The organism is Prevotella vespertina, assembly GCF_009728485.1.
Taxonomy (GTDB): Bacteria; Bacteroidota; Bacteroidia; order Bacteroidales; family Bacteroidaceae; genus Prevotella; species Prevotella vespertina.
The window spans coordinates 57672-115342 of the sequence record NZ_VVIQ01000002.1; the positions used below are offsets into that span (position 1 = coordinate 57672).

Annotated in this window: 45 protein-coding genes (2 of these 45 cut by a window edge); 30 read left to right on the plus strand and 15 right to left on the minus strand. The window is 42.8% G+C overall.

Annotation, left to right across the window (positions count from 1 at the left end; all coding sequences use genetic code 11):
- The 5 genes in view from purT to F0475_RS01715 are tightly spaced (at most 46 nt apart) and all read left to right on the plus strand, a layout consistent with a single transcriptional unit that may run on beyond the window.
- Positions 1-634, plus strand: the 3' portion of a protein-coding gene (purT, locus tag F0475_RS01695; RefSeq protein ID WP_155715113.1) for a formate-dependent phosphoribosylglycinamide formyltransferase. 551 nt of this gene lie to the left of the window's left edge; 634 of the gene's 1185 nt are visible here — the last part of the coding sequence; its start codon lies beyond the left edge, outside the window; the stop codon is at positions 632-634.
- Between the two features lie 25 nt (positions 635-659).
- On the plus strand, positions 660-1079 hold the full coding sequence (locus F0475_RS01700) for a sugar 3,4-ketoisomerase (RefSeq protein WP_155715114.1): 420 nt from the start codon (positions 660-662) through the stop codon (positions 1077-1079).
- A gap of 46 nt (positions 1080-1125) precedes the next feature.
- Entirely contained in the window at positions 1126-2112 is a 987-nt protein-coding gene (locus tag F0475_RS01705; protein ID WP_155715115.1) for a GNAT family protein, read from the plus strand.
- Between the two features lie 24 nt (positions 2113-2136).
- Positions 2137-3234: a DegT/DnrJ/EryC1/StrS family aminotransferase gene (locus F0475_RS01710; protein ID WP_155715116.1), complete on the plus strand. Its 1098-nt coding sequence runs from the start codon at positions 2137-2139 to the stop codon at positions 3232-3234.
- Between the two features lie 19 nt (positions 3235-3253).
- Complete coding sequence (locus F0475_RS01715) at positions 3254-4729, plus strand: glycoside hydrolase family 125 protein (RefSeq protein WP_155715117.1); 1476 nt, start codon at positions 3254-3256, stop codon at positions 4727-4729.
- Between the two features lie 632 nt (positions 4730-5361).
- On the opposite strand, the gene cls is transcribed toward F0475_RS01715, so the two are convergent.
- From cls to dnaG, 3 genes are read right to left on the minus strand one after another with little or no spacing between them, the layout of a single operon-like run.
- Entirely contained in the window at positions 5362-6783 is a 1422-nt protein-coding gene (gene cls / locus F0475_RS01720; RefSeq protein WP_155715118.1) for a cardiolipin synthase, read from the minus strand.
- 60 nt (positions 6784-6843) lie between these two features.
- Positions 6844-8541 (minus strand): hypothetical protein, encoded by a 1698-nt coding sequence (locus F0475_RS01725; protein ID WP_155715119.1) that lies wholly within the window; start codon positions 8539-8541, stop codon positions 6844-6846.
- A complete protein-coding gene (gene dnaG, locus F0475_RS01730; protein WP_199879767.1) occupies positions 8538-10475 on the minus strand; it encodes a DNA primase in 1938 nt (645 codons plus the stop codon). The genes F0475_RS01725 and dnaG overlap by 4 nt, the downstream gene beginning before the upstream one ends.
- Positions 10476-10842: 367 nt before the next feature.
- Here dnaG and F0475_RS01735 point away from each other — a divergent pair, with 367 nt between their 5' ends.
- Positions 10843-11754: a DMT family transporter gene (locus F0475_RS01735; protein ID WP_155715121.1), complete on the plus strand. Its 912-nt coding sequence runs from the start codon at positions 10843-10845 to the stop codon at positions 11752-11754.
- A 6-nt stretch (positions 11755-11760) separates the two neighbouring features.
- Here the strand turns inward: F0475_RS01735 and F0475_RS01740 are convergent, their stop codons facing one another.
- Positions 11761-12414: a helix-turn-helix transcriptional regulator gene (locus F0475_RS01740; protein WP_155715122.1), complete on the minus strand. Its 654-nt coding sequence runs from the start codon at positions 12412-12414 to the stop codon at positions 11761-11763.
- A 102-nt stretch (positions 12415-12516) separates the two neighbouring features.
- On the opposite strand from F0475_RS01740, the gene F0475_RS01745 reads away from it, so the two are divergent.
- The 5 genes from F0475_RS01745 to F0475_RS01765 all read left to right on the plus strand — a co-directional run bounded on the left by F0475_RS01745 (position 12517) and on the right by F0475_RS01765 (position 17769).
- A complete protein-coding gene (locus tag F0475_RS01745; RefSeq protein ID WP_155715123.1) occupies positions 12517-13980 on the plus strand; it encodes an alkaline phosphatase family protein in 1464 nt (487 codons plus the stop codon).
- A 114-nt stretch (positions 13981-14094) separates the two neighbouring features.
- Entirely contained in the window at positions 14095-14709 is a 615-nt protein-coding gene (locus F0475_RS01750; RefSeq protein WP_155715124.1) for a deoxynucleoside kinase, read from the plus strand.
- A 176-nt stretch (positions 14710-14885) separates the two neighbouring features.
- On the plus strand, positions 14886-15506 hold the full coding sequence (locus F0475_RS01755) for a deoxynucleoside kinase (RefSeq protein WP_155715338.1): 621 nt from the start codon (positions 14886-14888) through the stop codon (positions 15504-15506).
- A 115-nt stretch (positions 15507-15621) separates the two neighbouring features.
- Positions 15622-16554, plus strand: a complete 933-nt coding sequence (trxB, locus tag F0475_RS01760; protein ID WP_036895307.1) for a thioredoxin-disulfide reductase — start codon at positions 15622-15624, stop codon at positions 16552-16554.
- Between the two features lie 228 nt (positions 16555-16782).
- Positions 16783-17769, plus strand: a complete 987-nt coding sequence (locus F0475_RS01765; RefSeq protein ID WP_234422930.1) for a bifunctional methionine sulfoxide reductase B/A protein — start codon at positions 16783-16785, stop codon at positions 17767-17769.
- A 183-nt stretch (positions 17770-17952) separates the two neighbouring features.
- Here F0475_RS01765 and trmB read toward each other — a convergent pair whose 3' ends face one another.
- Positions 17953-18753, minus strand: coding sequence for a tRNA (guanosine(46)-N7)-methyltransferase TrmB (gene trmB / locus F0475_RS01770; protein ID WP_155715126.1), 801 nt, complete (start codon positions 18751-18753; stop codon positions 17953-17955).
- A gap of 366 nt (positions 18754-19119) precedes the next feature.
- Between trmB and F0475_RS01775 the strand changes: the two genes are divergently transcribed.
- Together F0475_RS01775 and F0475_RS01780 are read left to right on the plus strand one after the other, a co-directional pair.
- Complete coding sequence (locus F0475_RS01775) at positions 19120-19911, plus strand: Cof-type HAD-IIB family hydrolase (protein ID WP_155715127.1); 792 nt, start codon at positions 19120-19122, stop codon at positions 19909-19911.
- Positions 19911-20543 carry a cation diffusion facilitator family transporter gene (locus tag F0475_RS01780; RefSeq protein WP_155715128.1) on the plus strand — a complete coding sequence of 211 codons (633 nt, stop codon included), beginning with the start codon at positions 19911-19913 and terminating at the stop codon, positions 20541-20543. Before F0475_RS01775 ends, F0475_RS01780 begins: the two co-directional genes overlap by 1 nt.
- A 42-nt stretch (positions 20544-20585) precedes the next feature.
- Here F0475_RS01780 and F0475_RS01785 read toward each other — a convergent pair whose 3' ends face one another.
- Positions 20586-22601: a TonB-dependent receptor plug domain-containing protein gene (locus F0475_RS01785; RefSeq protein ID WP_155715129.1), complete on the minus strand. Its 2016-nt coding sequence runs from the start codon at positions 22599-22601 to the stop codon at positions 20586-20588.
- A 175-nt stretch (positions 22602-22776) separates the two neighbouring features.
- Here F0475_RS01785 and F0475_RS01790 point away from each other — a divergent pair, with 175 nt between their 5' ends.
- The 5 genes from F0475_RS01790 to F0475_RS01810 all read left to right on the plus strand — a co-directional run bounded on the left by F0475_RS01790 (position 22777) and on the right by F0475_RS01810 (position 30407).
- Positions 22777-25485 carry an endonuclease MutS2 gene (locus F0475_RS01790; RefSeq protein ID WP_155715130.1) on the plus strand — a complete coding sequence of 903 codons (2709 nt, stop codon included), beginning with the start codon at positions 22777-22779 and terminating at the stop codon, positions 25483-25485.
- Between the two features lie 101 nt (positions 25486-25586).
- Positions 25587-27674: a PorE family type IX secretion system protein gene (gene porE, locus F0475_RS01795; protein ID WP_155715131.1), complete on the plus strand. Its 2088-nt coding sequence runs from the start codon at positions 25587-25589 to the stop codon at positions 27672-27674.
- A 36-nt stretch (positions 27675-27710) separates the two neighbouring features.
- Positions 27711-29108, plus strand: coding sequence for a methyltransferase RsmF C-terminal domain-like protein (locus F0475_RS01800; RefSeq protein WP_199879768.1), 1398 nt, complete (start codon positions 27711-27713; stop codon positions 29106-29108).
- A 13-nt stretch (positions 29109-29121) separates the two neighbouring features.
- Entirely contained in the window at positions 29122-29916 is a 795-nt protein-coding gene (locus tag F0475_RS01805) for a thymidylate synthase (protein ID WP_155715132.1), read from the plus strand.
- Between the two features lie 5 nt (positions 29917-29921).
- Positions 29922-30407 (plus strand): dihydrofolate reductase, encoded by a 486-nt coding sequence (locus F0475_RS01810; protein WP_155715133.1) that lies wholly within the window; start codon positions 29922-29924, stop codon positions 30405-30407.
- 104 nt (positions 30408-30511) lie between these two features.
- Here F0475_RS01810 and F0475_RS01815 read toward each other — a convergent pair whose 3' ends face one another.
- Positions 30512-31114: a hypothetical protein gene (locus F0475_RS01815; protein WP_234422931.1), complete on the minus strand. Its 603-nt coding sequence runs from the start codon at positions 31112-31114 to the stop codon at positions 30512-30514.
- 264 nt (positions 31115-31378) lie between these two features.
- Here F0475_RS01815 and F0475_RS01820 point away from each other — a divergent pair, with 264 nt between their 5' ends.
- Positions 31379-31870, plus strand: coding sequence for a DUF4112 domain-containing protein (locus F0475_RS01820; protein WP_155715134.1), 492 nt, complete (start codon positions 31379-31381; stop codon positions 31868-31870).
- Between the two features lie 27 nt (positions 31871-31897).
- Here F0475_RS01820 and F0475_RS01825 read toward each other — a convergent pair whose 3' ends face one another.
- From F0475_RS01825 to F0475_RS01835, 3 genes are read right to left on the minus strand one after another with little or no spacing between them, the layout of a single operon-like run.
- Positions 31898-32653, minus strand: coding sequence for an SDR family oxidoreductase (locus F0475_RS01825; RefSeq protein WP_155715135.1), 756 nt, complete (start codon positions 32651-32653; stop codon positions 31898-31900).
- A gap of 30 nt (positions 32654-32683) precedes the next feature.
- Complete coding sequence (locus F0475_RS01830; protein WP_155715136.1) at positions 32684-33553, minus strand: DMT family transporter; 870 nt, start codon at positions 33551-33553, stop codon at positions 32684-32686.
- A 13-nt stretch (positions 33554-33566) separates the two neighbouring features.
- Positions 33567-34484, minus strand: a complete 918-nt coding sequence (locus tag F0475_RS01835; RefSeq protein ID WP_317163167.1) for a DMT family transporter — start codon at positions 34482-34484, stop codon at positions 33567-33569.
- A gap of 625 nt (positions 34485-35109) precedes the next feature.
- Here F0475_RS01835 and F0475_RS01840 point away from each other — a divergent pair.
- The 5 genes from F0475_RS01840 (at position 35110) to F0475_RS01860 (ending at position 46580) form a co-directional block, all read left to right on the plus strand.
- Positions 35110-35586, plus strand: a complete 477-nt coding sequence (locus tag F0475_RS01840) for a low molecular weight protein-tyrosine-phosphatase (protein ID WP_155715137.1) — start codon at positions 35110-35112, stop codon at positions 35584-35586.
- Between the two features lie 182 nt (positions 35587-35768).
- Positions 35769-40895: a translocation/assembly module TamB domain-containing protein gene (locus F0475_RS01845; protein WP_155715138.1), complete on the plus strand. Its 5127-nt coding sequence runs from the start codon at positions 35769-35771 to the stop codon at positions 40893-40895.
- Complete coding sequence (tamL, locus tag F0475_RS01850; RefSeq protein ID WP_155715139.1) at positions 40882-43296, plus strand: translocation and assembly module lipoprotein TamL; 2415 nt, start codon at positions 40882-40884, stop codon at positions 43294-43296. Before F0475_RS01845 ends, tamL begins: the two co-directional genes overlap by 14 nt.
- 17 nt (positions 43297-43313) lie before the next feature.
- Positions 43314-44003, plus strand: coding sequence for a peptidylprolyl isomerase (locus F0475_RS01855; protein WP_155715140.1), 690 nt, complete (start codon positions 43314-43316; stop codon positions 44001-44003).
- A gap of 75 nt (positions 44004-44078) precedes the next feature.
- On the plus strand, positions 44079-46580 hold the full coding sequence (locus F0475_RS01860; protein ID WP_317163171.1) for a zinc-dependent metalloprotease: 2502 nt from the start codon (positions 44079-44081) through the stop codon (positions 46578-46580).
- A 409-nt stretch (positions 46581-46989) separates the two neighbouring features.
- Here the strand turns inward: F0475_RS01860 and F0475_RS01865 are convergent, their stop codons facing one another.
- Positions 46990-47421: a hypothetical protein gene (locus F0475_RS01865; RefSeq protein WP_155715142.1), complete on the minus strand. Its 432-nt coding sequence runs from the start codon at positions 47419-47421 to the stop codon at positions 46990-46992.
- 159 nt (positions 47422-47580) lie between these two features.
- Here F0475_RS01865 and F0475_RS01870 point away from each other — a divergent pair, with 159 nt between their 5' ends.
- Entirely contained in the window at positions 47581-49002 is a 1422-nt protein-coding gene (locus F0475_RS01870; RefSeq protein WP_155715143.1) for a PepSY-associated TM helix domain-containing protein, read from the plus strand.
- A 33-nt stretch (positions 49003-49035) separates the two neighbouring features.
- Here the strand turns inward: F0475_RS01870 and F0475_RS01875 are convergent, their stop codons facing one another.
- The 4 genes from F0475_RS01875 to F0475_RS01890 form a co-directional block, all read right to left on the minus strand.
- Entirely contained in the window at positions 49036-49710 is a 675-nt protein-coding gene (locus F0475_RS01875; protein WP_155715144.1) for a phosphatase PAP2 family protein, read from the minus strand.
- Positions 49711-49871: 161 nt separating this feature from the next.
- Positions 49872-50417 (minus strand): beta-class carbonic anhydrase, encoded by a 546-nt coding sequence (locus F0475_RS01880; protein WP_155715145.1) that lies wholly within the window; start codon positions 50415-50417, stop codon positions 49872-49874.
- Positions 50418-50440: 23 nt separating this feature from the next.
- The gene (locus tag F0475_RS01885) at positions 50441-51181 is read right to left on the minus strand and encodes an HAD family hydrolase (protein ID WP_155715146.1); all 741 of its coding nucleotides are present in this window, start codon (positions 51179-51181) and stop codon (positions 50441-50443) included.
- A 3-nt stretch (positions 51182-51184) separates the two neighbouring features.
- Positions 51185-52222, minus strand: a complete 1038-nt coding sequence (locus F0475_RS01890; protein WP_155715147.1) for a hypothetical protein — start codon at positions 52220-52222, stop codon at positions 51185-51187.
- A 426-nt stretch (positions 52223-52648) separates the two neighbouring features.
- On the opposite strand from F0475_RS01890, the gene F0475_RS01895 reads away from it, so the two are divergent.
- The 5 genes from F0475_RS01895 to F0475_RS01915 form a co-directional block, all read left to right on the plus strand.
- Positions 52649-53395, plus strand: coding sequence for a cell division ATP-binding protein FtsE (locus F0475_RS01895; RefSeq protein WP_155715148.1), 747 nt, complete (start codon positions 52649-52651; stop codon positions 53393-53395).
- Positions 53396-53440: 45 nt separating this feature from the next.
- Positions 53441-54757, plus strand: coding sequence for an aspartate kinase (locus F0475_RS01900; RefSeq protein WP_155715149.1), 1317 nt, complete (start codon positions 53441-53443; stop codon positions 54755-54757).
- Positions 54758-54885: 128 nt separating this feature from the next.
- The gene (gene lysA / locus F0475_RS01905) at positions 54886-56043 is read left to right on the plus strand and encodes a diaminopimelate decarboxylase (protein WP_155715150.1); all 1158 of its coding nucleotides are present in this window, start codon (positions 54886-54888) and stop codon (positions 56041-56043) included.
- A gap of 20 nt (positions 56044-56063) precedes the next feature.
- Positions 56064-57269, plus strand: a complete 1206-nt coding sequence (locus F0475_RS01910; protein WP_155715151.1) for a glycosyltransferase — start codon at positions 56064-56066, stop codon at positions 57267-57269.
- On the plus strand, positions 57270-57671 hold the 5' end (the start) of the coding sequence (locus F0475_RS01915) for a glycosyltransferase (RefSeq protein WP_155715152.1). 756 nt of this gene lie beyond the right edge of the window; only the first 402 of its 1158 coding nucleotides appear in the window; the start codon lies at positions 57270-57272; the stop codon falls past the right edge of the window.

Genomic DNA, 57671 nt, shown 5'->3' on the forward strand with positions numbered 1-57671 from the left:
AGAATTTATAGACTTTGATAGCGAGTTTACACTGCTCACTGTAACTCAAAAAGATGGTCCTACTCTCTTCTGTCCGCCCATTGGTCATATACAGAAGGGAGGTGATTATCGTGAAAGTTGGCAACCTTACGCTATCTCTGAAGATGCTCTACGTCAGGCAGAACACATTGCTAAGGAGGTAACAAATGCTCTTACAGGTTATGGTATATGGGGAGTTGAGTTCTTTCTAACCAAACAAGGAGAGGTAATCTTCTCCGAGTTATCCCCAAGACCACATGATACTGGTATGGTAACATTGGCTCATACCACCAATTTCAACGAGTTCGAGCTTCACTTCCGGGCTGTGATGGGACTACCAATACCCGCTATTCACCTTGAACATGCAGGTTGTTCTGCTGTTATCTTATCTCCAATTGAATCAGGTAAACCACTAGCATACAATCTTTTAGATGCTTGTAAGGAAGACAGAACTCGCTTGCGTATCTTCGGAAAGCCTATTGCTCATGTTGGAAGACGTATGGGAGTAGCTCTCTGTTATGGTGAGGTTGGAACCGATATGGACGAATTGCGTGATAAAACGAAGCGTGTGGCAGCAACCGTCTTGGGCACTGATCCTTATATGAAAAAGCATTAATAAGGAGATAATTACATATTGAGTAATGAATGACAACGTGTTTTCATTAGGAAAGATAATATCATTGCAGAAGGTTGTTGACCCTCGTGGAAACCTCACCATAGCCCAAGGTATGAAGGATATACCCTTCCATGTTGCTCGTGCTTATTGGACTTATGATGTTCCATCAGGTACTTCTCGAGGTGGACATGCACATAAACACTGTCGCGAATTCATTATTGCTGTAAGTGGATCATTCACTGTTACACTTGATAATGGGCACAGAAAGGAGTCCTTCCTACTGAATCATCCTTATCAAGGGCTACTTGTTGATACTGATATATGGCGCACGCTCGATGATTTCTCATCGGGTGCTGTGTGTCTTGTATTGGCTGAAGACCCTTTTGATGAGGCTGATTACATTCGTAACTATGACGAGTTTATAAACTATTTAAGCCATAAGTAGTTTAGAAATAATGCTTTTATTCCAAGATTGACGCACCTAATACTGCATGTTTGAAGTAAGGCAATATACTATAGGACAGGTACTTGAATGGGATAACTTCGTGCAGAGATCGAAGCAAGGGACGTTCCTTTTCAATCGTTCTTACATGGATTACCATGCCGATAGATTCCTTGATTGTTCCTTAATGGTCTATCGGAAGGGACGACTCTACGCCCTTTTGCCTGCCAATAAGATTGATACAACGTTTTACTCACACCAAGGACTGACCTACGGGGGACTTCTTACAAACACAAAAGTATGTGCAGAGGATATCTGTGAGGTATTCCTTGCCATCAACGAATATCTTAACAAACAAGGATTTAAGCATGTAGTGTACAAGTCTATACCATGGATTTACCACAAATATCCTGCTGAAGAAGACTTATATGCACTCCTTAATGTATGTAAAGCACGTCTAACAATTCGTGATATATCCACAACTATTCCTCTTCTCCAGCATCTAAAGTTCACGGAAAGTCGTAAGAGTGGGATTAGAAAAGCCACTCACTCAGAACTTACCATTGCTGAAAGCGGGAACATGGAAGCCTTTTGGGGGATATTAAACGATAATCTTTCAAATAAATATAATACTCATCCTGTTCATTCTCTAGCTGAACTTAAATTGCTAAAGAGCCGTTTCTCTAAGTCTATTCGCCTCTTCATGGCATTTAATAAGGTTGGTAATCCAATTGGAGGAACTCTCATCTTTGAGACACCGCAAGTCATTCACACACAATATATATCTGCTTCTCCAGAGGGAAAGAGCCTCGGAGCACTTGATCTTCTGTTCGATTATCTTATTAATAAGGTGTATGCTGACCGCCAAGGATACTTTGACTTTGGTAAAAGCACCGAAGAGAATGGGCAGAAACTCAATGCTCCTCTCATTTTCCAAAAGGAAGGCTTCGGTGGACGGGGTGTTTGTTACGATAGCTATGAGTGGGATGTTATGCCCATGGAAAAGCTGAATAATCCGGTAAGCAAGGGTAAGTAAAGATATAATTAACTGGTAAGAAAAATGATTAACTACCTTTCTCTCAAGGATATAATAGCCCTTCACAGTGATGAAATTACTAACGCTGTGGAACGTGTTGTGCGTTCCGGTTGGTATTTACAAGGGCAGGAAACAAAGCAATTTGAAGTCGATTACTCTAAATTCATTGGTTCGGAACATTGCGTAACATGTGGGAATGGACTGGATGCTTTGTCTCTCATCCTTCGAGCTTACATAGAGTTAGGTCGATTGAAGGCTGGAGATGAAATCATCGTACCCGCTAATACCTACATTGCAACTATCCTTGCCATTACAGAAAACAATTTGACTCCCGTCTTGGTAGAGCCTAATATTAATACACTGGAGCTTGACGACCAACTTATCGAAGCTGCCGTAACATCGAAGACAAGGGCTATCTTACTCGTACACCTCTATGGGCGATGTGCTTATACACCGCTGATTGGCGAGTTATGTGCGCTTCATAACCTCCTTCTCATCGAAGACAACGCACAGGCGCATGGCTGTTTTTATGGTAAGAAACGTACTGGCTCGTTGGGAAATGCAGCTGCCCATAGTTTCTACCCAGGTAAGAATCTCGGTGCATTAGGCGATGCTGGTGCCGTGACAACAGATGATGCTACATTAGCAGAGGCTATCTGTAGCATTGCTAACTATGGTTCGGCACGTAAGTACGAGTTCTCTTTTAAGGGTGTAAATAGCCGTATGGATGAGATTCAAGCAGCTGTTTTAGATGTGAAACTCCGTTACCTTGATCAAGAAAATGCACAACGAAGAAAGATAGCTAAGGCTTATCAACAAGGTATTAAGAACCCTCTCATCACAATGACTACCGATGGCGACCGTGATAATGTGTATCATATATTCCCTGTCTTATGCCCCTCCCGTGATAGATTAAAGTGTTACTTGAACGATAAAGGGGTGTCAACAATGATTCACTACCCTATCCCACCACATCAACAAAAGGCTTATGCAGAATGGAATAAGCTCTCTTATCCCATCACAGAAAGCATACATCAGCAAGAACTCTCCCTCCCTTGTAACCCGACAATGACCGATAATCAATGCCAAGAGATTATCGATTACATAAATGAATATCAATAGAAACCTAATTTAAACATGTATGAATAAGAAAATCTTTATCGCCTCAGTATGCCTCACACTCATTGCATTTCATACGCAGTCTGCCAACGCCTTAAATACAGAAAAGGCTTTGGTCAATCATCTTACATGCCCGACTGATGCTGTAACACTTGTTTCTAAACGTCCTAAAGAGGCTGACCGACTCTTTAAATCAGATGCTGTTGAGAAAGAGATACAGCTTATTGTGCGTCAACTAACTAATAAACGACTGGCATGGATGTTTGAGAATTGCTTCCCAAATACGCTTGATACCACCGTACACTATGGTGAGAACCCTGACGGGACACCTGATACTTTCGTCTACACAGGCGACATTGCCGCCATGTGGTTGCGTGACTCGGGGGCTCAAGTATGGCCTTATGTGCAACTGGCAGGCAAAGATAAGAAGCTACGAAGGATGTTGGCAGGTGTTATCAACCGCCAGATAAAGTGCATAAACATCGACCCTTACGCCAATGCCTTCAATCAGGTACCTGATTCGAAAGGCCCTTGGATGAGTGACGAAACGGCTATGAAGCCCGAACTGCACGAACGGAAGTATGAAATAGACTCTCTTTGCTACCCTATCCGACTTGCTTTTGAATACTGGAAAACCACTGGTGACACCAGTGTCTTTGGTTCCGAATGGGTAAAGGCAGTAGAGAATATCCTCAAGACATTCCGTGAACAACAGAAGAAAGAAGGCCGCGGCAGCTATAAGTTCTTGCGCGTTACCGATAGAGCATTGGACACTATGAACAATGCGGGATGGGGTGCTCCAGTGAAGCCAGTGGGTTTGATCGCCTCAGCCTTCCGTCCGTCGGACGATGCAACAACCTTTCTCTTCCTCATTCCATCGAACTTTATGGCGGTGTCATCGCTTCGTAAGGCTGCAGAAATCCTATTGAAGGTGAATAAAGAGGCTGGTCTTGCAAAGGAGTGTACGGCTTTGGCTGATGAAGTTAGCGAAGCTTTGAAGAAGTATGCGGTGTATGATCACCCCAAGTATGGCAAGATTTACGCTTATGAAGTAGATGGTTTCGGTAATCATCTACTGATGGATGACGCTAACGTACCTAGTTTGCTTGCCATGGCTTACCTAGGAGATGTAAGCCAGGACGACCCTATCTATCAGAATACTCGCCGTTTCGTTTGGAGTGAGGACAATCCTTATTTCTTCCGAGGGAAGGCTGGAGAGGGTATTGGAGGACCTCACATCGGTTATGAAATGGTGTGGCCAATGTCCATCATGATGCGTGCTTTCACTTCAAAAGACGATAAAGAGATAAAAGAAAGCATAGAGATGTTGATGAATACGGACGCTGGTACAGGCTTCATGCACGAAAGTTTTAACAAAGATGATGCTAATAACTACACCAGAGAGTGGTTTGCTTGGCAGAACACACTATTTGGTGAGCTCATTATCAAGCTAGTAAATGAAGGAAAGTTAGGCTTGTTGAATAGTATTAAAGAATAATACTCTAAACATCAATAAGTTTGCTTTATTTAACTAAAAAAGTTTGGAATGATTGTGAATTAAGCATATCTTTGCAACGTGTTTTTCATGGTATTAGATTATTAAGGTTAGAAGATTAGTTGTCGTGAGACAGGTAATCTTTAGTCCCAGACTATTCGTCTGGGACTTTTTTATTCTATGAACTCTTATGCTGCTTGGCGTATTTTCACACCTTACAAACATTGTTCTCTTTTGCTGATAACTGCTATTAGCATTAGTCCTCATCTATTTTTTAAGTTGTTGAGAACCATGGCTTTACCGAGTAACAGGCTCTCCGTATTGCGCAGGGGATTATTTTGGGGGTTGAAAGAGAGGCTCTTTTCAAAAGAAGAAGAGCCTTTTCTTGCTGCAAAGAGAGCCTCTCTTTGTATTAAGAAGAGCCTCTCCTTCTATTCAACAATCATTGTGTCTCAATCTGAGTTTATGATAGGTTCTGTTTGAAGTAATCTTCTTATTGGTTTCAATGGGAGGTTCGTTCGTGTTTAATCAACCTCATCTAGTTCTATAAAAAAGTTATTCTGAGAAGCGATACTACCTCGAGGAATAGTTGAGTAAGGTCTTATCAAGGAGGATAAAAACGATGGATAAGAACTTTACAACAATGGACTAAGTAAGCGAACAAACGACTCCCACAATCGTTGTAAGAATGGTTTTTTGATAAAACGGCGCACATCATCTAGATCAATGCTATCCTTTTGATCCGCTAAGAAAACCTCTTTCACTTGCAGGGCAATCTTTTTATCATAGAAGAAAGCGTTTGCCTCAAAGTCATTCTCAAAGCTCCTGAAGTCGACATTGGTAGACCCTATGGTCGCCATAGCGTCATCTGAGACTAGAAGTTTCGAATGATTGAAGCCCTTCCGATAGAGAAGTATCTTCACACCAGCCCTTGATGCCTCTATAACATACGACCTTGAAGCCCATTCCACAACCTTAGTATCAGTCTCATAAGGTATCATCAAGCGTACATCAACGCCCGACAACGCTGCCACACGCATAGCAAAAAGAATGGGATCTGTTGGTAGGAAGTAAGGCGTCTCCATGTAGACATAATGCTTCGCATTGGTTAGGATACGTACATATCCTTGTTCTATCTCTGGCCAAAGACTTGTTGGACTACTCGTAACCACCTGTACCAAACTATTATTCTGCCCTATAATAATCTCTGGATAATAACTCCGTTCGGTGATGAGCACCTTTGATACGAAGTACCAATCTACTAGAAAGGCACGTTGCAAACCATAGACAGCAGCCCCCGTGAGCTTCACATGTGTATCACGCCATGACTGTTTCGGTGTTCCTTGGACGTATCGTCGTGCAATATTCATACCTCCAATAAAGCCAACCTCCCCATCAATGACGCATATCTTACGATGGTTTCGATAATTCACTCTACTTGTGAAAGCAGGAAAACGCACTGGCATAAAGGCGTAAACCTCAATTCCTTCGTTTCGCATACGCGTGAAGAAACTATTAGGTGTGCGCCATGAGCCTACATCATCATAGATGAGTCGCACCTCAATTCCTTGTCTCGCTTTGTCGATAAGGGCATCAGCAATGAGCCTTCCGAGCGGGTCGTCGGAGATGATAAAGGTATCAATATGAATGTGATGTTCGGCTTTTCCAATCTCCATCAGTAGTGACGGAAAGAAGTCATAACCGCTTGTGTAAATCTCAACCTCATTGTTCTTAAAAGGCAAAGCGAGGTTTTGATTCATGAAGAGATTGCTTATTGTGCGGTATTCTTCAGGTATATTGAAGTCCTTTTGTTCGACAAACTCCAACATAGAACGCTTCGTTAACTGGTCAAGACTCTGCTGCCATATCTTGCGTTCCTTGCGTGTATTCTGTCCAAAGAAGATATACAGGATGATTCCTAAAAAGGGTATGAACATCAGCACCAACATCCATGCCATGGTCTTGGCAGGCTGTCGGTTATCCATTAGTACTCGCACCATTGTAATGATGATGATAATGCTATATACTACAAGGAAGAGCCAATGTACGTAAATCATCGCTGTATTATCTTTTTGTATTCAGCATCGTTTCGCCTCTTAACGTTATTTTTCACCTTATTATATAGGTGCTCCCTGCGATGTGTCAGATGCCTTTTTTTCATTCTGGTTAGCAGTTCGCAAGTATTGAATATATGCCAGTTCCTGCTTCGCGTATTCCATATCTTCTTGATTCTTCAGCATCTCTCGCAGTAGTTTTTCAGCCTCATTGAGTCGTTGCAGACCAATGAGAACATACGACTTACGGCGTAATAAGAAGCGACGAAAGTCCTGTAAAGGCTCTTCCACTTGGTCATCTTCGATGTCACGGAGGCTGTTATACACGTCATTCAGCATATCCTCAATAGTCGCAAGAGCACGAAAATCATTCATATTCACTAAGCAGTTGATATACGTTTCGGCGTATCTTATGTTATTCCGACCCACTGTGAACGATAGAAAGAAGAATGCCCTGTCATATTGCAGCATCTCCATGTGACAGGAACCGAGCATGAAACAGATTTCAAGGAATGTCTCTTTGGCACTGTTATTCAGCGTTGTAAAGTCGTAAAAGAGCCTATAGAACGCATTAAACAAGTGTGGTATCGCCTCCACGTAACGCTTTTGAAGATAGAGCCGACGCCCTCGATAGAGATAAGAAGCCACTGGTTGCAACAGAACAGTAGCCAGTAAGCATTCTTCATCAGTAAGTTCTCCCTCCTGACTATTGGCGAGTTTGCTTTGAGCCTCTTTCCATGTGTAGATGAACTCATCGTTGAGTTGCTTGTCCGTACGCAAGTCGTAAGCAATAAGAGCACTCCCCATACGAACGTTGGTTTCGACAGATGACAATGAACGAGAGGGCGTTGCTGGCAGTGGGAGCAGCGTACCTGTAATCCTGTAATATAATATGTCCTTCGCTTTCCCTACTTGTTGCAAGCTGATAGTCATGCGTTGTCGGGTGTCAGGAGCCGATGGGAGGAAGAAAAACAGGTCTAACATCGCATGTTGTCGCACGAACTTTCCACCTTCAATCAGCGGTGTGGAGAGGTCGAATACTTCGATCGCCTGCCTATCAGCCAAGTGATGAATTTCATTCGTGACAATGGTTAATTCAGACGGAACAAAGTTTGCCATGCCAAAGGCGACATCCATCCACTGCGTTAGAGAAGCAGGTTTATTATCATTCTGTCTCCACCCCGGTGCAATCTTCTGATGCGTTAGCTCTTGTTCACGAATCATGTAACAGCTTCTCTCCACATCGCTTTTTGCAGCTTCCAAGTCGTCTGTTTCGTTCTCTTTAGCCTCCTTCTCCACCGTATCAAGGCGTTGGCAGAAAGCGTTCTGACTCCCAAATAGATTCGACATAGCCGTCGACAGGATATCTTTCGCACGATCGCTGTCTAAGAGAAGGTCGAAGAATAGATGAATATCAACCTTGTTCTTCGCTTCATTCAGCGTGTAACAGAAGCGCGGACCATCAGAGTTTATGTTCATCTCATTACACAGTTGGCGAACAAGATGCACGTTAGCTAAATCTGTATCAGCGATATAGAGATAGGTTAACTCTACCATCTTCGTACCCGGAAAGAGGTGGATTCCGAAGTGCCCACGCTGGAAGTCGTACTGAACGAACCGCACTCCAGACTTTTCTTGAGTCCATTCTACCTCACAATTAAGCTCCTTGAGCGCCTTAGTCACCATCTGTTTGTTAGTATCGGAGGTAATATCGCCCAGTGAGAGGGGCTGTGTAAAGAGTCGTTTTATCTTCTCAATCATATCAAAATGTCACTTCCTAATCGTTTAGCGAGGATGTTCCTCTTGTTCTGCATAGCGTTAATTTCCTTCAACATACTCATCATTTCGTCCGTATCCTTCGTTTGCTTCATCCTTGCAACAAGTTCTTTGAGGTGTGAGTCGTAGTAGTCTAGTAGATAATCAGTCATGATGTGTAATACACGATCACGTAGACTGTGTTCCGTTTCCTTAACTTTTAGACTCTCAGAGAGCTGGAATCGGTCGACACTTAGGCGTACGGCTTCATTGGCAATGTCGATATCGGCATGTTGAGTAAAGTATTCTTCGGATTTGAATTGAGGGTCAGCACTATGGTCAACAGCCTCTTGCAGCATCTTTATATACAATGGATTGGTCAGCGAAAGACCATTTTCCATGAGTGTATAAGCTATGTATTGAGCCACTGTAATATTGAGTAATTGCCCTGTAGACTCATCCTTTATATCACGCAGAATGACCTTATCACCATCTTTAACGAGGGTTTGCATGATGATTCTCTCCACTTTCGATACCTGTAGAATCGTACTTGCTGCAGGCTGTTCAACGCCTTGTCCTTCTCGTAAAGCAGCCTCCTTCTGGAATTGCTGTTCGCGTGTCTGCTGTTCACGATACTGATGAATATTGCGGTTCATCTGCTCCATTAAGGTGCGTTCAGCTACTCCCGTACGATTGGAACACTCACGAATATAAGTGTCACGGAGTATAGGGTCTTTGATAACCGATATACTCTGAACGATGGAGCTAATGGCCTCCGAACGTTTAATAGGGTCGGTAACGCCATTGAGCAAGAGGTTAATTTTAAAGACAATGAAGTCTGTTTGGTTCTCTTCAACATATTGTCTGAATGCCTCCGCACTATGAGTTCTTGCGAACTCATCAGGGTCTTGACCATCAGGAAGTAGTAGAACCTTCACATTCATACGCTCGGCAAGCAACATATCAGTACCTCGCAGGGCTGCATGTTGACCTGCGGCATCACCATCATAGAGCAGAACTATGTTTGAGGTAAAGCGGTGCAGCATACGAATCTGGTACACCGACAATGCTGTACCACTATTAGCTACAACGTTCTCAATGCCTGATTGGTGCATAGAAAGCACATCCGTGTATCCTTCCACCATGTAGACAAGGTCGTGTTTGGCTATTGCTTTCTTCGATTGGAATATCCCGTAGAGCTCACGCTCCTTGTGGTATATAATGCTATCGGGCGAGTTTACATACTTCTGAGCCACTCCCTTGGTGCGTTCATCAAGTAGTCTACCACCGAAAGCGGTTATTTTTCCACTCACACTAACCCACGGAAACATCACACGTCCATTGAATCTGTCAATCAAATCGCCATTCTCTCGTTCAAAGCATAGTCCTGTCTTTACAAGAAACTCACGTTTATAACCAGCTTTCAAGGCTGCTTCTGCGAAAGCAGTGCGCCCTGAGAGACAGAAACCAAGGTGGAACTTGCGGATGATGTCATCCCTGAAACCACGGCTACGAAAGTACTGTAAGCCTATAGCAGTACCATCCACGTCATGGTGAAGGATGTTTTCAAAATACTTTGCAGCCCACTCGTTTACCAGAAACATCGATTCGCGCTCGCTCTCCTGTTGCTTTTCTTCTTGCGACAATTCGCGTTCGTGTACTTCAATATGGTATTTATTCGCAAGCCACTTGAGTGCTTCTACATAAGTCATCTGCTCATGCTCCATGATAAACTTCACCGCATTGCCTGCCGCCCCACACGCGAAACACTTGTAAACACCCTTTACGGGACTTACAGAAAACGATGGGGTGCGGTCGTCATGGAATGGACATAGCCCTTTAAAGCTGGTTCCTGCCTTGCGAAGAGATACGAAATCGCTGACTACCTCAACGATATTCGTAGCATCCATTATTCGATCTACTGTTGGTCTATCTATCATTATTTTACAAAGATAGTACAAACCTTTGACATGGCAAAGAAGCTGATTAAAAAAGGTGATAATCTATTTGCTCTGATGGAGAAAAAGCCTTGTTTCCGGCTTGCCATGCAATGGTTGGGAACTAAAGGATTGTTGCGTGTAAAGGTGTAGTTATGTGTTTCTGTCAAATAATATGGTCTGTTGAAAAAGAGGAGAGCCTCTCTTGGCATGAAAGGGAGGCTCTCTTGAAGGTGAAGAAAGGCTCTCTTTACAACAAAGAAACGCCCTCTTTAAATGGTGAAAAGCTTAATCTTTGAAAAAAACGATGTACCTTTGTAGGCGAAAAGAGTTTCACATAGTATTGAATAGACAAAGTTTAAGGTAAGAGATGACAAATACAACGAGTATATTTCAGCGTCCCGTTTGGGTCACAATATTTGCATTAACAGCTGCAATAGCGTGGGGTTGGGCCTATCCCTTAATAAAGTTAGGCATGCAAGAGTTCGCTATTTCTCCCGAAATGACAGGTTCGAAGATGCTCTTTGCTGGCATTCGTTTTTGTTTGTCAGGGCTTATCATCTTAGCAATAGCAGGTGGGAAGAAGCGCAACTTTGCGGTTAGAAAGCCCGCAGACTGGTGGTATCTACTAGTCTTCTGTTTATTGAATACAACCTTACATTACGCTTTCTTTTACTTTGGATTATCCCATAGTGAAGGCTCAAGGGCTGCTATTTTAAACTCATTGAGCGTTTTCTCTGTTGTAATCTTCGCTTGTCTCTTCTTTAAAAGTGACCACATGACCCTGAAGAAGATAATAGGTTGTGTCCTAGGTTTTGCTGGTATCTTATCGTTAAACTTAGGAGGTGCTGACAGCGGGAGGTTCACTTTGTTGGGAGATGGCATGATTATCCTCAACGCCCTGTGTGGTGCTTCAGCCTCATTGATGATACGTGGATTAGGAAAAAGGGTGGATGTGTTTGTTGGGACAGGCTATAGTTTGGCAATCGGCGGCACTTTGCTGATCATACCAGGCTTGTTCATGGGAGCGACTTTGCCGAATGTCTCCACATTAGGAGGGCTCTATCTCTTACTTCTTATAGCTATTAGTACACTGGGATTCACGCTTTATAACAAACTTCTAACATGCAATCCAGTGGGGAAAGTAGCTATTTATAACTCGTTAATACCCGTTGTTGGGGCTGTCACCTCATGCCTATGTCTTAATGAAACTTTCTATTTGAAATATATTATGGCAGGCTTTTTAGCAGCAGCAGGAATCTACATTATCAATAAGAGTTAGTAGGTTTTAAATATAATACTCTGCCGCATCCACTAGCCCTGTACGCATAGCATAACGGGTGGCTTCGTGCACATTGTTGACACCAATCTTGCGAAAGATATTCTTCCGATGAGTGTTGACTGTATGGAAGGAAGAGATACGCTTTTCAGCAATCTCCCGTGTTGTCATTCCTAGAGCAATATCTTTCAATACTTCAATCTCCGTCTTTGTAAGTTTGACACTCTCCTTCTCTTGCGTTGAAATAGGTGCCAGCAGTATGTTAGCAGCGTGTTGGCAGAGGTATCGATTACCCTGTAGATTATATTCAATACATTGTTTTATCTCCGAGAGTTTAGCGTCCTTCAACAATATACTTATTCGATTGTCATTGTTCATTAAAGTGCGTATGAAATTCACACTCAAGTCCTCGCTCCATAAGATAAAATATGTTTTTGGATAGCGTTGAACGATGTTTTGCAAGTCAGACTCACTATCGAAATCAAACAACGTATAGTCCAGTATAACAATAGAATATGGCTTTTGCTTCAACTGAAGCATAAGTTCTGTCTTTGTTCTAACTGATATTGTCGATGCGAAACCCATGTCAGAAAGAATGTAAAGTATTCCTGCATGCGTTATAGCTTGATTATCCGCAACAATGATATTGTTTGTTTTCTCCATGTGAATTCATTCTCAAAACACCCTTGCAAAAGTATATAAAAAAGTTGATTAATCGAGAAATTTATTGTAAGTTTGCACTATCATTAAAACATATAACCTAATATGAAGAAACTCTTTATACTAGTTGTTGGACTGCTCTTAGCGGTTTCTACAAACGCACAAATTCAACGACCTAAATTGGTAGTAGGCCTTGTTGTCGATCAAATGAGGTGGGATTACCTTTACTATTACTATAATGAGTATGGCACAGGTGGTCTACGACGTCTACTCAATGAGGGCTTCTCTTTTGAGAATACTCACATCAATTACGCCCCTACAGTGACGGCAATAGGACATAGTTCTATATATACTGGTTCAGTCCCAGCTATCACTGGTATCGCTGGAAACTACTTCTATCAGAATGATAAGAGTGTCTATTGTTGTGCTGATCCATCGGTGATGAGCGTTGGTTCCGATAGTAAAGAGGGGCAGATGAGTCCGCATCGTATGTTGGCATCTACCATCGGTGATGAGTTACAAATTGCTACTGACTTCCGCTCCAAGGTAATTGGTGTTGCATTGAAAGACCGTGCTTCAATCCTTCCAGCAGGTCATGCGGCTGACGGAGCATACTGGTGGGATACCTCTGCAGGGCACTTCGTCACATCTACATTCTATATGAATAGTTTGCCAAAGTGGGTGGAGGACTTCAATAAAGAGAACCATACTGCACCTAACTTCGACATTAAAAGCACCCCAGAAGGTGTAACGATGACCTTCAAGATGGCGGCTGCAGCAGTGAAAAATGAGCAGTTAGGTAAGGGGAAGGAGACCGATATGCTTGCAGTGAGTATATCGCCAACTGACATTATTGGACATAGATTTTCAACACGTGGAGAGGAGAATCATGCAGTCTATATGCAGCTTGACAAGGATCTAGCAGAGTTCCTTAACATGCTTGACAAGGAGGTTGGTAAGGGCAACTATTTGCTTTTCTTATCTGCTGACCATGGTGCTGCTCATAACTACAACTATATGCGGGAACATCGCATACCAGCTGGTGCTTGGGACTACAAGGAGACTGTTAAAGGTCTAAATGACCACTTGCAACAGAAGTTCGGCATAGCTCCTGTGATGGGAGAAGATAACTATCAACTGTTCTTAAACGACTCTACAATCAATGCAGCTGGTCTAAAGAAACAGGACGTGATAGACGCTTCTATCGATTTTCTAAAGCAAGATCCACAGTTCTTATACGTATTTGATGAAGAAAAGGTAACCAATGTCACCATGCCAGAATGGATAAAGGAACGCATGGAGAATGGCTACTTCCGTGGTCGTTCAGGTGAGATCGGAGTGGTGACAAGACCGCAGTTTTTCGGTGGCTCAGGCTCTCCTCAGTTCCGTGGAACACAACATGGTCAACCCTTCCCATACGATACACATATTCCTTTCCTACTCTATGGTTGGAACGTAAAGCATGGTTCTTCAAATGTAGAAGCGCATATCGTGGACATCGCACCGACGATTTGTGCCATGTTACATATACAAATGCCAAATGGTTGTGTGGGTACTGCTAGGTACTAACTGACCATCTTCTTTTAATGACAATATAAACATATTAATTACATCCGCATGCTTATCAGGCTTCTATATAATAAGGAGTAAGAATATAGCTGATGAGTATGTGGATAGCAAGTTATGCACATCGCAATTGCAGGAAACATCGGGAGTGGTAAGACAACACTAACGACAATGCTCGCCAAACGCTATGGTTGGAAGCCAAGATTCGAGTCCGTCGATTACAACCCGTACCTAGAAGATTACTACAAGAACATCAAACGATGGTCATTCGCTATGGAGGTGTTCTTCTTGAAAGAGCGTTTTAGAGACTTATTAGAGATTAGTCGCAGTGAAGAGGCAGTCGTTCAAGACCGCTCGATATACGAGGGTGTATATGTATTCACGCAGAATAACTATGCAATGGGGAATCTTGACGACCGCGACTATGAGACTTATATGGAGTTATTCGAGGACATGACGGATGCAGTTAGGTTCCCCGACCTTATGATTTATCTGCGTTCTTCGGTCAGCCACTTGGTTTCGAATATCGAAAAGAGGGGTCGTGAGTATGAGCAGAAAATGCCTTTAGATTATTTGGAGAACCTTAATAAAAGGTATGAGGACTTCATTTCTAATAAGTATAAAGGGCGAGTTCTAACCATTGATGTCGATCATCTTGACTATCAACACAAGCCGAAAGACTTCGGACTGATTACTGATAAGATCGATAGAGAACTATTTGGTCTGTTCTGATAAAGCACTCTTATTATATAAGGTGGTAATCTTCTTCTTTCTTAAAGAGTATTATCCGTTTACAAGAAAGACGATTTTAAGTGGACAATTAATCAATTAACTGAAACAATAAAAACGCTCTTTAAAGCATGAAACTCCATGTATGTGGAGCCTTGCCAAGGGTTTATACATTCATTATGCACATCGCAATCGCTGGAAACATAGGTGCTGGTAAGACCACACTAACCAAGATGCTCGCTAAACGTTACGGCTGGAAAGCCCATTTCGAGCCTGTTGATAACAATCCATACTTGGAAGATTACTATGCAGATATGGCTCGTTGGTCATTCAATCTACAAGTGTATTTCCTCAACAAGAGGTTTCGCGACGTCGTAGATATATCCCGATCGAATGACACAATCATACAAGATCGAACTATATTCGAGGATGCTTGCATCTTTGCTCCTAATCTTTTCGACATGGGACTGATGTCTGAAAGGGACTTCAAGAACTATACTGACTTATTCGAATTGATGTTATCTCTGGTCAAGTTACCCGATCTTCTTATATATATAAGGTGTTCAATTCCACGCTTGATTGACCATATTCAGCAACGCGGAAGAGACTATGAACAAACCATGCGAATTGATTACTTGCGTGGACTTAACCAACGTTACGAGGATTGGATAAAGACTTATAAGGGTCATCTAATGATTGTTGATGGTGACACAACGGACTTTCTTGGCAGCCAACAAGACTTCAAACGTGTCACAGATATGATTGATGACCGACTTTTTGGCTTGTTTCCTATGGAATAAACAGGCGTTTGCTTTTGGCATACTATTTGATGTTGTAATTATTACAAAGTATTAACTTGAGTCTTCGTAAGCCTTTACTCCAATGCAGAAGACTCCTTTCATAATAATAAAGAGAATGGAAAAAGTAAAGACACTGATAATCGGTAGCGGTCCAGCTGGTTATACTGCTGCTATCTATGCAGGCCGTGCTAATCTACAACCAGTTCTATATTCTGGTATGCAACCAGGCGGTCAGTTGACTACAACAACTATCGTTGAGAACTTCCCGGGGTTCCATGATGGGATCGACGCAAACCAGTTGATGATGGAAATGCGCCAACAGGCAGAGACTTATGGGGCTGATGTTCGAGACGGATCTATCGTTAAAGCCGACCTTAGTAGTCGTCCTTTTCATATTGAGGATGAGCGTGGCAACGTGATAGAAGCCGACACTTTGATTATTGCAACAGGTGCTAGTGCGAAGTACTTAGGGCTACCTGATGAAGAAAAGTACCGTGGTCAAGGTGTAAGTGCATGTGCCACATGCGACGGTTTCTTCTATCGTAAGCGTGTAGTAGCCGTTGTTGGCGGTGGTGACACAGCTTGTGAGGAGGCAATGTATTTGTCTGGTTTGGCAAAGAAAGTCTATATGATCGTTCGCAAACCATACCTTCGTGCAGCGGAGATCATGCGTAAGCGTGTCACAGAAAAGGACAATATTGAGATCCTCTACAATACTAATACCCTTGGACTCTATGGTGAGAATGGTGTTGAGGGAGCACATCTTGTACGCTTCAAAGGCGAAGAGAACGAAGAGAAGTTTGATGTTGCTATCGATGGATTCTTCCTTGCTATCGGTCATACTCCTAATACAGAACTATTCAAGGGACAGCTTGACTTAGATGATCATGGCTTCATTCTCACTCAGCCGAAGTCTACTGCAACTAGCGTTGAAGGCGTCTATGCGGCTGGTGATGTGGCTGATCCTACCTACCGACAGGGCGTTGTTGCTGCTGCTACAGGTGCAATGGCTGCTATTGAGGTGGATCGTTTCTTGCAGAAACAATAAAGTATTCATATATCAATAAGGGTGTATCAGATAAGCTAACTGATTGTTGGCAATCTAATACACCCAGCTTTTTATCAAGTTTCCATATACTCACTTAATCTTATCCCAACCATGTGTAAATTTCTTTCTACTCTATCTACTCTGTTATTTCCATTGCTTGTCAACGCCGCAACTTGTGGTTTTCTTATGACAGGCTCATCATCATGTACGAATAAAACAAAGACTTCTATGGCACAATCTGACTCTACTCTCCTTCCCCAAAAGAAGTATGCTAAACCCGACGATGCCACCTTGCGCCGCACACTAACTGCCGAGCAATATGCCGTCACACAACATGCTGCCACCGAGCGACCCTTTACCAATAAGTATGACCACGAGTTCCGAGAGGGTATATACGTTGATGTTACAACGGGCGAACCGCTCTTCTCCTCCACAGATAAGTATGATTCAGGTTGTGGGTGGCCTGCTTTTTCAAAGCCTATAAGCGATAAGCTCATCACAAAACATACAGACCACTCACACGGGATGACCCGTATTGAGGTGAAAAGTAAGACTGGCAATGCTCATTTAGGGCATGTTTTTGATGATGGTCCAGCGTCAGCTGGTGGCAAGAGATATTGTATTAACAGTGCTTCCCTGCGCTTTATTCCAATCGAAGAGATGAAGGAGAAAGGCTATGGGGAGTACATCAAACTATTAAGACCGATGAAAGAAATATACTTAGCAGGTGGTTGTTTCTGGGGAACAGAACATTACCTCAAGCAGATTGAAGGTGTAGTTGCAACAGAGGTAGGCTATGCCAATGGACGAACAAAGAACCCCACGTATGAGGATGTATGCACTGATGCAACCCAATATGCCGAAGCTGTACATATAACTTACGACCCCAAGGTTATTAGTTTGCCGTTCCTATTAAACTTATACTTTAAGTCTATTGATCCAACAAGCGTCAACAAGCAGGGTAACGATCGTGGTACTCAGTATCGAACAGGCGTTTATTACGTTGATCCAAAGGACAAGGAAGTTATTAAAAAGGTGTTTGATGAACAGCAGAAGCACGTAAATGGCAAACTAGCTGTTGAGTTGGAACCCCTCAAGAACTTCTATAAAGCGGAGGAATATCACCAAGATTATCTTGATAAACACCCCACTGGCTATTGCCATCTACCGCAGGCTCTGTTTGAGTATGCTCGTAAAGCAAAGATGAAGAAGTGACAGTTTTTATCCTTAGTGGTCGTCATTTCGTATAGTGACATAGCTTAAAAATAGGGACAGGCGTACTCGCCTGTCCCTATTTCTTTGCTCTTTTTCCTCCTCCTAACGCATTATTACTAACCTCTCCTCGCTTATCAGTGCAAGAGGAAGCAGTTGGATAAGAGCCATTAGTGTCCTAACACCTTACTTACTCGTAGCCAATCCACTACGCTTAGGGCGTTTATAAGAACGATAATCATCAAGTTCTATCTCCACCTCAGGCTCTTGCAATTCACCTACTGATGGTAGTTGGAACTTCATATACTTAATGTTCAAGCCTCTTTCAATCCATTGATTCTCATAGTAAGTATGAATACCTAGAATCTCACGAGTCTTCTCATCCATCTCATTCTCAGCTGTTTTAGAATCCTCGCTCAACTCATTTCCATATAAATCTTCCGTTCGGAAGAGTACAGGAAGGCCATTCATATTTACCATATAAGTAGTGTAAGTAAACAAGAAATTCGAGTCTGTCTTCAAGTGAACGATACCTCCATCTATCAAGAAGTGGCGATAACGATTCATAAAGAACGTCGATGTCAAACGCTTATGATAGTTCTTCATCTGTGGATCAGAGAAGGTTAACCATATTTCTTGTACCTCGTTCGTATCGAAAAAACGATCAATAATCTCGATACTTGTGCGTAGGAACGCCACATTCGATAGTCCCTCCTCTAGTGCCTGTTTAGCTCCTGTATAGATGCGAGCGCCTTTGATGTCAACACCAATGAAGTTGATATTAGGATAAACACGTGCTAGTCCGACAGTATATTCGCCCTTTCCGCATCCTAACTCAAGCACTATGGGGTTGTCATTATGGAAGTATTGCTCCCTCCAATGCCCCTTCATCTCAAAAGGGACTTCACTCATCACACTGAAGGGATACTGAAAGACGTTCTTAAACGTCTCCATCTCTGCAAATTTCTGTAGTTTACCTTTACTCATGCTGCAAAGTTACAACAAAAATAAAGAATGTCATCTCTGTTCCAATAAATTCTTCTTTCCATAGCTATCATTCTACTTTCTCTTATCTTCAACAGTCCCATTTCTTTCCGCTCTAACCCTTAGAACTTGTGGTGCCTATCCTTCTCAAGAGTGCAAGTTAGGCTCTCTCACTTTTGATAAAATCCACTTAGTGTAATCAAAGAAACGCCTTTCTTCAATGGAGAAGGGCGTTTCCTTGCTAGGAAGAGAGCCTCCCGTCAACTGCAAAAGGGCGTCTCTTTGATTGAAGTAATCTTCTTTAGTAATATAAGTGAGGCACATTCCTAATATTTTTTGTACCTTTGCTGTTCAAAAGATAATATGCGTATGGCAATCAAAGCAGCATTCTTCGATATTGACGGGACGTTGGTCTCATTTACAACTCACCAAATCCCTCCATCCACTATAAGGGCTATTGAACAGGCAAAGGAGCGTGGTGTAAAGATATTCATATCAACAGGTCGCCCCGTTGCTATCATCAATAACATAGATGCAATACGTCATCTCGTCGATGGATACATCACTTTTAATGGGGCAAGAACCTTCATTGGCGATGAAGATATTACTTTGATGCCCATTCCAGAGGCAGAAGTCCGACTCATGATAGCCGATGCTAAGGAGCGTGACTATGCTGTTGTTGTGTGCGGGAGAGAAGAGATTGGAGTCTATAACCACTCTAAGATTTACGAAGATGTGTTTGTCAAAGGACTGAAAGTGACGAATATTGACGTGCATAAATCGATAGAGCCAATGCTTGACAAACCTGTTTTACAGTTGACCCCATTCTTCAGTACAGAAGACGAAGAGCTGATTATGCCTGCAATGAAACATTGTATATCAGCTCGATGGAATCCTCTTTTCACTGATATCACCCTTCAGGGTGCCGATAAAGGGAGTGCCTTGTTGAAGATGGCAGCATATATAGGAATCGATCCGAGTGAGTGTATCGCTTTTGGAGACGGCGGAAACGATATGAGCATACTACGTGCAGCAGGTATAGGAGTGGCTATGGGCAATGCAAATGAGGATGTTCAGGCAGTTGCCGACTATGTCACAACGAGCGTTGATGAGGATGGTATTCGTAACGCCTTCATACACTTTAATATAATAGAAGAGTAATGTCAAATAAGATAGAACGTACTTCGCAGGAGAAGAGAACAGCCTTTGTTGTTGTCTTCACCTTCGTTATGATGTTAGCAGAAGTGGTCGTTGGACTACTCTCCCACTCGATGGCTCTCTTTGCAGATGGTGTTCACATGGGATCACATGTACTCGTCATCGGGTTGAACTGGGCTGCCTACGTATTGGTGAGACGCCTTGAGAACAAGGGAACAACGCAATACGACTCGGATAAAATACTGAATTTATCAGCTTTTACAAGTGGTATATTCCTTATTCTCATGGCTGTCTTTATCATTGTAGAAGCCATTGAACGCCTAACATCCAACGAAGGAATTCTTAATTACGGGTTCGCTCTTGGCACTGCAATCGTGGGCTTGATCGCTAATAGCATCAGTGCATCTGTGCTCCACGGGCACCATGGAACGACCGATTACAATAGTCATGCTGCCTATCTGCATGTGCTTTCTGATGCTTTAACAGAGATTGGTGCAATCATTGGCTTACTATGTGCAATGTTCTGGAACATCACTTGGATTGATTCATTGGTAGCCGTTGTGAGTACGATAGTAGTGCTCCGTTGGGCAAAGCGATTGCTTTGGGACACGGGAAGAGCACTCACAAAGCGATAAATGAAAGCGCTGAATAACCAAAGAGTTAAGCCTTACAAAGACTTAACGAGCATAATAAACAAGACGCCCCTCACTGGTTACTCCTTCTATAATAAGGTGATAATCAGAATTTAAAAGAGCAGGAAGAGCAATCTTAAAAGAGGTTCCACGCATCACTGGTTGCCAATAAGCTGTAAGCTGATTAGGCGTGAATGGCTGTGGTATTTGATAACCAAGAGTGGTGAAAGACTTGGTATTTGTGAGTGGAACCGACGTCACATTATAGTTCCCTTTCTTAGTAGCTATAGAGATAACTCCCATCCCTCCGGCTGTTCCCCATAGCACAGTTGAACCCGTCTTAAATACATCTACACGTTCAACATCAGCCATTTGAATATTGTCCAAATCATAGTCTTCATTGGCAAAGATACCATCGATGGCAATAGCCGCAGGATGTCTACCCTCGATAGTCATTGCTCCACGAACGTAACACTTGCCGAATTCAACCGTTACACCAGGTATTCTCCGCAACAACTCATGCAGACATGTGGCTCCAACATCCTCTATGTCACGTAGACCAAACGAATAGTCAGCAGTACGCGCATAGGCATCTGAACGCGAAGCATAGCTTGGTCGGTGACTAAAGACGTGCACTTCATCCATTTTAATACTCCCATCTGTTACGTTCAAAGGCTCTTCTTCGACAAGAGAGTCACTATTATGAAGCCATTTGAATGGCGGTAATGTGGCGGTAAAAGAGGGATAGCTGTCTTCATCCAAATAGAGTTTTACCCATGCTTTATCCGCTTTTGTGAAAGCATTTAGGACGTATTGCGTACCATCAGGATAGTCCATTCCATCGAATACGAATTGCCCTTTTTCGTCGGTTTTAACGGCTGCGCAGAATCCTCGATTAGGTGAGATGAGATTGACCATACCCCCTTTAATGGGTCTGTGACCTATGAGTGTCTCTACTTTCCCACGTATTTCTGCATTTGTTTCCACCTTTATTAAAGGTTGTTGGTATTGTTCCTTCAAAACATCCGATAGGTTATATCGTTGCCAGGAGTGATATTTTACGAAGTTATCTAGCCTTGGGTCTTGCAATAAAGAGGCTGGTTGCTCTAAGGCGTAACGCATATCTTCATCAATGAGGAGGTGAGAAAGGATGTTAGAATATCCATCTCTATTCTCCTCAGGCAGGCTTTTCACAAAGCGAATAGCAACATCCATCGTCTCATCGGGGTGGAGTTCTGGAGCAGTGATAGTGCATGGTAGGGTGCCATTTGAAGTCTGTGAAGTAGTATCAAGACTTACACTAAGGTTGCAAAACTCCCTCTTCTGATTAATAAAACATTGTTGCTCATCTATTTTATTAAGGTCTGAATCTAATAGTAAAAACGAATGAATCCCATCTTGAATAAAGTCCTTTATTGGAAAGACAAGTACTTTCTGCGGACTAACTTTCGCAAAGTAGAAAGGAACAGAACGGCAATGTCCCAGCAACCAAAGTTCTCCTTTAGTTGCAAGAAGACTATCTTTGATAGTTACTTTAATATTATCTTTTTGTTTATTGATTGTTAGATAGTTATTAGATGTTGCTTTTATACTATCTTGAAGGTCATTATTAAATGCAGAAAGAAGTTCTCCCACTCCTCCAACGAAGATACTCTTCGTACTCTCATAGCCCTTTACGTTCGTCATATTACGTGTGTAGGCCCGTAAGAGATAACGCCCTTTAGCAGCATTATCGGGTATGTCAATATAACCAGTAAATGTTTGTTGATCTTGTAGAAGGCGGATACGTTTGATGACAACACGCTCTGGGTTGAGCAGTTCCACGTACACATATTGGCTCATGTCAGTAGGTTGATGCGAGATAGCATTCACTACGAAGACGCGTAAAGAGACCCGTTGCCCTGCTTGATAACAGCTAGCATCGGTGCAGACATAGGTTTTCTCTTGTGGAAACACATTCGCTTGATGAATGATATGGTCGTAGAAAGGATTGCCAGTCTGCGCTGACAAGGTAAGAGAAACTAGCAATATAAGGTATGAGAATATTATTCTTTTCATCATTCAAGTACTTTGTTTGTAGTTGACAGGACAAATATAAGAAATAAAAATGGATTCCTTTTGCTCTTCAAGAGATTTATGTCTTTGTTACAAGTAAATTTTAGTACTTTTGCAGATAGATATGTGTAGAAGGCAAAAAGAGAGCCTTCTCAGGTTGATAAGAAAGTAAAAAGAAACAATGATATACCCAAAGAACTTTGAACAAAAGATTGGTTTCAGTGAGGTGAGAGCCTTGCTTCGTGCGCGTTGCTTGTCTCCTTTAGGCAAAGAACGTGTAGATGCAATGGCGTTCTCAACGGATGTTAAAGAGGTCAACAGGTGGTTAGAAGAGATAAGAGAGTTCCGTCGTGTACAGGAAGGACAGGATGATTTCCCATTAGATAACTTCTTTGATGTACGTGAGAGTGTGGCTCGTATTCGTTTGGAGGGTACCCACATGGAGGTAGAGGAGCTTTTCGACTTAAAGAGATCACTAGAAACAATCATTGCTATTGTTGCTTTCTTGAGTCGCGGTGAAGCGACAGAACAAGGAGAGATAAAGCACTTTTATCCTGCTTTATACGACTTGGCGGATGGTATTGCGACCTTCCCACTATTGGTACAACGCATTTCGCAGATTATTGATAAGTTCGGTAAGATGCGTGACAATGCGTCACCTGAATTGCTTCAGATACGTCGAGAGTTGGCAAGAACAGAGGGAAGTATATCTCGAACACTATACAGTATCTTGCGTTCGGCACAAGGAGAAGGACTCGTAGAAAAGGACGTTACACCAACAATTCGTGATGGTCGTCTGGTCATACCAGTTGCTCCTGGATTGAAACGGAGGATATCTGGTATTGTTCATGACGAGAGTGCAACAGGAAGAACGGTGTATATTGAACCGACAGAGGTGGTTGAAGCCAATAACAGAGTGCGTGAGTTGGAGAGTGAGGAACGACGTGAAATGATCCGAATACTCACTGACTTCGCAAAGAAGGTGCGCCCTAATGTGCGTGAGATTATCGATTCCTATAGTCTCATGGCAGCGATTGACTTCATCAGAGCGAAAGCCGAGTTAGCACGTTACTTTAAAGCTTTTGAGCCAGAGGTAAAGGCTGAACCACATATAGACTGGATTCGTGCGATACATCCACTACTACAACTCTCATTGGAAAGAAAGTGTAAAGAGCGAATAAACACCTCATTATCAACAGAAGAAAAGGTATCCTCTAAAGATACAGATGATAGCCTGTCTGTACAAGAAATAGAACTTGTTTCCGAGGATGACAATACATCAACAGGTGTATCGAAGAGCGTTGTTCCACTTGATATTCAGCTGACAAAAGACAAGTATCTATTGATTATCTCGGGTCCAAACGCAGGTGGTAAGTCTGTGTGTTTGAAGACAGTTGGCTTGTTACAATATATGCTTCAATGTGGTCTATCTATACCTGTTGGAGATCGTTCCACTACTGGTCTCTTCTCCGATATAATGATAGATATAGGCGATGAACAGAGCATAGAGAATGATTTAAGTACGTATTCTTCGCACCTGATGAACATGAAGGTGATGATGAGACAAGCATCTGATAGTACCTTAATACTCATTGATGAGTTTGGCACGGGGACGGAGCCTCAGATTGGAGGAGCCATTGCGGAAGCAGTGTTAAAGCAGCTTTGGGAGAAGCACGCATGGGCAGTTATCACCACACACTATCAAAACCTAAAGCACTTCGCAGAGGCACATCCAGGTACAGCGAATGGTGCCATGCTGTACGATAGGCATGAGATGCGCCCTTTATTCCAGCTTGCTATCGGTAGACCTGGTAGTTCGTTTGCAATAGAGATAGCGCGTAAAACTGGTATTCCAGAGGCTGTTATCAAGGATGCCTCATCGATAGTTGGCAGTGATTATATCCAAAGTGATAAGTACTTACAAGACATAGTTAGGGACAAAAGATATTGGGAAGGTAAGAGGCAGACTATACATAGTCAGGAGAAAGAACTATCGAAGAGTATTGCGCGATATGAGCGTGAGATCGATGCTTTGGAACAGAGTAGGAAGGATATTCTTAATCGTGCGAAACGACAGGCGGAAGAGCTTATCAAAGAGAGTAACAAGCGTATTGAGAATGCCATTAAAGAGATAAGAGAGAAGCAAGCAGAGAAGGAGGAAACAAAGAGAATACGACAGGAACTAGCCCAATATGAGGCTGGCTTGATGGATGAAGATAAGTTGAAACCATCTGACAAGTCGAATAAGAATAAACTGAAAAACGGCGGTTTACTTTCTGATGAGGACTTCCAAAAGAAGGTGGGTAAGATTAAGAATCGTAAAGAGAAGCATGAGCAACACCTCAAGACAAAGGCTGAAAAGCAGCAAGCAGCTGCTGAAGCCCTAAAGAATGCAGTACGAAAACAGCAAAGCGGAGGCGTTATCATGACAGGTGATAGCGTACGTATTAAAGGTTTGACATCGGTAGGGAAAGTTGAATCAATCGATGGGAAACAGGCTACAGTCATCTTTGGTGGTATGCGAACAAAGATGTCTATCAGTCGATTAGAGCGTGCTGATGGCTCTACCCTACAACAGGAACAGAAGCAATTTCAGGCTTTTAACTATAGTAGGGAGACTCGTGAAACCATCGATAAGCATCGTAATCAATTCCATCAGGAGCTTGATGTGCGTGGTATGAGGTCTGATGAAGCATTGAATCAAGTGCAACATTTCATAGATGATGCTATCCTCGTCGGAGCAAGTCAAGTGCGTATCTTACATGGAAAAGGTAATGGTATCTTGCGTCAACTCATACGTCAATACCTCGGAACAGTGCCTAATGTGACGAATTATCGTGATGAACACGTACAATTTGGAGGTGCTGGTATCACTGTGGTAGAGCTTTAACGCAGGATAGTCCACCTTATATAATAATACAACTCATCGGTATTCACAATGTCACCGAGTACCAAGCAATAATAAAAACAGATGTACGTTTATATGATAATATGGGTTATCTAAGGCTTTTACATATCTTTGGTACACGACGAAAAAGCGTTGTCTTGGCAATCAGTATTCTATTGATTCTTAGCTCATGTGGCGCTGATCGTAATATAAAGAAAGGTGATAAGTACCTTTCTATGGGTGAGTATTATAATGCAGCAACGCAGTTCAAGACTGCTTACCAGCGTACCCCAGCTAAGGAGAGACGGCAACGTGGACTCATCGCAACGAAGTTAGCAGAATGTTATGACCGCATTTCGTCATATCAAAGTGCGATAGCTGCCTACCGAAATGTCATCCGCTATAAATTAGATAATGGTGAAACGCATAAGAAGCTGGCTGACAATCTGATGAAGAATGGTAGTTACAAGGATGCTATAAAGGAGTATCAAATAGCTTTGGATTCGTTACCTGGCAACCAACTCATCATTCAGAGCCTTGAAGCAGCTACTTTGGCAACACAAGCGAAGGAGTTGGGTTCGAAGTACATAGTCAAGCGGATGGATGTATTTAACTCTCGTCGACAGGATTACTCACCAATGCTTTATGGTGATAAATTCGATCAGCTCTATTTCACCTCGACCCGTAATGATGCGCAAGGAGACGATATTAGTGGTATTACTGGTACCAAGGCGGGTGACATCTTCGTAAGTGAAAAGGACGACAAAGGCAAGTGGAGTGTGCCTCGAGACATAGCTTCTGGACTCAACACAGACGCTGATGAGGGTACACCAGCATTCTCCGCAGATGGTAGAGAGATGTATATTACGCAATGCTTAATAGATCCCACTTATCCTCGATATGCCCAGATCGCTGTGAGCAACCGCACGGATGCAGTGTGGAGTAAGGCTACTAAGCTCGAAATAAGCCGTGACTCGCTGTCGAGTTTCGCACATCCTGCCCTCTCACCAGATGGTAATTGGCTTTATTTCACTAGTGATATGCCAGGCGGGAAAGGTGGTCTTGACATCTGGAGAGTGCGCCTTAGCGGTGGAACCACTGGTGGTGTTGAGAATCTAGGAGAGCCTATCAACACACCAGGAGATGAAGAGTTCCCAACCTTCCGACCCAATGGTGACCTCTACTTCTCTAGTAATGGACATGGAGGAATGGGCGGTTTAGATATCTATATAGCAAAGGTTGGTAACGACCACCACTATCATCTAGAGCATCTGGGATACCCTCTTAATTCACAGGGAGACGACTTTGGTATGACATTCGAGGGTCGATACAACCGCGGATACTTCTCTTCTAATCGTAACGATGGGCGTGGCTGGGATCATATTTATAGCTTTGAACTTCCCGAAGTGATACAGACTATCAAGGGATGGGTGTATGAGATGGATGGTTACGAACTGCCCGCTGCACAGGTATTCATGGTTGGTGACGATGGAACTAACAAAAAATTGGCTGTCAAGGGAGATGGTTCTTTTGAACAGGAGATACGTCCGGGCGTCAATTACGTGCTACTTGCGACCTGCAAAGGATACTTAAATCATAAGGAAGAGATACATGTTTCACCTGTTGGAGAGTCCAAGGAGTACACGATCCAGTTCCCTCTTGCTGGCATTAACGTACCTGTCTTGATTGATAACATCTTCTATGACTTTGACAAAGCGACGCTTCGTCCAGAGTCCGAAAAGGCTTTGGACGATCTAGTTAAGCTCCTTAATGAGAATCCCAACGTAACGATTGAACTCTCAGCACACACTGATTACATCGGATCTGACGATTACAACAAACGCTTGTCACAGCGTCGTGCGGATGCAGTAGTGGCTTATCTCACCGCACATGGGATTGCGCAAGACCGCTTGACACCTGTTGGTTATGGTAAGGAGCGTCCTAAGAAGATTCGAAAGAAGCTCACGGAGAAGTACAACTGGCTGAAGGAAAACGATGTTCTAACCGAGGATTTCATCAAGAAACTACCAAAGGATAAACAAGAGATATGCAATCAGCTCAATCGCAGAACAGAGTTCATTGTTCTTCGAACGACCTATGGTATGTTTGATGACAAGGGTAATTTAAAACAGAAACCAAAGCCGAAAACGACCCAGAAGAGCGTTGATGAAGATGAAATTATCGTTGAGTAGACTATGTGATATCCGATAGTCTCGAAGTGAAATGATATGATAAAAGATAAGAACCAGCAGCAAACAACGGAACAGGCAGGCGTTCGCTCTAATATAAATAAGGTGAACGAGGCACCCACATTGCCTCCTTCTTTTGTTGATTATACCTATAAACTCTTTGGAAAGGAATTATTTGAAGTATTCCTCAAAGGGCTTACACAACCTGCACCCGTCAGTATTCGACTGAATAACTATAAGTTATCTGCCATGGAGATAGTAAACCCTAATCTTCATCCCGAGCCCATTCCATGGTGCAAAGAAGGCTTTTGGCTGGCAGAGAGACCGAACTTCACTTTTGATCCCAAGCTCCATGCAGGTGTTTACTATGTGCAGGAAGCATCATCAATGTTCCTCTCTCACGTACTTCGTCATTATGTGAAACACCCCGTAATGGCACTTGATCTCTGTGCAGCACCTGGTGGGAAGACCACTTGCGCACGCTCCTCTCTACCACAAGGGGCGTTCCTCTTTAGCAATGAACCTATCTCCAAGCGTGCTCAAATACTTGCAGAAAACGTCCAGAAGTATGGTCATTCGGGTGTAGTAGTTACCAATAACTACCCAAGGGAATACCAGAAAACGAAGCTAGCATTCGATGTTATCATTGCAGATGTACCTTGTTCGGGGGAAGGGATGTTCCGTAAAGACCCTCAATCTATTGCAGAATGGAGTCCAGCGAACGTTGAGAACTGTTGGAAACTACAGCGTAGTATTATCTCAGATATATGGGATAACCTCAAACCAGGTGGTCTTCTCATTTACTCTACATGTACTTTCAATGCCCATGAAGACGAAGAGAATGTAGCATGGATACTTGAGGAATATGGTGCGGAGTTGCTTCCTGTCCCAACAGAAGAGGCTTGGAATATAACAGGGTCACTGATTGGTAATCCTTTAAAAACGGCTTCTGACTTCCCTGTTTATCGTTTTATACCTGGTAAGACACGTGGTGAAGGACTCTTCATGGCGGTCATTCGCAAACGAGGAGAGGATGAAAACCTACAAAAAGAGATAGCTCTTGACCCCTCAAAAGCCGTTGCTGAAGCAAGAAAACGGCTTCGCATCCTTAGTTACGGAGTAAAAGAAGGAATACAGAAGGGCAAGACCATCATCCCAGATCATACATTGGCTCTTTCGATAACAGGTGATACTTCCATTTATCCTAATATAAAAGTTGACTACCCCACTGCCATTAGCTATCTTCGACATGAAGCCATCACACTCAGCAGTGAAGCCCCTCGTGGCATTGTTCTCCTTACTTATAAGCACCACAAACTAGGCTTTGCAAAGAACTTAGGGAATCGTGCCAACAACCTTTACCCACAAGAGTGGAGGATTAAAAGTGGGTATATTCCAAACGAGGTAGTGGTTATAACAGAAACAGATAAACAATAACACATCCATAATTATGCAACAGTATTTAGACTTACTAAGCCGCATTCTCAATGAAGGAGTGCATAAAGGCGACCGCACGGGGACGGGTACTCTATCCGTATTTGGTAATCAGATGCGCTTCGATCTACGTGATGGTTTCCCATTACTAACCACTAAGAAGCTCCATTTGAAGAGTATTATTTATGAGTTACTATGGTTCCTTCGCGGTGATACTAATGTACATTATCTGCAAGAGCATGGCGTTCGTATATGGAATGAATGGGCTGATGAAAATGGCGAGCTAGGTCCCGTTTATGGTCATCAATGGCGTTCTTGGCCTGATTACAAAGGCGGAACTATCGACCAGATAACTAATGTTCTCGAACAGATAAAGCATAATCCTAACTCTCGCCGTATGCTTGTTACGGCATGGAACCCAGCCGAGGTTGATGAGATGGCATTGCCTCCTTGCCATTGTCTCTTTCAGTTTTATGTAGCCGACGGACGCCTTTCTTTGCAGCTTTATCAGCGATCGGCAGATACCTTCCTCGGCGTTCCGTTTAATATTGCCTCTTATGCCCTTCTCTTGCAGATGATGGCTCAAGTAACAGGATTAGAGGCTGGGGAATTTATCCACACAACGGGTGATACGCATCTATACAGCAATCATCTCGAACAGGCAAAACTACAACTCACACGTACACCTCGCCCTCTTCCGAAGATGAAGATCAACCCTGATGTGAAAGATTTGTTTGCCTTTAAGTACGAAGACTTCGAACTCGTAGATTATAACCCATACCCACATATATCAGCAGAAGTGGCTGTCTAACGCTTATGGAACTAAATATTATCGCAGCAGTAGCGGCTAATCGCGCTATTGGATATCGAAATGATATGGTCTATTTCATACGTGAGGACCTAAAGAGATTCAAGCAGTTAACGACGGGACATACCGTTATCATGGGGCGTAAAACATTCTATTCTCTACCCAAGGGAGCACTCCCTAACAGAAGAAACATTGTATTGAGTCGAACGGAGAAGGACTTTAAGGGTTGTGAGGTTTATACTTCTTTAGATGAAGCAATGCGCCATATTAGTACTGACGAACAGGCTTTTATCATTGGTGGTGCTAGCTTATATAAGGAGGCATTAGGCATTGCCAACCGTCTATACCTTACTGAGATTGCAGACAGCCCGGCACAAGCTGACGTCTTCTTCCCACCTTATAATGATGGTACTTGGCGTATTGAATCCCGTGAGGAACACCCAGCTGCGGATGGTAACCCACCCTATTCATTTGTAAACTACATTCGAAAGTGAGTTAAGAAAGCTCTTCCTTGATACGAAGAAGGTGCGAAGGTTTGGACTAATAGTAGTCCGAACCAACGCACCAACAAATCTACTATAATGGAAATGGGTATCTTTTAATGTCTTAGATACTTATCGTATTGAGCCTTAGTAAGAATCTTCTTCAACTCAGCGTTGTATGCTGTACGCTTCTCACAAGGCTGATTTCTCTTGCATTCCTTAGCCTCAGACTGACATTCTTTATTGTCTTTCTTGCATGTTGATGAGCTGTTCTTGCAATCAGACTTAGCCTCCTTATTGCACTCATTTGTACATTCCTTCTTGCAACCAGACGTACAATTTCCTTTTCCAGCAGCACTGCAACAAGTCTTATTCTCGGTTTTCTCACATTTTTGTTCAGCCTTGTTACATTCTTTCTTACAACTTCCCTTTGTCTCACAAGTCTGCTTCTCAGCCTTATGACAATCTTCGCTTTGTACAAAGAGATCAGCATATTTCTCATTAAGTTGCAATAGTTTCTTTGCCTGTTTGGCGTTAAGTCCCAACTTGCTAACCATCTTGTCTGTCACATGCTGTGGTGTTGCAGTGCACTTATGACAGTCACCTTTCTGTTGAACCAATGCTATTTCGTTAGCATTGATAGCGTTTACATCCTTTGCAGATAAAGCCATTGATGACATCAAGCAAACTGCAATCAGTGATAATGTTATACGTTTCATATCATTCTTTTATTTGTTATTACTATATCGCTCAAGCCTCACCAACAACGTTATTAAGTTGTTTATGCGTTTGAACAAATGCAAAGATACAATACAAAAGGGGTTTGTACAAATTACAGATAAGTATTATTAGTCGTGAAAGAGGCTTTTTAATAATTATTAATGAAAGCCCTTTTCTTATGTATGATATATATGTTGTATCTTTGCGCTCACAATCAAGTATGATTGTACTTATTATCTTTTAATACAGAGAAGGGTAATTTTATGAAAGAAGAAAATAGATTGAAAGCGCAAGAGCGGATGAATGATAGCAGTGTTTATAAGGCTATGGAACAAACACAAAGGGTTATGGATGACTATTATCTAGATGGTATTCTCGGTCTTCTTCCCTATGGTATTGGCGACATTCTTTCGGCTCTCTTCGCTTTACTCTATGTATGGTTTGCTTTTGTAAAGATACGTAGTATTCCCCTTGCTTTAGCCATTATCAATAATAGTTTGCGTGATGTTCTCTTTGGAATGATACCTTTTTATATAGGAGATGTTATCGACTTCTTCCATAAGGCGAACCGAGAAAATATGCAACTTGTGCATGGCTTCGTTGAAGGAGACAAGGAGGTAATACGCGATGTGAACCGCAAAGCTGTTCAAAGTGCCATTCTCATTGTATTAATGATTGTCCTCATCATTGCGATGATCGTCCTCCTTGTAAGCTTGACCACGTGGCTTATTCATCTTATCGGCTCTTTGTTTTAGCCGATAAGACGAATGATTGTAGCGGAATCAATCACGATGTATCACACTACCACTGCCTTGGTGCGTGGCAAGAACTAATACTTCTGCCACTTGCACATGTGCTGGAGCCGATGCAGCATAGTATGCCACATCAGCAATATCAGCCCCTGTTAGGGGTTGAATACCTCGATATACACCCTCCGCACGAGCGTCATCTCCATGGAAACGAACATTTGAGAAGTGGGTCTCTACAAGCCCCGGTTTCACATTCGTAACACGTATGTTGGTTGAAGCAAGGTCTATCCTTAATCCGTCAGTGAAGGTTTTCACTGCTGCTTTCGTCGCACAATAAACATTCCCGTTGGCGTAGGCTGCATCGCCAGCAACCGACCCTATATTAATAATGTGTCCACTGTTACGTTGCACCATACGTGGTGTAACGAGGCGAGTCATTGTTAGGAGTCCTTTAATATTCGTATCTATCATTGTCTCCCAATCGTCCCAATGACCTTCATAAGCTGGTTCTAAGCCAAGAGCTAAGCCTGCATTATTAATCAGGACATCTATATCTTGCCATTCAATCGTTAAACTCTCGATCGCTTTCGTGGCTGCTGCTCGGTTCCTAACATCAAATGCTAAGGCAAGAACCTTTGCTCCTTCAGCCTCGAGTTTCTTCCTTAGTTCTGCAAGAAGTTGCACTCTTCTACCTGTGATAATCACGTTATATCCACCTTGAGCAAATCGATGTGCACAAGCCTCACCGATACCACTTGTAGCTCCAGTTACTAGTACTGTTTTCTTCATATATTTGATCTTTAAGATGTTACTCTTCAGTTATTTGTTAGATACAATGACGCCAATTAAAATCAAGGCACTGCCTATGTAGGCAATAGCTGTCATAGGTTCACTCAGCCAAATAGCACTTGCCACGACTGTTGTAATTGGGTTTAGATATTGATAGTTAGACGCTGTCATCACTCCAAGTCGTTCAATGACAACCGTCCACAAAGCGAAGCATAAGAAGGAAGCAACTAGTCCTAAGAGCAAGAGATTGAATGCTACTTTAGGTGTAAGGAGCGTTGCAAGACTCACAGTCCATGGATCAATAAGGAACATCGGGAGCACTGTCAACAATCCATAAAAGAATAGTTTACGTGTGATAAACACGGCTGAATATCTCTCAGACACTCTCTTCATTAACAATGTATAGACCGCCCAGCAAACTGCAGTTAGTAATGCCAATAAGTCGCCCCAAGGGTTCAAATGCAGGATAAAGCTACCATTGAAGATGACTAGTCCTACACCCACAAGGGCTATCAAAGAGCCAACTATCAACGTCCATGTTGCCTTTATACTCTTCACAAAGACGATTCCTAGAATGACAGTCACTAGTGGAGATGTAGACGTGATAAAGCTCACGTTATTCACATAAGTTAGTGCGACAGCTGAGTTCTCAGCGACAAAGAAGAGGGAACCACCCGTTATCCCGAGCAATAGCATGGTACCTTCATCACGCCAACTATTGGCGAATAGCTTTCGAGGAGAGATAAACCAAATAGCGACATAAGCGATAAGGAATCGGAGAAAGAATATCTCCGAAGGAGTGAGACCACTATTATATAATATCTTTGTGTTTACAAAGGTTGTACCCCAGACAGCGACTACTCCCACTGCTAATAGGTGCCATAATAACTTTTGATTCATGATGATGTCTATTCTACGTAGTGAAGTATTTGCGCAAAGGATTAGCTATCTTGCGCCCTTTGGTGATAAGTATTAGCACCGAAGCTATGATTAACACCGACCCTATTAAGGCTGTCATTGTGAGTGGTTCACCCATTAATGTGATACCAATGGTCATGGCTGTTAGGGGTTCGAAGGCTCCAAGTATGGCAACACTAGCCGAATCAATCAGGGTCAACGAGCGCACAAGTGTAACATTACTAATGGTTGTAGGAACAAGTCCCAATAGTACCAATGATATCAGCGAACGACTATCTCCTATCTTCTGCACGCCTCCCGTTGTGAAAGAAGAGTACAATATCAGGAAGAGCATAGCAATGAAAAAGATATAAAAATTCACCTTCAAAGCTGGTAACTTACTTACTCGCATATGTGGGAAGATAACCATATAAATGGCATATAACAATCCTGACAACATTGCCAAGACAACTCCTAGCATAGACTTAATGCCTCCTGTTTGTCCAATACCACCCAAGAAGAACACTCCAAGGATAGCACATACGATTGCAATGACGATTCTTAACGTTACTTTCTCATGGAAGAAGAGGATGAGAAGAACCTCTGTCCATACGGGATAAGAGAACAGTAAGGTTGTTGCAACGCCTCCCGGCATATACTCATAACTACTAAACAATGCCACAGCAGACACCGAATACATAAGGGATAAGAAGGCTATCCGCAGTCCATCTCCCCACTTCAAATGTAAGTTCTGACGCCTCCATAGAAGGAAACCCATCATAAACAAGCAACCGAAAGCAAAGCGATAAATGAGTACAGAAGGCAACTCCATTCCTGCTTCCATCACTGGAATAGAGAACAGAGGGATAGTTCCGAAGGTTATTGCAGACAAACTCGCATAGCCGTAACCTTTGACTGTTGATGATGTATTCACTACTTGTTATTTATGGATTGGATAATCATTTACATTTGCAAATATACTCAATTAATTGCAAAGTTGCCAACGAAAGGATAAGAAAAGATGTACAGGAGTGGGAATGATAGTTGCTCCTTCTCTCCTTAAAAATGATGAAGTGCTTAACAGCCATTGCCATGAACTTAAAGAAGAGAGGCTCTCTTTACAGCAAGGAAAGGCTCTTCTTCATGCAACGGAACGCCCTCTTCAAATAGAGAAAGGCGTCTCTTCCCCTGCACGCTTTTGTTCCTTTAGGAACTCGCTGGCTCTAAATGAATTCGTTCAATCCGTGTCCTCCATATTAAGAACATATTTCCTAACGGGCTTCCGTTAGGTACATCCTTTCTAAAGTAACGTAGTTTGAATTATAGAAAAGTTTTTCTTTTATCTGATACACTATATTACTTGATTACAAGCTACTTATAATTAATCGCTTAATTACAAACTTTATCTCTTATGAAGAGTAATAAAACGCAAGGAAACAAGATTTATCTCGATTTTTTTTCGTTACTTTGTAGCCCAAATAAGTTGGTTAGGTGCAATGCTGATAGATTCTTATACAATCTTTCGTAAAGCCCTGTAATTGAAAAGAAAAGTAACAATTATGTGTAAGGTAACAAACAACAAGAAGAGAATCTTATTCATTTGTCTAGGTAATATATGCCGTTCTCCGGCGGCTCATGCCGTTATGCAACACCTAGTTGACGAACGGGGATGTAGCAATCAGTATGAGATTGACTCGGCAGGAATAGGTAACTGGCATGTTGGACAGCTCCCCGACAAGCGCATGAGAGAGCATGGAAGGAGACGCGGATACGATTTGAATCATCATGCAAGGCAGTTTGATGCATGTAAGGACTTCGCTTATTTCGATCTTATTGTGGTCATGGACGAAGATAACTATCGTTATATTACGTCGCAAGCAGGCGATGCGACTGCTCGAGAAAAGGTCGTTCGTATGGCTGATTATTTCACTCGTCATAAGGATGCAACCAGTGTTCCTGACCCTTACTATGGTGGTTCGGAGGACTTCGAGTTGGCATTAGACTTAATAGAAGATGGTTGTGTGGGATTGATTTAATCATCTCTAGCACTCTTCAAAGGCAAAGATATAATGATAAATAATGCGTTTTTCGCTTACTATCCATCGTTAATTCGTTTTTTTTCTGTTACTTTGTAGACATAAACTAAATGGTAATAGCAAAAGATACTCCGTCCTTTTAAATCGCACGAAATGGAGAGTACGCTAGCAATACTAACGTGATGAATATGAAAAAGAGCATGAGATGGCTCATTGCTATTGTAGTAGCACCAGTCGTCCTATTCCTCCTCTTGGTAGTACTTCTTTATTGTCCTCCTGTACAGAACTGGGCAGTAAAGCAGGTTGCAACCTATGTGTCGAATCATACGGGGATGCAGGTTAGTATCGATCGGGTAAACCTCTCCTACCCTTTAGACCTCCAGTTGGATGGTTTAAAGATGATAAAAGCAAATGACTCCATACCTACACAGAAGGATACCATTGCTGACGTACATCGTTTAGTGGCGAGTATTGGCTTATTGCCATTGCTTGATAAGCGTGTAGAAGTAAACGAATTGACATTCACGGGACTGAAAGCTAATACCACAAACTTCATTGGTGACTTACGAATTAAGGGTAACTTGCAACGCTTACACATTGTGAGTCATGCTGTAAACCTCGTTGGTGACTCTGTAAGAGTGAATAAAGCGGAGGTCGAGGGAGGCTGGATTGATGTTGCATTAGGCGATACTGTTCCTGAAGACCCACACAAGCAGAAACCCTTGTGGCGCATAAATATAGACAAGCTAAACCTTGCTAAGACTGATTTCAGGCTCCACATGCCAGGCGATACGATGATAGTTCGAGCGCAATTCAGCGATGCTAAGGCTCGAGGAGCAGAACTTTTATTGCATGACAACATATATAAAGTGGCTGACATAGACTGGCATGGCGGTGCATTCAACTATGACCAACCTTTCGTCAAGCCTGCTGCTGCGGGCTTTGATGCGGCTCACATCGCTATGACAGAGGTTAACCTGGGTATAGACTCGTTCCTTTATGCAGCTCCAAAGATATCTCTTCGTGTTCGTGCAGGCAACTTCAAGGAACGAAGTGGACTTGTGGTGTGTGACTTACGATGCCCCTTTAGGATGGATGCAACGTCTATCCAATTGCCATCCCTTTATCTTCTCATGCCGAATAGTGAGCTAACAGGAAGTTTACGAATGGATATGAACGCCTTTGATGGTGCTCATCCTGGTACTCTTAACGCCCACATGGATGGCTATGTGAGCAAGACAGACCTGCAACCATTGCTTACTTCCATTCCTCGAAACATCTATCAAGCTATGCCAGGAGGGCGATTGATCATACAGGGAACCCTTGCAGGGAACCTGCGCTCGGCTTCCTTCCGCCAGTTGAGACTTGCTATGCCGGGCTACTTCGACCTTACTGGAACGGGATGGGTTGCCGATATGATGGCAAAGAATAAGGCTTTACGCAGTGACTTACGCCTCAAAGGTGTGGCTCAAAACCTTGGTTTCGTTCAGAAGCTATTGCCAATAAGTATTAGAAAGACCATTGCTTTGCCTAAAGCGGTAGCTGTTGATGGTAATATTCATGTGCGGAAAAACCTTTATACTGGTACAATGTCACTTGCACAAGGGGGTGGTAAGATTCGTGTGGAAGGTGCATTTAACCCCGCAAACAGCCTATATCGCCTTGTAGCTAGTGCAACGAACTTTCCGATACAACGCTTTTTACCACACATGGGATTGTCACCTTTCACTGGAAGTGTGCGTATGCAAGGGCATGGAACGGACTTTATGAATCCACAATCATCCACTAACTTGAGTCTTCGTATTCGTCGTTTCAGTTATGGGAAGTATGTACTTGATGGATTGAATGGAGATATTTCTAAACATGGTGAGCAACTTTCAGCCCATATAAAGAGTGAGAATAAGATGCTCGCGGGCGATTTCACTTATAAAGGAAAGGTTAGCCAAAAGTTAGTAGATGGTCATTTGCGAGGCTGGTTGAGCCGTGTTGACCTCCATGCGTTGGGTGGGATGCAGGAAAGATACGTCGTTTCTACCTGGACCGACATGGATGTTCGTTCTGATATGAAGGCTAATCACCACGTTCAAGGGGTCGTCCGAAAGTTCAAAGTATTGCAAGAAGGGCACAAGCGAAGTGCTCTCCTGGCTGCAGGTGACTTCAATGTGAAGGCTGACATACGTAATAATAATCTGTTAGCACACCTTAATGGAAACCTTACAGAGGCTAACCTCAAAGCCTTAGGACTGATTGATAAACAATATATTGTGGCTGCAGGAGCCGATCTAGAGCTTCGTTCAGATCTTAAGAAGTCCTTTGCTGTGAATGGTCACATAGGTGATTTGGCGGTAGATGACGTTAGAAAGAATGGACGAGTAGCCTTGGTACGTGGTAGCTTCAACCTTGATCTAACGAAGAAGGGCAATAAGATGGATGGTTCTATCAATGGATTGTTCCCGCAAGTAGACTTCTATCAACTCGGAATCATTGATAAGCCGCTATCAAGCAAGTTTGCTGTTAATGCAGACTTCGGTATGGAAGGCAGTGATAATATGCGTCTTAATGGAAAGTTGGCAGACCTACAAGTGAATGACGGAAAGCGTAGTTATGCACCAGGTGACGTCTATTTGGATTTAACCAGTATGCGTGATTCTGTACATGTAGCCCTTGATGGTGGTGATTTCCACCTCAATACCGCCTTCAATGGGAGCGTTGATCAGATGGCAAAGACGGGTAATAAACTCGTAAAAACACTACGGGAGCAAATTCACAATAGGCGTATTGACCAGCCCGCTATCATCCGCTTGTTGCCAATAGGGCATTTCACTTTACGCAGTGGACGTGGTAATCTGTTTAGCAACATACTTGAGAAAGATGGATACGCATTCAGTTTGGCAGATATCAATATCTCTTCTTCACCGCATGAAGGTGTGAATGGTAAGGTTAGGATTGACTCCTTAGTATATAATGACATACACCTTGATAGCGTGAGGGTGAATCTTACGAGTGTAGATGGGCAGTTGAATTATGATGCTGCAGTACTGAATAAAGCGGATAATACCTACCCTTACCATGGACATTTGCGTGGCGTACTATACGAACACGGCTTACAAACGCATGCAACAATACTTGATAACAAAGGGAAAACAGGCTTCGACCTTGCATTACAGGCTGCAATGGTAGGTCGAGGAATACGTCTTTCTATCACATCTCCACAAGCCATCTTAGGTTATAAGGCGTTTACTGCAAATGATTCGAACTATATTTACATAGCACGTGATCGCCGCTTATCAGCAAACTTGCGCCTTATGGCTTCAGACGGAGCGGGTATGACGATAACAACAGAGGATGAGGACACGACGTCACTACAGAATGTTACGATCTCAATGAACCAATTTGAACTGGGCAGTCTGTTTAAGGTTCTTCCCTTCTCACCCAATATGTCTGGTGTTCTTAATGGTGATTATCATATTATACAAACGCGCTCTGACCTATCAATCTCTAGTGATATGACCATCAACAAACTGGTCTATGAGAACTGTCCAATGGGTAACGTCGGTACTCAATTCGTGTATATGCCAAAGGGAGATGGCTCTCATTACGTTGATGCTATTATAACGAAAGATGGTGAAGGGGTGGGTTCCTTGTCGGGTACTTATCGTGCAGAAGGGCGTGGAGAGTTGGATGCTACACTAGATATGAACCATTTCCCTCTTAGTTACATCAATGGTTTTGTACCCGATCAGATCGTTGGACTCGAGGGCGTTGGGGAAGGTTCTCTAACATTGAAAGGGCCTTTGAAGAATCTAGATATCAATGGAGAGGTATACTTAGACTCGACTTACTTGGTAAGTGCACCATATGGAATAAGGATGCGATTTGCCGATGATCCAGTCACAATACGTAATAGTCATATAGAGTTCGAGAACTTTGAGATGTTCGCAAGTAATGGTTCGCCACTTGACATTTCGGGCTCTCTTGACTTCTCATCATTGGATAATATGCGTCTTGATGCACGTATGCAAGCAAAGAACTTCCAGGTTATCAATGCCCGAAAGAACCCACGTTCTGAGGTCTACGGAAACGCATTTGTAGACTTTGCAGGTCAAGTAAGTGGACCATTGAACAACCTTAATTTGGTTGGAAAACTTGATGTTCTCGGTACGACCGATATGACTTATATTGTACGAGATGGTACGTTGGCAACAGATACGGAACTGAAAGATCTTGTTAAATTTACGAACTTCAAGGATTCAACAGTTGATGTTGTCAAGCGTCCAGACATAACTGGTTTCTCTATGTCAATGCTTGTTAATGTTGATGAACAAGCGCATCTCATGTGCTCTCTCAATGCTGATAACTCCAACTACCTAGCCTTTACGGGTGGAGGTGATCTACGATTAGAATACAATCCAACCAATGGTGTGCGATTGAGAGGACGCTATACTCTGAATGACGGAAAGATGAAGTATTCTCTTCCTGTTATACCTCTTCGCACGTTCAACATACAAGATGGGAGTTATGTAGAGTTCACTGGAGACCCAATGAAGCCAACTCTTAGTATCGTTGCAACCGAAGATGTGCGCACAACAGTATCGAATGGTAATGAGGGAAGAATAGTCGACTTTAAGTGTGGAGTGAGCCTTACTAAGCAATTCCCTAAGCCTGGAGTAGAGTTTATCATTAGTGCTCCAGAGGATCAAGAAATGCAGAATACGCTGAATACAAAGAGCGTTGAAGAGCGCTCAAAGCTTGCAGTAACAATGCTTGCATCGGGTATGTACCTCGATGGAAGTAACTCCACAAGTGCTAATACTGCGATGGGTGGTGCCTTAGCTGGCTTCTTGCAGACTCAAGTTAACGCCATTACGGGCAAAGCACTCAACTCTATGGGACTCGACTTATCGGCTAATATGGAGAGTGCAGCAGATGTTAATGGAACGTTGCACACTGATTATACGTTCAAGTTCAGCAAGAGGTTGTGGGATAATAGGCTTCGCATCATTATCGGCGGACGTGTTTCTACAGGCTCGCAGTTCGCTGAAGAGAATGGAGCCTACTTCGATAACTTCTCTTTGGAGTACCGACTTAACCAGAAGGAAACCAAGTATCTCAAGCTTTACTATGAGCGAGAAGCATACGACTGGTTGGAAGGTAACCTTAGTGAATATGGTGCCGGATTCATGTGGAGACGCAAGTTAGGAAGCTTCAGGGATATTTTCCACTTCAAAAATGATAGTCCTATTGTGGCTCCCAAAGTAGAGACTCCACACAAGGACAGCCTAATTAATTTTGTTAATGAGAAGAGATAAGAACTATAATAGGCGTTTTGCCCTCATCTGTCTATTGATGATGAGTGGTCTTGTACTGCTCCTTTCGGCATGTAGTACGACCTCTGCTATCCCCGATGGAGAGCAGTTGTATATTGGAATGGAGCCTACCATCTATCGCAACTATCAGTCTAATAAACATTTTACGGCTACTCAGGAAGAGCTTGATTTAGTACTTGCAACACCTCCAAATGCCGCTTTATTAGGAAGTCCAAGTCATCGTTCTCCATTCCCAGTAGGCCTTTGGATATGGAATGCCTTTACACCAGATACAACAAAGTTCAGCCGTTGGCTTGTACGAACATTTGGGTCTACTCCAGTCTTAATGAGCAACACTACACCCGATCTTCGCGTCACTGTGGGACAGAACTTACTACGTAAAAGAGGTTATTTCAATGGTAAGATCAACTACGAGAAACTAACACAGAAGAATCCAAAGAAGGGTAAATTGCAATACACAGTGGACATGGGTCACCTGTGGACAATAGACTCTCTACGTTACACAAACTTCCCTGCTACGGCTGATAGTCTCATCATTAAGAATCAAGATAAGACTCTCCTACACAAGGGAGATGCGTTTGATGTGGCCACACTAGAGCAAGAACGTAAGCGCATAACAGACCTATTTCGAGACAACGGATACTATTATTACCAGAACAATTACGCAAGTTATCTAGCTGACACAACGAATGTTCATGGTGTAGCAAACGTACGTTTACAGATGGTTGATTCGATTAGTTCGAATGCATTAAAGCCTTGGTACATAGGTAAAGTGACGATTAACTTGCAGCGACAGTTTATGGAGCAGTTGCACAATAAACAGTCTTTTCGAGATGTAACTGTCAATTACAATGGTAAACGAACGCCTCTCCGCCTACGCACAATAGCTAATGATCTGAAGGTATGGCCAGGTTCCTTATATAATAATGAGCTTGTGGAACGTAGTCAACAGCAGTTAAATGGAAGTGGACTATTCGCTGCTACCAACTTTACCTTTACTCCTCGTGATAGTACGGACAGCTGTAATGTATTAGACATGACAGTCGATTGCACCTTTGATAAGCGTTACGACTTTTATATCGAGGCGTATGCTAAGGGCAAGACAAGTGGACTCTTTGGTCCAGAAGGGAATATCGGACTCATTAAACGCAATACTTTTCGAGGTGGAGAAAAGCTTGATTTACGTGCTCATGGCTCTTATGAATGGTCGTATAACAATGATGATAATGGGCAAGATAAGCTTGGTGTGACCAATTATAACTATGGTCTGGAGGGGAGTCTACAAATTCCTCGCCTCATAAACCCCTTTGTCTTACCGCCAAGAAAGAAGTGGGAACGCATTCAGAAGAAGATTGCTGAGGCCGAAGCAAGGGGCATTGAATATACACCAAAGCCTCCCCGCACTTACTATACCACTCCAACAACAACCTTAAAGGCGTCTGTTGATGTGCTAAACCGTGCCAAGTACTTTAAGAGACATGTAGTTTCAGGAGAGCTAACATACCAGTGGCAACCCAATGAATGCAATAGTTTCTCTTATTCCCCACTCTCTTTAACTTACGAATACATGCACAAGGTGACGAATCGTTATCGTGCTCTTATTGATAGTATACCCTATCTTGAAGTATCAATGGCCGATCAGTTCATTCCGAAGATGATGTTCCAATACACTCACATGAGCCCTTCTAATTATAGAAACCCCATCAAGTTCTGGGCAACTGTTAGTGAGGCTTCTAACATACTAGCTGCGACTTATGCTGTAACAGGGCATCGCTGGAGTGAAAAGAACAAACAACTCTTTAAGAATCCATTTGCTCAATTCTTCAAAGTAGAGCTTAATTTCACTAAGATTTGGGCTCTTGCCGAGAAGAGCAGTATTGCTTTTCATGCCAACACAGGTGCAGCTTGGGCTTATGGAAATAGTAAGGTAACCCCTTACACAGAGCAGTTCTTCGTTGGAGGAGCCAATAGTATTCGTGCTTTCAACGCCCGTCAGATAGGTCCGGGACGCTATCGTTCCTCTTACCGAAACCGCTCTTACGTTGAACAAACAGGTGATTTGAAGTTTCAAATGAACCTTGAATACCGTCCCCACCTGCTTGGTTCACTCTATGGAGCCGTCTTCTTGGATGCAGGTAACGTCTGGACACTACATCATGACACGGGTCGTGAGGGTGGACAGTTCGTTTTCAAGGATGCTTTTAAGCAAATGGCATTAGGAACGGGAGTTGGTCTTCGATACGACCTTGGCTTCTTTATGCTTCGTATCGATTGGGGAATTGCCCTGCATGTACCCTATGATACAGGTAAGAGAGGGTTCTATAATATAAGTAAGTTAAGTGATGCCCATACCTTTCATCTGGCTATTGGTCTCCCCTTCTAAACTATTTCTAAGAACATATGAAAAAGCTATTATTATTACTGCTGATGGCTACCTCTATGATGACTAGCCACGCCCAAGAGAGAACAAGTGCGCCTCTTCACGAGGTATTGTTAGAGACTGACAGTGGAAACATCCGCATTCAACTCTATAACGAGACGCCCTTGCACCGTGATAACTTCCTCAAGTTGGTACGGAGCGGAGCCTATGATGGGGTATTATTCCATCGTGTTATCAAAGATTTCATGGTACAGACTGGCGACATGGGATCGAAGAATGCAAAGCCAGGACAGGCTCTTGGCGATACTCCCGAACGCTATTCTCTACCTGCAGAGATACATTATCCCGAGTTGTTGCACCGCCGAGGTGCAGTCGCAGCAGCGCGTGAAAGCGATGATGTAAACCCACAACGTAAGTCGTCATCTACGCAGTTCTACATTGTTTGGGGTATACGTTTTACGGATAAACAACTCGATTGGGCACAAGAGAGACTAGATGCTCATACAGATGGAATAGTGAAGATGTCGCCTGAAGTTCGTCAGTTATATAAGACTGAGGGAGGCTCTCCTCACCTCGATGGACAATACACTGTTTTCGGGCAGGTAATCGATGGTTTAGATGTTGTTGAACGCATACAACGGCAGCCAGTAGACGATAATGACCGTCCCAAAGTAGACCTTCGTATTCGCAAGGCTATTGTTTTGAAGTAAAGTGATGATGTAATGGAAAGGTTGTTATTCACACCTTTCTATTACCTATATATATAATAAGGTGTAAACGAGAAAATCATGATTAATAAGAAACTTACAGGTTGCCTGGTTGCTTTAATGCTAGGTTCTGGTACAGGCTTAGCCAATAGCAGGTACATATTCTATGCTGTTAATGACTCTACTAACGAGCAGTCTACAACGGCAAAAACCAATGATAAGGAGAGTCAGAAAGCTACCAATGATAAGGAGAAGCCCTCTTCTTACGAACAACTAATAAAGAAAGGCGGTAGTGTTAACGATGGTCTCTTCACGATAAGGCATATTGAAGACAAGTGGTACTACGAACTTCCAGACTCCATACTAGGTCGTTATCTATTGGCAGTAACGCGTTTCACTGCCGTACCACAGAACTTCGGTAAGTTCTCGGGAGAGGCTATTAACCAAAAGACACTCTATTTCGAGCAACGCAACAACAATACGATTAATCTTCGTGCATACGTTCTTTCACAAGAAGCAGACCCTGAGAGTCGCATCTCCCGTACGCTTAAAGCCTCCACAGCTGACCCTATTATTGCATCGTTCAAAGTGCTTGGTCGCAATAAGAAAAACAATGCGCAACTCATTGAGGTAACCCCTCTCTTCCTCAAAGATAATGGTGTTGTGAGTATTCCACAGGACGCTGCTAAACAACTGAAAATCGGTTCGTTGCAGTCTGATAGGACCTTTATTGATACAATGAAAGTCTATCCTATCAATGTTGAAATAGCTACAACACGCACCTATAGCAGTACTCCTTCTTCTGCTCCTGCATCATCTACTGGAGCCTTGACTGTTGGTCTGAACACCAGTATTGTACTACTTCCTCAAACTCCAATGCGCAAGCGTATATGGGATGAAAGGGTTGGTTACTTCACCAATCGATATACTATCTTCAGTGATGAACAGACTCGCGCCGACCGCGAACAATTCATTTCTCGCTTCCGTCTAGAGCCTAAAGACAAGAAAGCCTACGCCAAAGGCAAACTCACGGAACCTATTAAGCCCATTGTATTCTATATAGATCCTGCAACGCCAAAGAAGTGGGTTTCTTATCTAAAACAGGGTATTGAAGATTGGAATGTAGCCTTTGAAGCAGCTGGTTTCAAGCATGCTATCCAAGCAAAGGATTGGCCAGAAGATGATTCAACTATGAGTGTTGACGATGCACGTTACAATGTCTTACGATACTTACCAGCTGAGATTGAGAACGCATACGGCCCTCGCATTGTCGATCCACGTAGTGGGGAGATCATCGAAAGTCACATTTGTTGGTATCACAATGTGATGAATCTTTTGACAAAGTGGTACATGACGCAGTGCGGACCACTTGATAAACGGGCACAGACAATGCACATGGATGATCAACTCATGGGCGAGTTAATACGCTTCGTATCGAGTCATGAGGTTGGACACACGCTGGGTTTGCGTCATAACATGGGTGCTAGTCATGCTACACCAGTAGAGAAGTTGCGTGATAAGAAGTGGGTTGAAGAGCACGGACACACTGCAAGTATCATGGACTATGCCCGTTTCAATTATGTAGCTCAGCCCGAGGACCATATCTCCGAACGTGGTCTTTTCCCACGAATAAACGACTATGACAAGTGGGCAATATGCTGGGGCTATCAGTACAGACCTGAGTTTAAGGATGAGATAGCCGAGAAGGAAGGGTTGTTAACAGAGACTTCTAAGGTCTTAGCAACCAATCCACGCCTATGGTTCGGAGGCGAGGGTAAGAACGAAGACCCACGTGCGCAGACTGAAGACTTGGGTGATGACAATGTGAAAGCGAGCGATTATGGCATCAAGAATCTCAAACGAATCATAGTTGCCTTACCGACATGGACGCATCAAACTAACGATAGATACGAGGACAGAATAGAGATGTGGAAGAGTGTTATCAGTCAGTTTAATCGATACACAAACCACGTTCTTAAGAATGTTGGAGGGCGATACATCAATAACATGCCAGGGCAGAAACCTTACGAGGTGGCACCTGCACAGAAGGGAAGAGACGCTGTTGACTATCTCTCCCGACAGCTCTTCGACGCTCCAGTCTGGCTCTATCCGTCAACGATGACAGATGTGTCAGGTGTAAATGCTGTCGATGAAATCTCTGCACAACAAGGGCGAGTTTTGAAGGTATTGTTGAATGGTTCGTTGATAGATAAGATTTACAAGGATCAATTTGCGGCTGGTGCTTATCAGGTCAAGGACTATTTGAACGATGTATTCAAGGCTGTTTGGCAACCCTTGACATCGACTAATGACGTGAAAGTTCGTACACGTCGTCTGTTGGAGCGTACCTATATCCAGCAGCTCGATGCATTCCTAAATCAAGTGGAGAAAGACAAGTCTGTCGAATTAGACCGCGCCCGTCCGTCAGATATATCATTGTATCTTGGACAGCAGCTCGATACTATCGAGAAGTATTGCAAGGCACAGGCTGCTAGCAGCACTGACCTTAACCTCCTGCATTACAACGATATTCTGCGCCAGATAAAACTAATTCGTGAAAGGCAGAATAGCGTGAAGTAAGAAAGTCCCTTCACTCCCCTCCCCTGGAGGGGATGTTCCGAACGAAATAAAGAAGGCGTCTCTTTGTATTAAAGAGAGCCTCTTCTCACATCAAGGAAACGCCCTCTTCTATATGAAGGAGGCGTTTCTTTGTTTGCAGTCTTCTGCTCGTCACTAACGAGACACAGCCTCTTTATACACCAACCCATCTGCTACTCCCCTATAGAATATCGAACTTTAAAATTTAATTTAACGATTCTATAGCTGTCACAGATTTGTTCCATGTGGTTTGTAAAAGCCTTCGGCGACTTCTCATCTGCCAACAGCTCGGGTCATCCCAATCTATATAATGTAGGCTTCAGTATCGGTTTATTCAATTAAAGAAGACGTAGTTTTATAAGATAGTAAACCATTAATAGCAATGAAGCTGTTACTTGATTGCCGACTTCCATATCCATAGTTCGCCCACTTGGAAACTGATGAGTGCTTTCGTATCGGTCTCTGTCTCCTTGATACCTTGCTCTCCTGTTTGTAAGAGAAAGACTTCTCCTGCATTGAGTTTAGCAATCAGTGAGGAGTCTTTACGCGACACTTCATCAGGATGAGGGAGCATATCTAGGTCGTTAGCATTGCGTACACCGAAGCAAGGAGTAGTGATTCTCACTTTCACCTCACCAACTTCTCTAAAGCCAGCGTTGCTTACATTCGTTGCTTGAATGGCTTTATTACCCTTGTCATTCCCCTCTTTTAATGTGTCAATGGACTGCTTTACCTCTGCAGGTTTAGCCTCTTTCTGTTCATGTACACAAGCACTAAAGAGCAAAGAAACTATTATTGAGGTTACTGTTAATGTCTTTATCATCGAGTATATACGCTTATTAACAAACACAAAAGTACACTTTTTCAGTCATAACAAGCAATATTAGTAATGGGAAAAGCTAATTATTGCGTATTTTTCAGTAAGTTTGTAGACGTAAAAGGATATCCTTTTTAATTACATCTCACTAATCAATAGTAATCAATGAAACGTAAGACTTGGCACAAGTACCATAAGTGGTTAGGAATAATCATTTGCTTTTTTGTAATAATGTTCAGCCTCTCTGGCATTATTCTCAACCATCGCAGCACCTTTGCAAGTATGTCTATTAGTAGGAAATTCCTACCTTCTTCTTATACTTTCAAGCGTTGGAACAATGGCTTATTACGTGGTACAATACGTTATAAAGACCAACAATCAAAGACTGAGAAAGTGCTCATTTATGGTGCTGCTGGACTTTTCTTAACTGATAGTACAGCCTCTTCTATTAACGAATTTAACAACGGCTTACCCACAGGAGCCGACTACCGACAGATAAGGGGAGTAGTGCAAACTCCACAAGGAGAACTCTTTGCCGCTGGTATCATGGGCTTATACCGATTGAAGGAACACAATACTTGGCAGCAAGTGAGCCTCCCTAAGGAAGATGATGACGAACTCTTATCGGATATAAGTATGCGTGGTGACACCTTGGTAGTGCTTAGTAGATCTTATCTATACATCTCCTCCGCTCCATATAACCATTTCCAACGCCTTCAACTACATGCTCCTGCAGGTTACGATGGCAAGGTTAGCCTCTTTAAACAGCTTTGGCTCTTGCATTGCGGAGGCTTATTTGGTACGTGGGGAAAGCTGTTTATGGATGCAATAGCCCTTGTGCTCATCCTTCTAAGCGTCACTGGCATTTGGTTGTGGGCACGACCTCGAAGTGTGAAGATGTTTAAGTGGCATAAACAAGTGGGTATCTACACCTTCTTCCTCACTCTCTTTATTGCAATAACAGGCTGGGCATTGCGTCCACCTCTTATGATTCTCCTTGCCACCAACAGCACTCGTCCACTGCCAGGAACCGTCTTGAATAGTGATAACGCATGGTATGACAAGTTAAGGATGATACGTTATGACGAACAGGAACACGACTGGATGATTTCAACCTCCGATGGTTTCTATTCTTTGACATCGTTAACTAGTCAACCGAAAGCCCTCACCACTGCCCCACCTGTTAGTGTGATGGGGCAAAATGTATGGCAACATGAGTCGATAGGAACGTGGCTTGTAGGTTCGTTTGATGGTCTCTACCGATGGAATAGACAAACAAATTATATAGAACCATGCGATGCCTCCTTGTATGCAGGAGTCCTCGTACCAGGTACGGCACCAACAGGACAAACCATCTCGGGCTATAGCTCTGATTTTAAAGGGCATCTCTGCTGGGCTGATTACTTCACTGGTACACCTTTCCCAGCCCAACCTTCCCATCTAGAAGACCGCCCCATGTCACTTTGGAATGCGGCATTAGAAGTACATACGGGGCGTATTTACATGGGGAGTATAGGCTCTTTTGCCTTCATCTTTGTAATGGGTATTCTTCTAGTAATTGTCTTGGTATCAGGAAAGAAACTATAAAGACTATTCGAGCAAACTATCTGCTCGAATGGTCTAAGCCATCAAATACATAACAAACGAGGCTATTGCAATATAAGTGAAGATACCTAATCCCACCCAAACTGGTATGAGTGTCCCTTTGAGCTGACGGCAATGATAAGGTCCTTCTATATACAATAAGGTACGATAAACGAGTGCTGAACCAATCAAAGCAAAGGTTATTCCACCTAGAATATCACCTGGGTAATGCACGCCAAGATACATTCTTGAATAGCAAACTACCGCTGCCCACCCTATCATAAACACTGACAACCATCGTTTCCGAAGCAAGAAACAGATGAAGAAAGCCAATCCGAAACAATTACCAGCATGATTGGAAGGGAAGCCATAGGCTCCACCTCTATAGTTATTAACGGTGTGCACTAGGTGACCAATGGGACAATCAAGGTTGCTGGGGCGCATTCGTCCAATCATCGGACGTATCCACTGCGCCGTTAACGTGTCCGTTATCAACATCATCACACCGATAGTCAACAAGCTAAACAGCACTGCCTTGTAACTGAAGTTACGTAAGAGAAGAAGGAGAATACTAGCGTATAATGGTATCCAAATGAGCTTACCACTCACCGAAAACATAAACAAGTCCCAATAAGGATTGTGTAAGCTATTCACTGCCAGCAGCGCATGTTGATCGTAATTAAGGATGTTTTCAATTAAACCTTCTATCATTTTGATTGTAGAAAAGTGCTTTACTTGCAGTTTCAAGATACTTGGCACTGCATGAAGTAAAGGTTTTTAGGTTTCTAATTCGGCTGCAAAATTAATAAAAAATATTGATATTCTACCATGATAAAAACCTTTGTTTTCCTTCATCGTAAGTATTTCCTTGATTATTCACAATCAACTTCTGTAAGTTCACCAGTACGTGAATCGATAATGAAACCACGCACAACAATGTCCTTCGGAACGAGTAGATGGTGCTGAATCCCCGCCACCGTACGACGCACACTAGCCTCTGTATCATGAAAACCATCAAGATATTGATGTAGATCCACTTGCTTAGAAGCCTCTTGAAGGGCGTCTTCTGTAATGCCATGTTGGCGCATTAAGTGCAAAAAGTGGTCTGCTTCCATGTGACAGGCACCACATCCTGAATGATGAATAACCATGATTTCCTCGCAATCAAGCTCATAGATTGCCACGAGCAAAGAGCGCATAACGGAGTCATAAGGCGTCAGTAGGGTTCCACCAGCTACTTTGATAATCTTAGCATCACCATTCTTTAGCCCCAACGCCTTAGGCAATAGCTCCGTAAGACGGGTGTCCATACAACTGAGAATAGCGAGTTTTAAGTCGGGTTTACCGCTTGTTACGAATGGTTCATAGCCTTTGTTGGCTACAAACTCCTTGTTATATGCGAGGATGGATGTTATCATTTTATATTTGTATAAGTTAATTCTTATATACTTCTTAGCTGCAACCTATCTACCTTCAAACGCTGCTCTCGTTCGTTGATGAGCGTTTCCAGTTCGCTAAACGACTTCATTTTCAAGAGATGAGGGTGCTCGTATTCATCAACAACCTCGTGTTGCCAGATAGTATGAAAGGGTATATGGACAGCCCAACCACCAAGTTTTAACACTGGTTCTACGTCAGATTTAAACGAATTACCTACCATCAAGAGTTCCTCAATACCAATTCCAAATTGATCACATAGCCTTTCGTAAGCCTTTGGAGTCTTATCCGACACAACGATAAAGTCGTCAAAGTAGGTTCTTAACCCCGACCGATTGAACTTGCTCTCTTGGTCTAGTAGCTCGCCTTTAGTGAATACTACGAGTCGATATAAGCCTGATCTGCGCAACTTCTCCATAGTTGTTACAACCCCTTCTAGCGGTTTGCCCGGTAATTGTAAGAGCGATTTTCCCATCTTGATAATGGCTGTCACCTCTGCAGATGTCAGTTTCCCATGACTCACCTGAGTAGCATTTTCGAGCAAGGAGAGGATGAACGCCTTACTTCCATAGCCCAACAAATCCATGTTGGCAGTCTCGGTTGCGAATAAAGCCTGCGATACTTCTTCCACAGGAGCATAGTGTTTCAACAGGTCGCAATACTTCTTCTCCACTGAAGCAAAGTAAGTTTGACACTCCCACAGGGTGTCATCTGCATCGAAAGCAATCAGTGATATATCCTTCATTTTCTACTCTATTACGAATATAATATTGCGAAACTGCTCCTTAGGAGCTGCCTCATTCGTTAATACTTCGGGGACTTTTACAAGGTTGCGAGCCTGTAGTAAGTCGACAGTATCCCACATTATTTCATGAAAAAGGACGATTGAAGTACGCTTATCATCTATCTTTGTAATCTCCTGAGCACGTGTAATATTATCCTTAACAGCTGAAGTTAAGCTATCAGATAATCGGTGACAAAGAATATTAACAGAGTCTTGCTTCTCTCTATCAATTACTGGTATCTGCAACTTCCCAGTCTCATCAACAATGCCATAAGGCTTTAAATGGTCTATAATAGTTGCATCCTTCAACCCTTCGTTGTCAAGTAGGCATTGTGCTAAAGGCATTAAATCAGCATGTTGCGGAGCGTTTTTTAGACTTGTTCTTGTCCATGTCTCTTGGATAGGTCCATAGCTATTGGTACCGAATTGAGTTTTCTTTCGTGGCTCACAAAGCACCCACACCATTCCTTTCCAGTCTGCTTTATTATCTAGTTTATATCTATCTGGGGCAATCGCATCCCATATCAAGCCATCAAGCACATAAGAGAAAGCAATGCTAAAAGCGTTATCAGCAAAGTTACTCTTGCCTAATTCTGTGACAAGTTGTCGATAGTCAGCTTCCGACTTATCCATTACGTTCGTAGCAATTAATCGACTTAGTTGGCGCAAGGCTGCGGTTTGTTCTACATCAAAGATGGGCAATATTGTCTGCCATTTGTCGCCTTCCACCTGCTTAATCATCCCTGCTTTTTGCAAGTAAGAGAGCTGATCATCATTAAAAGATAGCCCTGCCTTGCGCAGACCTTTTGCTGTGTTAGGAGTACGGAGCATATAAAGTAATTGCCAATTATTATCCTTCTTGATATATTCGAAGGGGTGGACAGACTTGAAATCACTGAATGCAACACGTTCACACTGGCTCAGACTGCGCATATCGTTTTGCCCATAAATAGTCGTTACAGCCACGCTCAACGCAGCTATTAATATCATTTTCAGTTTCATAATCAAATAGTTTGAGTTGCAAAAGTACGTTTTTTATTGTAGACTTCAAAACATATTCATAACTTATTCGCCCTTGTAAGCCCATGAAGAGGGCGTCTCCTTGTGGCGAAGAAAGCCTCTCTTCATGATAAGGAAACGCCCTCTTTAAATGGAAGAAAGCCTCTCTTCTTTTGTAGATGTGACTATTACGGAAAGCAAACGATAGTTCTATCACTCGTATATGTTAGCTATTCCTCCCCTTTTGGAGAACTTTGATGGGACTTTCAGAGCCTTTGCTCTCATGCTATCAACCTCATATTTATAACATTTTCACCATTATAAAGATAGGAATCAGAAGTTTTTTACTACCTTTGCAAGAACTTATTGCATCCCTTCTAACGGGGGTATAACAACAAATTCCACATTAATAAACCACAAGGAATAATCATGTTAATAGACTACAAGAAGGCAAACATATACCAAGATGAGCGTCTGATCCTAAAGGATGTGGACTTCCAAGCAGAAGCAGGAGAGTTTATTTACCTTATTGGACGTGTTGGTTCGGGTAAGAGCTCACTGCTAAAAACAATGTACGGAGAGCTTGACATCGATACTTCTGATGCTGAGAAAGCTCACGTATTGGGCGAGTCTGTACTCGACATAAAGCGCAGTCGCATCCCAGCTTTGCGTAGACAGATGGGTATCATATTCCAGGATTTCCAATTACTACACGATCGTACGGTTGCAAAGAACCTAGGATTTGTATTGCAGGCAACGGGTTGGACTGACAAAAAGAAGATTGCTCGACGTATTGAGGAGGTGTTGGCTCAGGTGAACATGATGGACAAGAAGGATAATATGCCTAGTGAGTTATCAGGTGGCGAACAGCAACGTATTGCTATAGCACGCGCCTTACTCAATGAGCCAAAGATTATTATTGCAGACGAGCCGACGGGTAATTTAGACCCAGAAACAGCCGCTAACATTGTTAGCATACTGAAGGCTACATGCCAGGCAGGTACGACGGTCATCATGTCAACGCATAACATCAACCTCTTGAGTCAGTTCCCTGGCAAGGTATATTGCTGCAAGAACGGCGAACTAAGCCTACTTGAAGACAATAAACAAGTACAGGTACTCAACGAAGAGGCGGCTCCGATAGAAGCTATTGGCGAACCCATAGAAAACGACTAGGCTCTGCAAGGGGCACAACCATACAATAGAAAGATAAGACGAAACATGAAAGTAATGAAATTCGGAGGTACATCTGTTGGCTCACCAGAGCGCATGAAGGGTGTTGCCTCATTAGTAACAAAGTCAGGGGAACCTACTTTTATAGTCCTCTCAGCCATGAGTGGAACCACAAACTCGCTGATTGAGATCTCCGATTACTTATATCGTAAGAACCCAGAGGGGGCTAATGAGGTGATTAATAACCTTGAGCAAAAGTACTTCGGACATATTGATGAACTCTACTCTACCGACGAATACAAACAGAAAACACGCCTGTTCGTAACAGAGATATTCGATTATCTACGCTCTTTCACGAAGGGTCTTTTCACCTCATTTGAGGAGAAGAACATCGTTGCACAGGGTGAGGTATTGTCGACAAACATGGTGGTCAACTATCTACAAGAGCAAGGGGTGAAAGCGACATTACTTTCTGCACTCGACTTCATGCGCACTGATAAGAATGCAGAACCAGACCTCCCTTATATCAAGGAGAAGTTATCTGCTATCATGAAGGTGCATGAGGGCTATCAAATCTACATCACACAAGGATTTATCTGTCGCAATGCTTATGGTGAAGTAGATAATCTCCAGCGTGGCGGTTCGGACTATACAGCATCGCTGATAGGTGCTGCTATCAATGCAGAAGAGATACAAATTTGGACAGACATAGATGGTATGCACAATAATGACCCACGTGTGGTAGATAAGACGGAGGCTGTTCGACAACTCAACTTCGAGGAAGCTTCGGAGCTAGCTTACTTCGGTGCGAAGATCTTACACCCGACATGTGTGCAGCCAGCAAAGTACTCCGGCATACCCGTTCGACTGAAGAATACGATGGAACCAGACGCTGAAGGCACTATTATTAACAACACTCTTGTAAGGAGTAAGATAAAGGCCGTAGCTGCTAAAGATAATATAACTGCCATCAAGATAAAGTCTAGTAGAATGCTAGGAGCATCTGGTTTCCTACGCAAAGTGTTTGAGATCTTTGAGAGTTATCAGACCTCCATTGACATGATAACGACCAGTGAAGTGGGCTTATCTATGACTATTGAGAACTGTAGTCACCTATCAGAAATAGTTGACGAGTTGAAGAAGTATGGTACAGTAAGCGTCGATTCTGATATGTGCATAGTATGTGTAGTGGGTGATCTCGATTGGAGTAATGTAGGCTTCGAGACGCTTGCGACAGATGCAATGAAGGATATTCCGGTACGCATGATCAGCTATGGAGGAAGTAATTATAACATCTCCTTCCTTATAAAAGAGGCTGACAAAAAGCGCGCCCTACAATCCTTATCAAACGTTCTCTTCAATTAACTTTATCCAATAGAGGGCTTATCAAAGATATAAATAATCACTGATTTGCCCTCTATATGGACTTTATAACGACATAGACACAACCTTGCTTACAGCAAGAAACACATTCTCAATATAACACAAAAGCAATGAAAGAAACATTCCCAACAGATAAATTCAGGAATATAGAGACTCCCTTTTACTATTACGATTGCGATCTTCTACGCAAGACATTGCATGTCATTCAAGAAGAAGCACGTAAGTACGAAGGTTATTTAGTACATTATGCTATCAAAGCAAACGCTAATAAGAAGGTTCTTAACCTAATTAGTCAGACGGGAATAGGTGCAGATTGCGTTAGTGGAGGTGAGATTCAACGCTGCTTGGAGAGTGGTTTTCCTGCAGATAAAGTCGTCTTTGCAGGTGTCGGAAAAGCCGATTGGGAGATTAACTTAGGGCTTGATAACGATATATTCTGCTTTAATGTAGAGAGCAAGGAAGAGCTTGAAATCATCAATGAACTAGCCCAGAAGCGAGGGAAGATAGCGAGTGTCTGCCTTCGAATTAACCCAAATGTAGGGGCACACACACACGCTAATATCACCACAGGACTGGCTGAGAATAAGTTTGGAATAGCCATGCAGGACATGCATTCAACAGTGCTTGCAGCAATGGAGATGACGCATATCAAGTTCATTGGTTTGCACTTTCATATAGGCTCACAGATTATGGATATGGGAGACTTCCAGGCGCTTTGTGAACGCATCAATGCCATTCAAGACGACCTCAAGGAACGTGGTATTGAGGTCGAGAATATTAATGTTGGAGGTGGCTTAGGGATAGATTACAATGAGCCAGATGAGCACCCGATCCCTGACTTCCAATCATACTTCAAGACCTTTGCTAAGCACCTCAAGTTGCGCAAAGGACAGAAGTTGCACTTCGAATTAGGGCGTTCCGTCGTTGGTCAAATGGGTTCTTTAATCACACGAACACTCTATGTGAAACAAGGTACAAGTAAGCAGTTTGCCATCGTTGATGCTGGTATGACGGACTTGATAAGACCGGCTCTCTATCAGGCACACCATCGAATAGTAAACCTGTCAAATACCGATGAACTACAGTCGTATGATGTAGTTGGTCCCATCTGTGAGTCCAGTGATGTCTTTGCAAAAGGGGTATCTCTTAACACAGTACATCGCGGTGATCTCATAGCGATAAGGTCGTCAGGAGCTTATGGAGAAATCATGGCTTCACAATATAACTGTAGAAAACTACCTATCGGATATATGTCCGATGAACTTTAAAACAACAATTCTTTAAACGAATGTTTACCATTGATAATACAACAATCATCTTATCAGCAGTATTGCTGGTGATGGCTTTATTAACACCTCTAATTAATCCTTTCTTTCGGAAGGTGCGCACAAGTGCGATAGTAACAGAGCCTACCATTCCAGCAGAAGAAGCCAATGAGACTGAGACTTCATCGACTGAGACTACTGTTGAGAACTTCAGTTTGCCTCCCGTGTCGATTGTGTTTACCCCACACGACAATGCTAGCGAACTAGAAAAATACCTTCCCCTCTACTTCAACCAGTCGTATGACAATGACTTTCAAGTTATCGTTGTTGTTCCTCAGGGAGACCATGAAACGAGTGACGTACTCAAGCGATTTGCTGATAATAAACGCCTTTATACAACCTTCATACCCGACTCTTCACGCTATATGAGTCGAAAGAAACTTGCCATAACATTGGGTGTTAAAGCTGCAAAATACCCTTGGGTTGTTATGGCGGATGTATGTTGTTATCCTCAAAGTGACCGATGGTTACAAACGCTGGCACAGCATTGCTTGAATGGAAGAGAGCTTGTTGTCGGTTACACCCGATACGAAGATGGCACACCAGACTATCGTCTTTTTGAACGTTACTATGAGGCTCGTTATATCATGCGAGAGTATCAGCACGACCACGCCTACCGCTGTCCTTTCAATGCATTAATGTTCCGCAAGGATCTATTCTTACGACAAGAAGGATTCCGAGGAAACCTTAAGTATCTTCGTGGAGAGTTTGATTTCATGGTCAACAAATATGCAAAAGGTAACAACTTAGCCTTTGAGTCTTCCCCAGAAGGTACATTGATTGAGGAAGTTCCAACCGATAAGGTATGGTTAAGCACACACCTTTTTTATATGGAGAATCGCCAGCACTTGGAAGGTTCGGGACGGCATCGTTGTTTGCCAATCATCGACCAGTTGGCTCTTCATGGCAATTACCTTATATTGTTTGCGGCTCTCGCTGTTTCACTCCTTACCCACAACTGGATTATAACAGCAGCCTCTGCACTTGGTTTACTGCTCACTTTAATACTCCGAATGATGATTGGTAAGCGAGCACTCAACCGCTTCGATATTGACATATCAGCATGGAAAGTAATCCCATACGAGCTTGCTATCACATGGAAAAGGCTCGGTTATAAGATCAAATACCGCCGAGCTAATAAGTATGACTTCATCTCTCATAAACTATAAATGCGTATTCTCCATTACATAAACAGCCTAAAAGCAGGCAACTTACTATCCGATTATATCCTACAACTCACTTCCGAGCAAAAGGAATATGCGGAGGTTAAGACCTTAACAAGCACTGACGACTTTCAAAAAGTAGCCGAGAAAGAGAACCCCGACATAATCCACATACATGCTTGTTGGGATTACCTCGCTGCCAAACGGGCGCAATGGGCAGTGAAGAAGGGCTATGCGGTCGTCCTTTCTACACACTGGGGACTGAACGATCCTATACGTTCTAACGAACAGAGAATACGCAAGTTTATTAAGCAGATGATGTACCAGCAAAAGACTGTACATCAAGTGGATGCAATGCTAGTAACCAATGAGAAAGAGCGTCAAATGGCACTAACTCTAGGTTGGCAA

Coding starts and splice junctions, on each gene's coding strand:
- F0475_RS01700 (WP_155715114.1), top strand. CDS start 660: ATGAATGACAACGTGTTTTCATTAGGAAAGATAATATCATTGCAGAAG.
- F0475_RS01705 (WP_155715115.1), top strand. CDS start 1,126: ATGTTTGAAGTAAGGCAATATACTATAGGACAGGTACTTGAATGGGAT.
- F0475_RS01710 (WP_155715116.1), top strand. CDS start 2,137: ATGATTAACTACCTTTCTCTCAAGGATATAATAGCCCTTCACAGTGAT.
- F0475_RS01715 (WP_155715117.1), top strand. CDS start 3,254: ATGAATAAGAAAATCTTTATCGCCTCAGTATGCCTCACACTCATTGCA.
- cls (WP_155715118.1), bottom strand. CDS start 6,783: ATGATTTACGTACATTGGCTCTTCCTTGTAGTATATAGCATTATCATC.
- F0475_RS01725 (WP_155715119.1), bottom strand. CDS start 8,541: ATGATTGAGAAGATAAAACGACTCTTTACACAGCCCCTCTCACTGGGC.
- dnaG (WP_199879767.1), bottom strand. CDS start 10,475: ATGATAGATAGACCAACAGTAGATCGAATAATGGATGCTACGAATATC.
- F0475_RS01735 (WP_155715121.1), top strand. CDS start 10,843: ATGACAAATACAACGAGTATATTTCAGCGTCCCGTTTGGGTCACAATA.
- F0475_RS01740 (WP_155715122.1), bottom strand. CDS start 12,414: ATGGAGAAAACAAACAATATCATTGTTGCGGATAATCAAGCTATAACG.
- F0475_RS01745 (WP_155715123.1), top strand. CDS start 12,517: ATGAAGAAACTCTTTATACTAGTTGTTGGACTGCTCTTAGCGGTTTCT.
- F0475_RS01750 (WP_155715124.1), top strand. CDS start 14,095: ATGCACATCGCAATTGCAGGAAACATCGGGAGTGGTAAGACAACACTA.
- F0475_RS01755 (WP_155715338.1), top strand. CDS start 14,886: ATGCACATCGCAATCGCTGGAAACATAGGTGCTGGTAAGACCACACTA.
- trxB (WP_036895307.1), top strand. CDS start 15,622: ATGGAAAAAGTAAAGACACTGATAATCGGTAGCGGTCCAGCTGGTTAT.
- F0475_RS01765 (WP_234422930.1), top strand. CDS start 16,783: ATGGCACAATCTGACTCTACTCTCCTTCCCCAAAAGAAGTATGCTAAA.
- trmB (WP_155715126.1), bottom strand. CDS start 18,753: ATGAGTAAAGGTAAACTACAGAAATTTGCAGAGATGGAGACGTTTAAG.
- F0475_RS01775 (WP_155715127.1), top strand. CDS start 19,120: ATGGCAATCAAAGCAGCATTCTTCGATATTGACGGGACGTTGGTCTCA.
- F0475_RS01780 (WP_155715128.1), top strand. CDS start 19,911: ATGTCAAATAAGATAGAACGTACTTCGCAGGAGAAGAGAACAGCCTTT.
- F0475_RS01785 (WP_155715129.1), bottom strand. CDS start 22,601: ATGATGAAAAGAATAATATTCTCATACCTTATATTGCTAGTTTCTCTT.
- F0475_RS01790 (WP_155715130.1), top strand. CDS start 22,777: ATGATATACCCAAAGAACTTTGAACAAAAGATTGGTTTCAGTGAGGTG.
- porE (WP_155715131.1), top strand. CDS start 25,587: ATGGGTTATCTAAGGCTTTTACATATCTTTGGTACACGACGAAAAAGC.
- F0475_RS01800 (WP_199879768.1), top strand. CDS start 27,711: ATGATAAAAGATAAGAACCAGCAGCAAACAACGGAACAGGCAGGCGTT.
- F0475_RS01805 (WP_155715132.1), top strand. CDS start 29,122: ATGCAACAGTATTTAGACTTACTAAGCCGCATTCTCAATGAAGGAGTG.
- F0475_RS01810 (WP_155715133.1), top strand. CDS start 29,922: ATGGAACTAAATATTATCGCAGCAGTAGCGGCTAATCGCGCTATTGGA.
- F0475_RS01815 (WP_234422931.1), bottom strand. CDS start 31,114: ATGAAACGTATAACATTATCACTGATTGCAGTTTGCTTGATGTCATCA.
- F0475_RS01820 (WP_155715134.1), top strand. CDS start 31,379: ATGAAAGAAGAAAATAGATTGAAAGCGCAAGAGCGGATGAATGATAGC.
- F0475_RS01825 (WP_155715135.1), bottom strand. CDS start 32,653: ATGAAGAAAACAGTACTAGTAACTGGAGCTACAAGTGGTATCGGTGAG.
- F0475_RS01830 (WP_155715136.1), bottom strand. CDS start 33,553: ATGAATCAAAAGTTATTATGGCACCTATTAGCAGTGGGAGTAGTCGCT.
- F0475_RS01840 (WP_155715137.1), top strand. CDS start 35,110: ATGTGTAAGGTAACAAACAACAAGAAGAGAATCTTATTCATTTGTCTA.
- F0475_RS01845 (WP_155715138.1), top strand. CDS start 35,769: ATGAATATGAAAAAGAGCATGAGATGGCTCATTGCTATTGTAGTAGCA.
- tamL (WP_155715139.1), top strand. CDS start 40,882: ATGAGAAGAGATAAGAACTATAATAGGCGTTTTGCCCTCATCTGTCTA.
- F0475_RS01855 (WP_155715140.1), top strand. CDS start 43,314: ATGAAAAAGCTATTATTATTACTGCTGATGGCTACCTCTATGATGACT.
- F0475_RS01865 (WP_155715142.1), bottom strand. CDS start 47,421: ATGATAAAGACATTAACAGTAACCTCAATAATAGTTTCTTTGCTCTTT.
- F0475_RS01870 (WP_155715143.1), top strand. CDS start 47,581: ATGAAACGTAAGACTTGGCACAAGTACCATAAGTGGTTAGGAATAATC.
- F0475_RS01875 (WP_155715144.1), bottom strand. CDS start 49,710: ATGATAGAAGGTTTAATTGAAAACATCCTTAATTACGATCAACATGCG.
- F0475_RS01880 (WP_155715145.1), bottom strand. CDS start 50,417: ATGATAACATCCATCCTCGCATATAACAAGGAGTTTGTAGCCAACAAA.
- F0475_RS01885 (WP_155715146.1), bottom strand. CDS start 51,181: ATGAAGGATATATCACTGATTGCTTTCGATGCAGATGACACCCTGTGG.
- F0475_RS01890 (WP_155715147.1), bottom strand. CDS start 52,222: ATGAAACTGAAAATGATATTAATAGCTGCGTTGAGCGTGGCTGTAACG.
- F0475_RS01895 (WP_155715148.1), top strand. CDS start 52,649: ATGTTAATAGACTACAAGAAGGCAAACATATACCAAGATGAGCGTCTG.
- F0475_RS01900 (WP_155715149.1), top strand. CDS start 53,441: ATGAAAGTAATGAAATTCGGAGGTACATCTGTTGGCTCACCAGAGCGC.
- lysA (WP_155715150.1), top strand. CDS start 54,886: ATGAAAGAAACATTCCCAACAGATAAATTCAGGAATATAGAGACTCCC.
- F0475_RS01910 (WP_155715151.1), top strand. CDS start 56,064: ATGTTTACCATTGATAATACAACAATCATCTTATCAGCAGTATTGCTG.